The organism is Glutamicibacter nicotianae (assembly GCF_006539525.1).
GTDB lineage: Bacteria > Actinomycetota > Actinomycetes > Actinomycetales > Micrococcaceae > Glutamicibacter > Glutamicibacter nicotianae.
The window spans coordinates 57,672-115,342 of record NZ_BJNE01000001.1 but is presented as its reverse complement, the minus strand read 5'-3'; the positions used below and the strand labels follow the sequence as shown (position 1 = coordinate 115,342).

The window sequence follows — 57,671 nt, the reverse complement described above, 5'->3', positions numbered from 1 at the left end:
TCGGCATGTCCACCGGTCCCGCGGCCGTGGCGATGCCGGGGAACCGCTGCGAGGCGTCTACGGCAACATGCCGGGCATCAGCGGCGGCGATGAGCGCCTTCGACGGCACGCAGCCGGTGTTCACGCACGTGCCGCCGAAGGTCCCGCGCTCGATCATCGCCACCGACTTGCCGAGCGTGGTCGCGCGGATGGCGGCGGCGAACGCGCCGCCTCCGGATCCGATGATGGCGAGGTCGTACTTGGTAGGCATCGCTGCTCCTGTCAGTCCTTGGATTTCTGCTCCGTCTCAGCCATACTGGACCTTCCAGTACAGGGGAAGGTCAAGCGCGGCCGCGACACGGATGGAGGAGGCCATGAGGATCGGGGAATTCGCCGAGGCGGCCGGCACCACGGCGAAGACGCTGAGGTTCTACGAAGAGCAGGGGCTGCTCCCCCCGCCCGACAGGACGTCGTCGGGGTACCGCGACTACCCGCCGGACGCAATCGCGCGCGTCGACTTCGTCCACCGTGGCCAGGCTGCCGGCCTCACGCTCGCCCAGATCCGCCAGATTGTGGACATCCGCGACGCCGGCCACGCCCCGTGCGCCCACGTCCGAGACCTGCTCGACGCGCGCCTGCGCGACATCGAGCAGCAGATCGCCCAGCTCACCGCCTTGCGCGACACCATCGCCAACCTCCGGGACGACGCGGCGCATCCCGAGCCCGAGACCTGCAGCGCGGACCAGGTCTGCCGGTACGTATAGACAAGAGAGCCGCGACCGGCGAATCCGACAGACCGCTGTTCCAGGGCGCACGACGATGCGCAGTGGCGCAACGATGCTGCCCCCTTCAGGGATGGCGGCAGGGACGATGGCCAGAGGAGCCGTTCTGGCATCGACATCTCGGTTTGGTCGATTGGCGAGCACCACGTCAGGACACGAGGACAGACCGGTTCAGAAGGGCCGGATCTGTTCACTCGGGACTCGCCGAGCTAGCAGAGCTGACCGCGGTCCACCATCCACGGCGATGAGACTCGCTATATATCTATGTACAGCGGATCGAGCCGAACCCCACTGCGACCGCGGTCCGCCTGCAACTCGAGAGACGACCTCTCGACTAGCGTTTCCGCTGGCAGAGCGGGCAAGAATAGCTCGACCCGTTCATCAACTACTCCCGCACGATCGGCGTCTCGCAGCGCCTGCAGGGCCGGCCGGCACGACCGTAGGCATTCAGGCTGCGGGCAAAATACCCGCTGCTGCCGGCCACGTCGACATAGAGGGAATCGAACGACGTTCCGCCCTGAACGAGCGCTGCATCCATGACCTCCCGCGCGGCATCGATCAGCGCAGATATCCTTGGCTTGCTCAACGACGATGCCGCCGTCTCCCCGTGCACCTTGGCAGCCCAGAGCGCCTCGTCGGCGTAGATGTTCCCGATACCGGACACCACCCTCTGATCCAGCAGCACGCGCTTGATGCTCGTGCGCTTGCTCTTGATCCGCTCAACTACGGCCGACTGGTCGAACAGCGGATCGAACGGATCCCGCGCGATATGGGCGATCGGCGACGGCAGCACCGCCCCGCCCTCGTCGTACATCAGATGCCCGAACGTGCGCTGGTCATCGAATCTAAGATCATGGCCGCCATCAGTGAAGGTGAACCGCGCCCGCTCGTGCGCAGCGACTGGAACGTCAGGGGACGTGATGAGCATCTGCCCGCTCATCCCCAGATGCGCGAGCAGCGCATCCTCGCCGTCCAGGATCAGCCACAGGTACTTGCCGCGTCGCTCAGTCCCGGTGATGGTCGCGCCGACCATCCGCGCAGCGAGATCTTCCGGACCGCCAGCATGACGACGAGCGGCCCGGGGATGCCAGACAACAGCCGAGGAGATCGTCCTGCCACGGACATGATCGTCGAGTCCCCGGCGCACGACTTCGACTTCAGGCAGTTCAGGCACAGGCCGCACCTCGCAGACTCCGCGACCCGGTGCTGTGGCGGTGCGCTACTGAGCATGTCGGACTATCAAGCTGCTTGCTCAGTGCCCGTCGTGCCTGGTCAGACCGAGGTATTGCTGGTCGAGGTCTGACCGCTACCAGACACAGCCAATCGCGACCTTTGCGTGCACGGCTTGCTTCGACCCGCTCTACGTCAATGTGGAAGCGGCCCGATTTTACGTTCACATTGACGTACAAGGTTTCGAGACGCATCCCACTTATGTATATATACCGCCCAATGGTAAAGAACGATGTCGAGAAGTATGTCTCAAACTGCGAGCCACCGGCTTGCCCTCACGGAATCGGAGAAAATGGAGGCCCTTGTCCGACTTGCAACTATCGAGAACCGAAGCGACTTCTCAGTCTGATGTGACGCATCTAATCAGTGTTGCGTGAGATTGACGTTATAGAGACATGTATTGGAACGGTGAAAATGCTCAAAAGGTCAATCCATGTCGACGTATCGTGGGAGGCCGCAGTTGCCCCTTGCTCACAGGTAGCACACGAGTTTCGTCAACCGACCCATAAATTTCTTTACTGACATGCCATCACCACACCGCAGCATCCACGGATACCCATCTTGGACCACGGCATCGGCCTCTGAACGGCTTTGAAAAACAAAGACCCACGCCACCGGATGCCCGGTGACGTGGGCCCGAATTGTCTGGTATTTCAGGGATTACCAGCCGCGCTCAGCCAAGCGGTGTGGCACCGGCACGTCGGCTACGTTGATGCCAACCATGGCCTCGCCCAAGCCGCGGGAGATCTTGGCCAGCTCATCCGGGTTGTCGAAGAAGGTGGTGGCCTTCACGATGGCTTCGGCGCGCTGCACCGGGTTGCCGGACTTGAAGATACCCGAGCCGACGAACACACCGTCGGCGCCCAGCTGCATCATCATCGCGGCGTCGGCCGGAGTAGCGATGCCGCCCGCGGTGAACAGCACGACCGGAAGCTTGCCGTTGGCTGCAACTTCCTTGACCAGTTCGTATGGAGCCTGCAGTTCCTTGGCGGCGACGTACAGCTCATCCTCTGGCAGGGCGGAGAGCTTCGCGATCTCTGCACGGATCTTGCGCATGTGCCCGGTGGCGTTGGAGACGTCGCCGGTGCCCGCCTCGCCCTTGGAGCGGATCATCGCAGCGCCTTCGTTGATGCGGCGCAGTGCCTCGCCCAGGTTGGTGGCACCGCAGACGAACGGCACGGTGAACGGCTGCTTGTCGATGTGGTTCTCGTAGTCCGCTGGCGAAAGCACCTCGGACTCGTCGATGTAGTCGACACCCAGGGACTGCAGGATCTGCGCCTCGACGAAGTGGCCGATGCGGGCCTTGGCCATCACGGGAATCGAGACCTCGTTGATGATCCCGTCGATCATGTCAGGGTCGCTCATGCGCGAGACGCCGCCCTGGGCACGGATATCTGCCGGGACGCGTTCGAGGGCCATGACTGCCACGGCTCCGGCGTCTTCTGCGATACGTGCCTGCTCCGGGGTGACCACGTCCATGATGACGCCGCCCTTGAGCATTTCGGCCATGCCGCGCTTGACGCGGTCCGAACCGACGACGGAGTTCTGATTGTTCGTAGACATGGAGGAATGGTTCCTTTCGACACTGCGAGATGCCCCTCCGGCCTGGAGCGAATGCGTCTTCCAAGGCGGCGGTGACTAGTTAGTACCCACTTATCGTAGGATCGACCTAGTTTATTACCCCCTGTGTTGCGTCATATTCAGAGACTAGGAGACAAGTCAGCTCGATGATGGTTGTAGCGTAATAATTCCCTCTTCGCGTTTCTAGTAGCCAGAACCGCTTTTGGCGGCAATGTTACGCGGCCCGCCATCGTGGGATGACTTGTCTACTCCATGGCATCCAGTACCCGGATTCGGCTTCGCGTTCCATGCAGCCGTTTTTATGCGCGGACTACTAAACGGCGATATCGCGCTGGGTGAAGCGCAGCATCGCAAGCAACCCTGTGGCGAGTGCGGCCACCAGCAGCACAACTTGCGCATCCCAGGTGAAGTCCTCCGCGGGAACCCTGGCAATTGCGCCGAAGGGCGTGGCCTTGATGGCTTCAGGTGGCAGCGAGAACAGGCTGCCGGACATGGCGGCCAGCATCGATAGTCCGTACACTGTCCAGGTAATCGCAGTGCCCCAGCGCGGCAGAAACCCGTTCAGCAGCAACTGGATCCCGAGCAGGTGAGCATTGCTGGCCAGAAATCCAAGCTCCCCGCGGCCAGCACCCGTGGATCTGCGGCGCCCTGGGAGCTGGCACCGGTGCCTCGGCGCGGGCAAGAGGTTGCGGCCGGTCAATGAAGGGGCAGGACAACCAACGCTTGCGTGCAACGAAAACGCGCTGCGCACCGCAGGATTTCTCCTTTGATGCGCAGCGCGTTGTACTTGCCCGCTAATGCCTAGCTCGGCGTTTCACTGTCCCATGCCCCGGCAATCGCGCTGCGAACCTCCGACAGGGTCTGCGGGATGGCCTTGGTCTGCGCGATGATCGGGAAGAAGTTCCCGTCGCCATTCCACCGGGGCACGATGTGCTGGTGCAGGTGGGCGGCGATACCTGCTCCCCCGGCTTCACCCTGGTTCATCCCCAGGTTGAAACCGGCAGGATTGGACACCTTGCGCAGCACGCGCATGGACTGCTGCGCCAGCGCCGCCATTTCCGCCGTTTCCTCGACCGTGATGTCGGTGTAGTTCGGCACATGGCGATACGGGCAGACCAGCAGGTGGCCGGGGTTGTACGGGAACAGGTTCAGGATCACATAGCAGGTTTTGCCACGGTGGACAATCAGCGCCTCCTCGTCGGTACGGCCGGGACCGGCGCAAAATGGGCAGCTGGCCTCGTCCTTGACCTGGTCCTGCCCGCCCTTGATATAGGCCATCCGGTAGGGAGTCCAAAGCCGCTGGAACGAATCCGGCACTCCGGCGAGTTCGAAGTCGTCGGTGACGGACTGGTCTGCGTGTTCCTGCATGCTCAATGGACTCCCTGTCCGAACTAGTTGTTGTTGTCGCGGCTCTTGATGGCTTCAACGATGCGGGCTACCGCATCATCGATGGGCACCTGGTTTTCCTGGCTGCCGTCGCGGAAGCGGAAGGACACGGCGTTCGCATCAGCATCTTCGCCGCCGGCGATGAGCACGAATGGAATCTTGTCCTTGGACGCGTTGCGGATCTTCTTCGGGAAGCGGTCCGAGGAGTCATCCAGTTCCACGCGCACGCCTTCGGCCTTGAGCTTGGCGACAACCTCTTCGAGGTAGCCGTTGAAGGCTTCGGCCACGGGGATCGCGCGCACCTGCACCGGGGAGAGCCATGCCGGGAAGGCACCGGCGTAGTGCTCGGTGAGCACGCCCAGGAAGCGTTCGATGGAGCCGAACTTCGCGGCGTGGATCATCACCGGTTCCTGGCGGGTTCCGTCGGCAGCCTGGTACTCCAGCCCGAAGCGCGCCGGCTGGTTGAAGTCGTACTGCACGGTGCCCATCTGCCAGGTGCGGCCGATGGCGTCCTTGGCCTGGACAGAGATCTTCGGGCCGTAGAAGGCAGCTCCACCTGGGTCGGCCACCAGCTCGACGCCGGATTCGGTGGCAACGCGCTCAAGCACGGCGGTGGCTTCCGCCCACTGCTCATCGGTGCCGATGAACTTGTCCGACTCCGGATCACGGGTGGACAGCTCCAGGTAGAAGTCGTCCATGCCGAAGTCCTTGAGCAAGGAGAGCATGAAGTTCAGCAGGTGCTCGACCTCGGCCGGTGCCTGCTCCTTGGTGACGTAGGAGTGCGAATCGTCCTGGGCGAAGCCGCGCACTCGGGTCAGGCCGTGCACCACGCCCGACTTCTCGTAGCGGTAGACGTGGCCGAATTCGAACAGGCGCAGCGGCAGTTCGCGGTAGGAACGTCCGCGGCCGCGGAAGATCAGGTTGTGCATCGGGCAGTTCATCGCCTTCAGCCGGTATTCCTGGCCCTGCTTGGTGATGTTGCCGTCTTCGTCGCGCTCTTCGTCGATGTGCAGCGCCGGGAACATGGTGTCCGCGTAGTACGGCAGGTGGCCCGAGGTGTGGAACAGCCCGTCCTTGGAGATGTGCGGGGTGCCTACGTACTGGAAGCCCTCTTCGACGTGGCGGTCGCGCACGTAGTCTTCCATCTCGCGCTTGATGATGCCGCCCTTGGGGTGGAACACCGGCAGGCCCGAACCCAGCTCGTCGGGGAAGGAGAACAAGTCCAGCTCGGCGCCGAGCTTGCGGTGGTCGCGGCGCTCGGCCTCGGCCAGTCGCTCCTGGTAGGCCTTCAGGTCTTCCTTGGTTGGCCAGGCGGTGCCGTAGATGCGCTGCAGCTGCTTGTTCTTCTCGCTGCCCAGCCAGTAGGCGGCGGCCGAGCGGGTCAGTGCGAACGCGTTCTTGATCAGCTTGGTGTTCGGCAGGTGCGGGCCGCGGCACAAATCCTTCCAGACGGTGTCGCCGGACTTGCGGTCGACGTTGTCGTAGATGGTGGTCTCGCCGGCGGCGACCTCGACGGTCACGCCTTCGCCGGAGGTGTCTGCGGAGTCGGCCTTGGCCAGCAGCTCGCACTTGTATGGCTCGTTGGCCATCTCGGCCTTGGCTTCCGCCGGGGATACTTCGCGGCGGACGAAGAGCTGGTTCTGGTTGATGATCTTCTGCATCATCTTTTCCAGCTGCTTGAGGTCTTCCGGGGTGAACGGTTCTTCGACATCGAAGTCGAAGTAGAAACCATCGGTGATGTACGGGCCGATGCCCAGCTTGGAATCCGGGCGCAGCTGCTGCACTGCCTGGGCCATCACGTGGGCGGTCGAGTGGCGCAGCACCTCCAATCCTTCTGGATCGTTGATGGTTACGCGGGTGACAGTGGTTCCGGCTTCCAGTTCGCGGGCCAAGTCGCGCAGTACGCCATCGACGTGCATGACAACCACGTCCTTGTCATTGGCGAAATGCTGCAGACCGGTCGTTCCCGCGTCCACCTGTACCTGCTCGCCGTCAATGGTGAGAGTCAGCTGCTCGCTCATGAGATCGGGTTCTACCTTTCAATCTGTGATGGCTTCATAGCTTGTGGCATACCTTGGCCACAGCCAGCCAGAATCCAGTTTAGTTCAGCATTGCGCTGCGCAACCGGTTCACTTCGGCTTTTGCGCCGTTTGTTCGCCCGAGTGTGACCCGTTCAACAGCTCGTCCGCCGATAGCAAGCCGGAGTAGTGCCACAGCTTGCGCTGAGAGGCGGGCTGCGAACTGGCGATCTTCCCGCTCTGCTGGTCCTTGCGGAAGGCCGGGATCACCTCATCCAGGCGGCGCTGCAGCTCCTGGCGTTCATCTTCGGTGAGCATCAGGTTGCTGGTGCTCAGCTGCGCCAGGTCCGGCCTGGAATCGCTGGCTCCGTACCAGCGCTGGGCGTGGGCCAAGGCCGCTTCCAAGCGCCGCTGCTCGTCGTGCATGACCTGCCCGAGGTAGGCATTCATGGCGGTGGCAGATCCGTCCCCGGTGCGGTCCGCGGGCTGGCCCGTGGTGTAGCCGGTAGCTGCCGGACGCCAGACGCGGTCGCGCTTGTCGCGCGCCAGCTCGGGAGCCTCCTCGATCATCTCGGCCTTGGCCAGCTCGCGCAGGTGGAAGCTGACCTTGTTCGGAGCCAGACCCAGCAGTTCGCCGATATCCGAGGCACGCCCGGTGCCCATTGCCGCCAACGCGTCGAAGATCTGCCGGCGCAGCGGGTTGGACATGGCCTTGAGCATGGGCGTGGTGAACGTGACATTCGACTGTGCTTGGGTCATGGGATCAGCATAGCAATTGCTCAAATTAAATTGCGCAAATTCTATTGCGCAAGTTTATTTGCGGGTCTATGGTTGATGCATGACCACGGACCAGACTCCCCTGATTCAGCCGCAGGCGACCGCTGCCGGCGCACATCTGCTGCCGGCATTGCATTACCAGCGCAGCTACCGCATCTGGTGGGTCGCCGACACCACGGCCTTGCTGGCTGGCGGCATCTACTCTTTCGTGCTGCCGCTGATCCTGCTGGGACTGGCCGGTTCGACGGTGCAGGCCGGCACGCTGGCCGCCCTGGGACTGGCCGCGCGGGCCAGCTTGACGCTGCTTGGCGGCTCCGTGGCCGACCGTTCCGACAGGGCACGCATGATGCTCACCGGAGGGATTTGCGGTGCGACACTCACCTTGGCACTGGCAGTGGCCAGCATGAGCGGCTCGCTGAGCGTAGCAGTGCTCTGCTTGGCCCACGTGCTCATGGAACTGCGTTCAGGCTATTTCGGTGCCGTCACGAATGCCGCACTCAAGGACGTGGTCCATCCCAAGCAGTTGGGACGAGCCATGGCGGCAAATCAGGGACGCGATTCGGTGCTCATGCTGGGCGCGGCTCCGCTGGGCGGGCTCCTGCTCGGATTCGGAGCAGGGTTTGCCCTGTTGGCTGTCAGTTTTCTGCAGCTGCTCGCCGCCGCTTCGGGGTTCGCGCTGCGCGGACCATTGCGCGCAGCCGAAGCCATGTCAAAGCCCATGGAGCACTCCCCGGCCGGCAGCCGTCCGGTCTCGCCCGGCATCGCGGCGGGCATGCGATGGTGCTTCGCCAGGCCGCAGCTGCGCAGCCTGCTCATCTTGATCACCGTCGTCAATATCGGAACCAACGGACTGAACACGACGTTGATCTATGGGTTGCAGCAACGCGGCGAAACCCCATGGGTAATCGGCTTGGTATCCACATTCATGGGCCTGGGCATGTTCGCCGGTTCGCTGTTCGCCGGACGCTTGATCGAGAAATTCCGGACGGGCGTGCTGGCCTGCAGCTGCTTGAGCGTTCTGGGCGGAGCGATGCTGCTAATGGGCTTCAACACAAATCTGCTCTGGCTGGATGCCATGCTGCTGGTGGCTTACCTGAGCGTTCCTGCGTTGAACGCGTCGGTCGGAGGCTACTTCATGGCAGTAGTCCCGCGGGAAATGGCAGGACGAGCCAATTCCCTGATCTTGTTCATGGCCCTGTCGGCTCTGCCGCTGGCGCCGTTCCTCACCGGGCTCGGCCTGCAATGGCTGGGCATGGGACCGACATTGCTGTTCTTCGGCTCACTGGTGATCGTTGCAGCTATCGCCGCCTGGTGCTCACGGCACGTGCGCGGCATCCCGCACCCGGATCAGTGGTCCAGCGAACCGGCGAGCGCAAATTCTCAGATCGAAGTGGAGGCGAAGGAATCTGCAGGTTTGGTTTCTGCAGAAGACGAGCCGACGCAGGTTCAAGGAGAACCGAGCATAAAAAAACTATCCAGCATCAAACTCATCCGTTTCGTCCCGGCGGCTTGGCTTGCGCCGCACTCCCAGCAGCGTACAGCGCAACCATCACCTGCCGAGCCGCGTCGACCTGGAACTCCGCGCCCAGCGTGAGCGCGACCTGTCGTCGCCTCGCAACGAACAGTGGATCCATCTGTAGTCAGCCAGAAGTTGAACTGCCTGCAGTTTTCCCTGAAGCTCGCACTATGCGGACGACCCCAATAACCAGCACCGCGAATAGCGCAACTCCCCCTGCGGCAGTGACGAGCCCTCCTGAGGTATAGAAGTAGAGAGACGCAGTACTCGCAACGAACGCGCTCGCGCAAAACCTTCCCCACGCCATGAGGTGTGCGCCTTCTAGGCCTATCATTCGAGGTCTGGGCACCCTAGGCTGGTTACATGAACAAGTCGGCCCCGCCGACCATCAGCGCGATCACCCTCGGCGTGCGTGATGTCGGTGCTTCAACCAGGTTCTATACCGAGGGGCTGGGTTTCGAGCTGGTGCAGCCAGCCCACCCGGAGATTGCCTTTGTCCGTGCCGGGCATTCCTTGATGCTGGCCTTGTGGGACGTTACGCAGATGCCCAGCGAGTATGGCGACATCGGACACGGCGAGAAGGCTCCCCCTGTGTCGCTGGGGCACAACGTGCACACCGATGAGGAAGTCGAGCGGTTCTACCGGCGAGCGCTTGATGCCGGAGCGCAATCCGTGACGGCACCGGCTGTGCAGCCGTGGGGTGGAATGAGCGCCTGCGTGGCCGACCCGGACGGGTTCCGCTGGGATTTCGTGCATAATCCGTCATTCGTCATTGATGCTGACGGGCATGTTTCCTCGGTTTGAGGTTTTTCAGCCTTGGGTGATGTTTCTCGATGTTTCCGACTCGGGCCAGGGCTCTGCGGTCAGCGACGGCCACTGGGATAACCACCTTTTGATCTTGGCTTCGTAGACTTCCCGCGGGGCAAGCACTGGGTTCGGAACGATCTTCCGGGCGAATAGATCTGCAAATCCATGCGGGGCGTAGGTGGCTATTTGCCCATGGGCGTCGCGAGTGACCGCAAAGCAGCAGGTCTTCGCTGCAAAATGATTGATGGCATCCGTGGAGCTGGTGAAGGGAATGGCTGGCACGCCGAAGTGCTCCTCGTACCAAATGTGGACGCGTGCTTCATTGCGGACTTCGATTTCTGCGTCGATGCCTTTGAAGAGTTCTTTGGCCCGGCGTATGACTGCGTCTTCCGCCTCATAGGACGTATCTTCATCGAAGTAGAAGAAGTCGTAGTCGCGAATTCCGTTTTGCGGCTCCTTGCCCTCAAGCACGTTCCATACCGTTTGGAATAGTGCACCTGCGGTGAGCCACCAGTCCGAAACACCTAGCTGTGGCGCGAGGTGGAGGATTTGCTGGTTGACGGGGTTTGCCTGGACGCACTTGAGAAAGAATTGTTCGTCCTGTGCGCTCACGTTCCTTTGCCCCTCGCGTCAAGTACTTGTTCCTTTGGAGCCAATGTACATGCTGGGCAAAACCCTGTCAGCGAACCAGCGCATCATGCCCCTCTCTGGTCCAGCCCTTCGGCTTCCATCCGCTTTGCCAGCTCGCCGACGCTTTCGATGCTGCGAGCACCTTCGCCGAGCTTTGGCCGGTAGCTGATTTGCGGGCGGCCCTGCTCTTCAAGGTACCCCGCAGCGGGCAAGGTTTCGGGCTGATGCAGGTCCCAGGCGTTCAGCGCCTGCAGCGAGATGCCACGTGGTCCGGTGCGCCGGGTGACGCCATGGATGAGCAGCATGCGGGTAGAGAAAAGCAACGGCCCGGTGCGTTGCTGGGTGTCGTCGAAGAAGGTCGCATCGATGCAGCCTGTCCCGTCGTCCACGGAAATGAAGACCACGCGCTTGCCTCCGCGCATGGGCGGGGTCTGGGTGGCCACGCGCACTCCGGCGACAAGCACCTCGGTTCCGTTGCGCAACTGCAGCAGCTCGGCCGCTTGGGTAATAGGCAGGTGCGCCAGGCGTTGCCGGTAGGAAGAGATCAGGTGCTCGCTGGCATCCAGGTGCATCAGGTCCAGTTCGGTACGCACCACTTCGGCAGGTTCCAGCTCGGTTCCGGTGGCCTTGATGTGTTCGATTTTCCCAAGGTCAAGCGCCAGCTGTCCGGGGCCGGGCCGGTATTTGGCCGGAAGGGAGCTGGGGGCCATGGATTGCGTGTGGGCGATGGTGTCGGCACGCGAGGTCCCGGCGAGCAGGGAGTCGAAGACGCCGAGGGCCGCGAGGTTCTGGTAGGTGCGGCGTGAGAGCCCCGCGCGGGCGCGGACATCTGCAAGGTGCTCATAGGGTTGGCCAGCGACCAGGCGTTCGACTTCGCGTTCGCTCATCTGGTGGATGTCGCGGAAGGCCAGGCGGACCCCATAGCGTCCAGGGCGCAGCGAGCTGGGCGCGCGTGGCACCACCGGGAGCTTCGCTGGAGCGGATTCGAACACCCGTTCGACCCGGTAGTGCCCGGTGGAGCGGTTGATGTCCAGCGGCAGGATGGGGATGCCCATGCGCCGGGCTTCGGAGACCAGCAGCCGCTTGGGGTACATGCCCGGGTCATGTTCCCAGATGCCGGCAAGGAAGGCTTCGGGGTGGTGGGCCTTGAGCCAGGCCGAGTGGTAGGTGGGCACGGCGAAGGCCGCCCCGTGGGCTTTGCAGAAGCCGAAGGACCCGAAGCCGGAGAGCACTTCCCAGACCTTGTCGATCGTCTCCTGGCTGTAGCCGCGCTTGGTTGCTTCGGTGCGCACATAGCGTTCTACGGCTGGTTCCTTGTCCGGATTCCCCAGCAGCCGGCGGTAGACATCGGCCATGCCCAGCCCGCAACCGGTCATCACATCCAGGATGCGCAGCACCTGTTCATGGAAGACGGTGACCCCATGGGTTTCGGCGAGCGCTGGAATCAGGTCCGGGTGCAGGTATTGGGCCGGGGCGAAGCCGTGGCGGTGCTCCAGGTAGGGCTTGACCATATTCGATTGCATGGGGCCAGGGCGGAACAGCGAGATGTCGATGATCAGGTCGTTGAATTCGCGCGGGGCGAGCTTGCCGATCAGCTCGCGCTGGCCCGGGGATTCGATCTGGAAGCAGCCCAGGGTATGGGTTGAGCGGATCAATTCGAATGTGGGTTCGTCATCCAGCGGCACCCGGGACAGGTCGATCGCTCCGGCAGCGGAGATATAGCTGTCATCCACATGCCCTCCGGCGCGCGCGACCGACTGCTTGTCCGTATGCATGCGGGCGATCTCTTCCAGGGTGTAGGCGATGGCTGATTGCATGCGCACCCCAAGCACGTCGAGCTTGATCAGCCCCATCAGGTCCATGTCGTGCTTGTCGAACTGGCTCATCTGCAGCCCGATGCCCGACGGCTGGACCGGAGTGCGGTCCAGCAGGCTCGCGTCGGAGAGGATCACTCCGCAGGGGTGCATGGAGATATGGCGCGGCAGCCGGTCCAGGCGTTCGGTGGCGTCGATGAGGATATCGAGCTGGGTGTCATCGGTAATGCGTTCGGCCAATGCCGCCAGTTCCGGCTTCTCGGTGAGCGCTTCGCGGAAAGAGGACGCGGAGAAGCGCCAGAGCTGCTTGGCGATCTCGTCGACCTGCTCCTGCTCCACCCCGAGGGCGGCTCCTGCATCGCGGACCGCGCCGCGGGCACGGTAGGCGTTCTGCATGCTCATCAGGCTCACGCGCTCTTCGCCGAAGTTGGCGAAGATCTCCCGGTAGATCTCGTGGCGGCGTGCGGATTCCACATCGATGTCGATGTCCGGCAAGGTGGTGCGGGTATCGGAGAGGAAGCGTTCGAACACCAGGTCGTGGGTTAGCGGGTTCACCTGGCTGATGCCCAGCAGGTAGTTCACCAGCGAGGAAGCGCCGGAGCCGCGGGCGGCCACGCGGATTCCCATGCCGGTGATCAGCTTGACGGTTTCGGCGACAGTCAGGAAATACCCGGCGAAGTCCAGCCGGTCGATCACCCCGAGTTCCCGGGCCAGGCACTCTTCAACCAGGTTCGGGTCCGCATCGCCCAAGAGCCCCGGCACCGCACCGTAGACGCGGCTGGTGAGCTCTTGCATGGCCGGGCGATCCAAGCCGAGGACCTTGGCCTCGGGGATGACCGGTTTCTTCCATCCGAGATCAGCCACCGGGTCGGCCGCAGCCCATTCGGCGAGCGCTTCGGTTTCCCGCAAGAGCTGTTGAGCCCAGCTTCTTTCGGTGGCATAACCGATTTCCTTGGCCAGCTGGCGCATCTCTTGCGGGGTTTTCAGCCACCCTTGGCCGTTGGGCTGGCAGGAGTCCAGGTTCTTCAGGCTGTGCAGGGCGCGCGCCGAGTCCAGGATGTCTGCGGTGACCGCACCGTCGGGATCCACGTAGCGTACAGCGTTGCTGAGGACTGCCTTGATCTCCCGCTCGTGGGCGTAGCGCAGCAAGCGGCCTGCTTCGCCGAGGCTGTAGCGCGATCCGGGACTGGAAAGGTGCGTGGTGATCTCCACGCGCAGCATCTTTCCCAGCCGCTTCTTCCAGTTGGCAAGCAGCGCCCGGGCGTGGGCATAGTTTCCCTTGAGGATTGCGCGGGCCACATCCGATTCCCCGCCGAGCAGGACCATCAGATTTCCTCCGGCGCCCAGATGCGCCAACTGCCCGGCTTCCAGGCCCGGAACACCATGCGAAGTGCCATGCGCGAGGGTGATGGCCCGGCACAGCGCCGCATACCCGGCGCCATTGCAGCGCCCACGGGCCAGCAGGACAATCCGCCCTTGGGCTTCCCCGTGGCTATCGAGCACCGCAAGGTTCACCCCGAGAATCGGATGCAGGCCTTCTGCCATGCAGGCTGCCACATGCTTGACCGTCCCGTACAGCCCGTCCCGGTCAGTCAACGCAAGCATCTGCGCCCCCTGCGCCTTGGCCGCCTGGGCCAGCTGCTTTGGGTGCGAGACGCCGTAATGGGCGCTGTATGAAGAACTGACGTTCAGATGGGTGAAGCTCATGGAGGTCCTTCGAAAATATGTTCCCCTGCCGGGACATCAGGCGCTGCGGGCCAGCGAGTCATGCACGCGCACCAGGCGCCACCGCTCAGTTTGCGCATCAAAACTCACATCGACGCTGTGCACTTGGCTGGATCCGCGCACGGCGACCAGCTGCAGGCGCCACATCTCATAGTCGGCAATCCCCGCACCGGCTCCGCGGGGAATCCGCAGGTTCTCATCCCACCATTTGCGGCGCTCGAACCAGCGCTGCGGTTCAGCCACCAAGCGGTAGTCCTGCCCCTGCCAGCTCACGCGCAACGGCATCCCATTCGCTGCGCGAGCCACCTCGATCGACTCGGTGAACATCCCCACGTGCGCACTCCTTACCTAGTAGAACCATTCTATTCGAACATGTGTTCGAATGACAGTTACACTAGTCAGCACGACCGACAGTTTGGGTTGGGCAATCAGAAACCCGGAGAGATGGCACGGGCAGATTCCTCCCCATGCATGGGGAGGCCGACGATGTCGGCAGGCAACGGCGCTGACCGACCGAAATCACTGCCTATACTCGTCGAAAAACGATGACTCATATGGAAACCCTAGCGCCCCACGGCCGGACACCTACTCGAACGTCAGTGCGTGCCCAGAAGCTGTCCTAGGCGATGCCTAAACCCTAACGGCTAACCACCTAATCGCCGGGGCCGGGCTCACCTGCATTTTCCTTACTCGTGCTCTGACCACGAACGCCACGTCAGCTTGTCTCCCCACCGGTCTTTCAGGCGTTGCACTAAGTCTGGCCTGAGCAACAACGCCGCACCTTCCAGTCGAGGGTATGACATGTAGTAATCGCTGTGTCGATACGAGGCCCGCCACACTACATGCGCGAGGGCTGGACCGGTCGGATCGCTCATGACCATCTCGACATCATCGAACGCCACACCAGACAGGTCGAGCGCCTCGACGAGCACCGCAGATGGGGCGAGCATCTGGGGCAAACCGAGCCGTGCACGGTCGTCGACGAACAGGCCGACGGGACGCGCTGTAGCCGCCAACCGGATCCGGCCCACGCTTCTCTCAGTTTTTCGTTCTGGATGCAGCCACTGCGCGAGCGTCGTTTTGTCCAAGGGCTCGGCCCACTCAGACTTCTCTATCGTCCCCAGATCCGCCTCTACACCGGCTTCAATGTACGACCATTCGTCCGGCTTGGTATGGCTTTGCGTCGGGTTGGCACGGCGCGACTCGCAGTACGCTAATACAAACCAGTCGGAATATGGGTCTCCAGCATTTAGTGCAGAAACCGTCCAAGGTTCTGCTTCGCCAAGTCTCTCGACCACCACTCGAGCTGTCTCTGACGCGGCTTCTTGCTCAGTCGGCTCGATTCTCACTGGCGGAGGCGGCAGCGCGGGACGGGGAATCCTTCCTCGCTCAAACATCACCGGAATGGGACTTAGCATGATGATATCCGCTAGCCCGTCCTCCCACTCGACTGCTCCAGAGATGAATGTCCCATTGGCGGCCAAGCGGGCGCGGATGCCGCCGGCAGCGCGCTGCAGCGACTCCTCAGCGACATGCTGGTCGAGAAGAACTGCGTCGGGCCACTCTCTACCGCCCAGCTTTCTGGCGGCTTTGTGCCATTCACTAGTGAAATCTTCATTATGCATCTCACGCGCAATTAGCTCCACAACTGCCAGCGCGAACCCTTGGATTTGCGCGTCAATGAGATGCGGGCGGAACGGTGCTCGGCGGTACGCTTCGATGGCCATTGACCAGCGCTGGCTCGCGTCTTCCGGCCCTGGATCTTCACTGGGGAAAACGTTCGGATCCGAAATCGGGTCGGGAAGATTCGCGTCGGTCAGATAGCTAAGCAAGCGGCGCGCCAGTACGCGCACTACGAGGTAGTCGGATTTTAGGTGATTTTTGAGCCCATCTGTGGAGTGATCAAGCAGCGATGGGTCCTTCGCCGCAACCCGCTCGACCATCGTCAACAGCAACACCGGGGCCACGGCTCCCGACATGAAGGCCAGAGCCTTCGCCAACCCATGTGCGAACAGTACCGGCCGCAGCGTCGCCAAGTCCTCAAGAGCAATCATCGTTCGTCGCAGGTTCTCTCGCCCCGGGTGGGAGAGACCAGCAAAGGTTGTAAGCACTAGAGAGTAGTCCTGTGCAGAGATGACAGGCTCTGCGGAGGACAATTCGTGCCGAACACCATCGAAATATTCACCGAGTTTTTCGCCAGGAGTTAGCTGGACACGTCCAGAGATGATTGCAAAGGCTTCGTCCCACACGGCAAACGCTACGTCCATCGCCGCGCTCTTAGCAGGCGTCTGTTGCTCGCCGAGTGTCACTTGCTCAGCGGGTACAGCGGGCGCTTCGAGCGCCCCAGCGCTCAAAGCCTCAATCAGGGCACGCGTAATGCCCAGAGTCTGTTTCCCGTTCAGGCGACGCTCGATGGCGATCCCGACGGCTTCTGATGTTACTTGCGGAGCGAGCGCTGTCGCCCGGCTCAATAACTCCATATGGTCAATGCCACCAAAGGCCAGCCAACCGCTGCCGTTTCGAGCTTGAGTCCACGCAAGGGCAAACGCCCGAGCAGCCATCTCCCGCAGAATGTGTGGCGGGGGGTCCTGCGCGGTACCCCCTACACTTGTTGCGGAACTCGAGACATCTGCGGCGTCTTCGAAAGCATCACCGATGCGGACCAGTAGCATATGAGGGTCGTAGGGGGAAGCCACTTCGGACAATGCCTCGAGCACAGTGGAAACCTCGGCAGACCGACCGTCTTTGAGAATGTCCTTCAAGCGGGCTCCAATTGCGTCGGCATACGCATCTACGACCACAGTGCGATTGGTGCCACGGCCGGCATCAACCCCTCTGCGTCGCCAAGCGCGCGTCAGAATCGCAACCCCGACCGCTCCCGCAGGGGCACTCTTGGCCAATCCATCGACCTCCCCTAGCGCAGCGGCAACGGCGGCCTGGTCCTCCCGCTCCAACGTAGGGTTTATGATGCTTGAGCTCTGACTTAACGATGGATCAGGCCGGAGATCTGAGGTGGAGGTTTCACGCGATGCCGGGCCCCGCGCTGAGTCCGTGACTGGTTCGCCCAATCGCCTAAGTCCTCGCTCGGTCGACATCTCATTGAACGAGGCAATGATTGCCTCGTACGCTGTCGACTCTCTGACGTCCGACGGGCTAGTTATCTCGTCACCTCGTGTCAGCGCACGCTGCAGGACCTCATCGAGGAGCGCCATATTTCCAAGCTCGGGCTGCTCCGCGGCAAAACGTCGCAGGACCTCTTCGTATATCGCGGCGCGAGGAGCAGCCGGCAGCGTTGCAGAGGCGAGCACGGCGAGCACTGGGTCAGCGGACAGTGCGTGACTTGTCCATAGATCCTGACGCATCTCTTCCCAGTGTGTCCCTTTGCCTCGTGAGGCAAGACCGTGCTCCAAGGAGTTCTCGGCGTGCGCGACTGGGTCGGCTTCGGCGAGCAGTGCCCAGCACCGCAGCGGGGCGTGCCGGGTTTCACGGCCGTCACTGTGCTGCCAAGCGCCATATGCCAAGTCGAAGGCGTCAGCTAGCCGTTTGAGTCCGCGGACCTGATCAATTTCGATCAGGCTCTCCAGGGGATCGAGCACTTCGAAGACCGTGATGTCTTTGTGCCATCCGTAGCCAAGTAACGAGTCGCACGCTGCGCTCCATGCTCTCTTCGCTTCGTTAGTGGCTTCTCGAGCCTCGACGTCAGCCCCCGGGGCGTCCGAGCGCTCCGCGGCGATATCCGCACGACGCAGTTGGACGAGGGCGTCGAGCAGATGGAACTCTGCAATATCGCTGTAGAATCTCTTCGATGAGAGCTCGATCTCGCGGCGGATCTGCTCGCTGAGGAACTCGGCATGCTCATCTGGCAAGGTTTCAAAGCCGAGTGACAGCACCCTGTCCGGGGGGAAGGGCACTCCCATTTCACCGTCGACGCTCCTAGTAATTCTCCGACCGACGTCGAGCAACAACTCAATGCCGCCCGTCCAGTCGTCTGTGTCCAGCAGCCGTACAGCCCTCGCGACCGTCGACCAGATGATATCCATCTCCTGGTACAGATCAACGGCTCGCGGCCTCCCCTTGAATGGCCGGGCGTCCTCGGTCAGACGTGTTAGGGCCTCCATTGCTCGCGAGCTAGTCTCGTCTGTCGTGCATGCTTCGGCTCGTACGAGATCCACGCAGAAGCGAAGCCAACACCGGTACCAGCCTTCGCCGGCAAGCGTAGCGATTACGGCATCCAGAGCAATCGGCTGTGTCCCGCAACGCTCCAATGCGTCAAGGAACAACTCGCAGTTCCGCAGGCTGTGATGCTCGAGCGCAGCGTCGGCTGCTGCCAACAATGCTTGCTGATCCGCGTCTGCTATTGCCGTCGCGACCGCTGCGCCAGCGTTGGGGCCACGAGCGGATAAACCCCCTGGTCTGATCTCTGCACCGAGCTCACATGCCCGATGCAAGCAGCCCGGAGGCAACCCCGCCTCAAGAGCCTGAGTCGCCCATCCCACGGCTGATCCGTACGAGGCTATATCTGCATCGTTGTCGAGAGCCTCGACATGTTCGGCCAGTGCTAGCAGGAAGGCGCCTTTGGCTTCGACATTCTCGACCATGGCAACGGCAGCGTCGATGCCGAGGATCTCACTGACAATCTCTACCACGACGCGGCACCGGCCAAGTGACGGATTTTCGTCGCACCACTCCTGCCCTATCGCAAGCAGCTGCTCTAGATCTGACTGCTCGTCGGTCCGGTCGGTCTCGCCGGTCTGGTTGCGGTCCCTTATAGCCGCACGCTCCAAGGCACCCTCGATCGACTGCAGCCGCAGCTGCCCGCGCAGTAACGCAGCGTCGACTGCATCATCGTCCCGGTGATCATCGCCTTCGCCCTGATCCCGCCAAGCGTGCAGGTACTGTCGCCACGGTGGCGCGAAACCAGCCCGATCTAGTTCGGCGCAGAGCAACAGCCCGGCCTCAGCTGGCATCGTAATTAGGCCGTCGCGCAGCATACGATCGGCCAACTGTTGGCCCCCAAACAGAGCCAGTCGCACGTCGAGGAAACGAACGTCCAAGTCAGCGAGACGCTCATGCTCGTAGGTCTCCACGCCGCGCATAAGCTCCAGCGACCGCACTACCGCTGGCCAGTCGCCTATCCGCTGGGCGCACCGAATCGCCACGGACAGGTTAGCCCGTATCGCAGACGGCGGAAATCCGGCCCCGACTGCTTGCGCAGCGAACGACCTGTCGACAATAAAAAGCACGTCTTGGTAACGTCGTGCGGCCGCCAACAGCGGCAACATCGACACGAATGCACGTCCGTCGTCGAAAAGCCCAAGCGAGTTCATCCACACGACAACCGCATCGATCCGAGCACTTAATGCCTCGGGCGCGGCGTCCAATTCTCGGCGGAGAAACCGCGCGAACGACTCGTGGTAAACGGCAAACCCACGGGGGGAGCTCCGCAACACTGGCTCCAGTACGCGCAATGCTTTGGAGATCCGGTGTCCTTGGCTAGGTTGGATTGTGCTTAGCTCTTCCTCGGTAAGTGGAAAATCCACCAAGGTGAGCGTGTCTGCCGCTGCTTGCCCGCTGTCGTCGAGCAGCTCCGCCAGATATGTGTAGTAGTGTTCAAGGTCGCCGTCGTACGGCGGAATCGTTTCGAGCACCTCAGAGGGTGATCCCGACGTCATGTCCAAAGTCGCTCGGTCTGGACGCATCAGTTCGCGGGCAAGGTACGTCGCGTAAAGCGGGTTGCCGCCCGAACGCCGATAAATAGCCTCCACCAACCGCATGCGTTCGGACGCAGTCGACTGCGCCGGCACGAGGACAGCGCCACCGACGTCGCCCTCGGATTTCTCTTCGCCCTTGGAAACAAATGAGTCCATAGGGGACCTGCCAACGACTGTGCAGCCACCAACAGGTTCCGAGAGGCCAGCATCACCCTTTGCACGGCCCTCGGCTTCTCCAAAGAGACCCAACCGACCAACCAGCCCGCCTATCTCATCCACGTCCATCGGAGGAATCGGCACGGTGACCGCACCCGCTCCGATCAACGGCGCAAGATGTTCACCCGGCTGACTCAACACCACGACTGTGCAACCGGAGGGCGGTTCCAGCGCCGCAATCTGCGCAGCCAACGCGTACGATGCAGACATCGCTCCAGGCTTTGTGCCGCGGACTCTGGTCACGTGGTCCAGGCCGTCCACGATGAGAGCCACCGAATGCCCGGCCTGACGGGCAACGGCGGACACCAAATGCATCAGAGTCTGCTCGTCGGCGCTGAAAATCGGTCGCTGTTCCGAGGCTAGGTCCGGATGGGCAAAAGCGACCCGTTCCATCAGCGATCCGAAGATCCGCTCACTAGCGACTCGGTCGTCGCGCTCCTCCTCCGAGTCATTGAGAAAGCAGTAATGTTCGGCCACTGTCCACCCGTCGTTCGAGAGAGAAGACCTCAGCTGATCGGCGACCCACGACTTGCCCTGCCCGGGCGGTGCCTGAGCAATCACATGGCCACCGGCCAGAGCGGCTGCCTCGATAGCAGCGCGAAGGGACTCAACGGCACCATCGCGTTCCACCTGCTGCTCTGGCACGGCGGGACTCCGTCGAGTCACGCTACCGTAGTCCGTCCTCAATGAGAGGACGCGAAGCAGCTCGACTCGCGTTAGCGGCTCGTGTGAGGCTCTCGCCTTCGCCGCAGCTGCAACCAGCGAGGCGGCCACATCCTCGGGTCGGCGGTTCTCGTTGGGGTACTCACCCACACCCACCTCGGTGCGCAAGCGCCCGAGCAGTAGTTCTTCAAGGGGCCCGGGTTCCGCGAAGTCGCTCGACATGGCCGGCGCGTTGACTTCGACGATAAGCCGCTCACACAATTGTGCGATCTCATCGCGGGTAAAGGTGAGTCCCGTAGAATACTTGGGTTCGGTGCCAGTACCGGCGGCTGGTACCCGCAAGAACTCCCACGCGTCGCCAGCCGGTCGTGATCCTGCCCTAGGTCGGTGCACGCCGTTCCACAAAGCGTCCGAATTAAACCGATATCTCGTCGTGGACGTTCCCGCAACCGACGGCCCTGGGTCTGGATCGGCCGCTACCAGCACGGCGGTGAGGACCGTGTCGGTCGGAATAGAGTCGCGCAGATAGACAGTATAGGACGTCTTAGCAGCTACCGCAGGATTGGCGGCCACATCCGCCTTGATGCCGCGCAGGACCTCACTGAGAAGCAGTGATCGGGCGGGGCGAGCGAACGTATCGACGTCGAGCTCTCGGGGCTCCACCTGATGCTTGATCTGGCGCCGAGCACGATGACCGTCCAAACCTTCGATAGTCAGGTCGTCGAACCGATCGTGTTCACCGCACAGGCGCGTATCGCACCAGATACGCTCGGCGCGGCCAAGGATGACGTCCACTGCCTCCACCGCCGCCAACAGGTCCTGGTAGACGTATCCACGGTGTGCATGGTGCAGATCACTCATTAGAACCTGTCATCAAATTATCCTTCACCTGTTCGTCTGTCGCGAGCTTTTCGACTGCAAAACTATGCAGCAAGCGGCTCACCGAAAGCTGTCGAGCTGGGTCGACCTGTAACCTCATGTGGATACATGACGTCTACGGCCGACAATACGGCTAGAATCTGAAGTCGCCGGGCTCGATGGCTCTTGTGACATGATGCCATCAGCTGGTCACAAAGCTATCGCAACTGTGATGCGATAAGACGCCATCGATCCCGCGAAAACACACCGGACACGGACCCGCAGCTCAAGAGTCGTAGCTCATTGCCTAAGTCTATGCCAATCCAAACTGCACGGTGTCATAAAGCATTGCCTGAGCCTGATACAAAGCTTCGGAGTCCCGGGTCTATGTCGCGTAGATGTAACCTCCTCGTCCCAATGCCGTTTAGTTAAGCTGCAAGAACTCCATTCAACCCGCCCAATCAACAGCGTGTCGCCGACGAACCACCGGTTCATCGATGGCATACTTCAGCCGTCTTAGATCGTGAGACGTTCACTGATAAGGCTTTTAATCAAACGAAACCCTTGTTAAAGATGTGAATTGTTCACCCCAAAATGCAGTACAGGAGTTCCTCGTATGCCAACATCCCACCGACCAGCACCACCAGGCCAATCCCGGATCAGCAGGCAGTCACAAACCACCCTGCCAGAACTCATAGAGGCCTTCGGAGAACTGCACCTCGGCGCCCTGACCGAGCACATCCCCTGTACATGGTCGACGAAGCCCCAACCTTGACTGGCACCCACGAACAACGCCTCCGCCTGCTCATCTATTGCAAACATCCCGGTCTGCGCGGCGGCGCCGGGACCCGAAAGCCAGGGTCCTGGCCATGCTGGCCTGTGGCACCCGCAGGAACATCGACGCCGTGTCGGACCCAACGGCATCCGGAAAACCACCTACGCCCCTCAGCTACTGCGCTCCATAGGGTCGCGCATGCTGGTCATGGCCGATCGGAACTTCGTCGCCGCGGATCTGCTTAGCCAGATCGCCGGCACCAGCGCCCAGTTCCTGGTGCAGGTCAAGCCGGAAGGAACATTCCGGTGCACTGGGTGCTGCCGTACGGGTCCTTCCTCTCTGCGATGGCCGGGATGCCGATACGGGTACTCACCGCGCGTATCGCTGTAGACGCCGAAGGGCAAGTGGTCACCACCGAAACGAACTGGCTGGTGGCCAGCCTACTAGACCCGGCCGAAGGCACCACGCTGACGCTGATGGGATTGCGTCACCAGCGATGGGAAATCGAGAAGGCATTCCGGGAGCTGAAGTCCCCTCTGTTGTAGAGCCGAGTACTGCGCTCGAAGTCGATGCCCGGCTGCGGGTCGAACCAGTGCATCAGGTACAAATCCATGTAATCCAACCCCGTCAACTAGCAAGCGCTCTTGTAGGCAGCGTCCACGCCGTCGCGGGAGTGCTCGTCCTTGTCGAACTTGCTGGTCACCTACTGCTCCTGGCCCGCGCAATGCTCCTTCGGCTGCCAGCTCGTTGCCGAAAGTCACCGCGGTGTCCACATGGCGGTAGCCGTTGCCCAGCGCCAACTTGATCGTGCGCTACTCTTGCGATCTTTCTCCTTCGTCCCAGACTGCACTTTTCACTTTGACTAGTCCAGTTAAGAATCAAGCGTCGGCCATGCATATGTCCACTAAACACGTCATCGACTATGCAGAATTCGGTTCAATCGGCAAATCTGCCGCACAGGGCAGCTTAACCGCGCCACACTTGGTCATTTGGCGTGCTGCTCCTAGATTCCCGCCTGCCGCACCGATAGCATCGAGACAGCAACAGTCAATCGTTCCAGGAGCTAAATCCCATGCCTCATAAGGTCAAAGCCGTCGTTTCCCGCGCCAAGGATGCGCCGGTAGAGGTCGTCGACATCATCGTTCCGGACCCGGGCCCCGGAGAAGTAGTCGTCGACGTGCTCACCACCGGTGTCTGCCACACCGACTTGCACTACAAGCTCGGCGGCATCGGCGACGACTACCCCTACCTGCTGGGCCACGAGTCCACCGCAGTCGTCAGCCAGATCGGCGAGAACGTCACCAACGTGAAGGTCGGCGACCGCGTGATCCTGAACTGGCGCGCAGTCTGCGGCCAGTGCCGCGCTTGTGCCAAGGGCGAGCCGAAGTACTGCTTCAACACGTTCAATGCCACCCAGAAGATGACCCTGGAAGATGGCACCGAGCTGTCGGCCGCCCTGGGCATCGGCTCCTTCGCCGAGAAGACCCTGGTCCACTCCGGACAGTGCACCATCGTGGATGAAGAAGCAGATCCGGCCGCCGTGGGCCTGCTGGGCTGCGGCATCATGGCCGGCATCGGCGCGGCGATCAACACCGGCGAAATCAAGCGCGGCGAGTCGGTTGCCGTGATCGGTTGCGGCGGCGTCGGCGCCGCCGCCATCGCCGGCGCGCAGCTGGCCGGCGCGACCACCATCATCGCGGTGGACGTCAACCCTGACAAACTGGAAACCGCGAAGACCTTCGGCGCCACCCACACCGTGGATTCCGCCAAGGTCGACGCCGTGGAAGCCATCCAGGAACTGACCGGCGGCTTCGGCGCCGATGTGGTGATCGATGCTGTAGGCCGTCCGGAAACCTACAAGCAGGCCTTCTACGCCCGCGATCTTGCAGGCCGCGTGGTGCTGGTGGGCGTCCCGACCCCGGAGATGAAGCTCGAGCTGCCGCTGCTGGACGTCTTCGGCCGAGGCGGCTCGCTGAAGAGCTCGTGGTACGGCGACTGCCTGCCAAGCCACGACTTCCCGATGCTTGTCGAGCAGTACAAGCTCGGCCGGCTGGATCTGGACTCCTTCGTCACGGAACGCATCAAGATCGATGAAATCGAAGAGGCGTTCAAGAAGATGCATGAAGGCACCGTGCTGCGTTCGGTGGTGGAGCTCTAATGGCTGCCCGCATCGAGAACGTCGTCACCTCCGGCACTTTCTCGCTGGATGGCGGCACCTGGGATGTCGATAACAACGTCTGGATCATCGGCGATGATTCCGAGGTCATGGTGATCGACCCGGCACACGATGTTGCCAAGATCCGCGAAGCCGTGGGCGAGCGCGAAGTCATGGCCGTGCTGCTGACCCACGGGCACGACGACCACATCCGCGCTGCCGGCGAATTCGCCGACGCCGTTGATGCACCTTTGTTCTTGAACCCGGAAGACCGCATGCTCTGGGAAGCTGTCTACCCGGAGCGCGACGTGGACGCGGAAATCAGCGAAGGCGATTCATTCACCATCGCCGGCACCTCGCTGACCGCGCTGCACACCCCGGGGCACTCGCCAGGTTCAACCTGCTTCTATGCGGAAGACCTCGGCGTGCTGTTCAGCGGCGACACCCTGTTCAACGGCGGACCGGGTGCTACCGGGCGCAGCTACTCCAGCTTCGAGACGATCATTGAATCGATCCGCACCAAGCTGCTGGTGCTGCCAGCCGAAACGGTGGTCAATACCGGTCACGGCGATGCCACTTCCATCGGTGCCGAAGCGCCGAACCTGGATGAATGGATCAAGCGCGGGCACTGACCCGCGACAGCGATTCCACCAAATGGCGGCAGCAGCCGGCCTGCGGGCCGGCTGCTGCCGCCAACCTTGCTTCCCGCACCATCGATGGAATAATGAATCCATGCCTGAAACGCATTTGCGGATCCAGAGAACGGCAGGCTATGGCGGCCTTGCCGCCCTGCTCTGCGGCCTCGTTTTGATCTGGCACGACGGCCGCCAACCGGTGGCCGCTGCCGCAGATAGTTTCCATTCGGCCGCAGGAACGATCTCGCAGTCGCCGAGCCCTGTGCTTCTTGCCGGAGGAGCGCTGCTGTTCTTCGGCGTCGTCACTCTCTGCTTGGCAGCAGGGATCTTCCTGATGCGCCGCATTCTGGCGGTGCGCCCTCTCAGAGTCGTACCCTGGATCCTGGCCGCGCTCGCCTTGGCCTTGTTCCTGGCAGGGACCGGGTTGAAGATCTGGGATACGCTGCAACCGGTGCCTTTGGACTGGTTCGCCTATGAGCCGCTGACGCACGCACAGCTGTCCTCGCTGGCCACGTCCCCGGCGGGCGTTGCCGCGCGGCGGCTGATGGGACTGGGGCTGGCAGTATTCGCCATGGCCAACGGCGCCTGGATGGTGCAGCACGCCGCCCGGCACCAGCGCTAGAACAGCGAGTTGCTGTGCGCCTCGATCAGCTCCGGAGAGTTGTTGCGCACATTGCCGACAGCGGTGTCGACCTCATGCATGGTCCATTCTGAGGCCACATCGAACGCTTGTGCACGAATCTGCTCGATCAGCCCTTCGCCATCTTCCTCGGCAGGGTTCATCCAACGGCCCATCATCTCCTTGCCCAGCGGAATGGGCAAGCGGTCGTGCAGGCCGGCAAGTTCGCCGAGCACCCCTGGTTCTTCAGCCGAAGGCGAGTCCATGGTCATGATCGAGGTGGAAAGAATCCAGGATCCGTCCTCGTCCTTCCACCATTCATAGAGGCCAGCGAAGAAGATCAGCTTTCCATCCTCGCGGTGCACGTAGAAGGGGCGTTTCTTGCTGCCCTCCTTCTTCCACTCGTAGTAGCCTTCCACCGGGACGACGGCTCGGCGCTTCTTCACTGCTGAGCGGAAGGTCGGCTTGGTGCTGGCCGTCTCGCTGCGCGCGTTGAAGGCACGCACCCCGACCGAAAGCTCCTTCGCCCAGCCTGGCACCAGCCCCCACCGGGCGACATGGACCTGGCGGTGCAGATCATCGCCGATCAGCCGCTCGAGCACAATCGGCACATCGGTGGTTGGCGCAACGTTCCATGACTGGCGCAATTCCAGGTTGTCGTCAGCTTCGGCCTCGGCCTCCGCCACCAGATCGCCGATAGCTTTGGCCATCACATATCGTCCGCACATCGCTTGCCCCCCTAGTCCGGCCTCAAGGAAAATCTGCTCCCCAGTCTAGCGAGCAGCGTCCGAGAATTCAGCGAACTTTTTCCGGCCAGCCGGGAACAAAGTCAACATGCGTGCCGTTACACCAACTATGAGCAATGAATTGAACCTTGACCAGTACGTTCCCGCTGCCGGCGGAGTCACCATGTTCACCACCAGCTGGTGCGGCTACTGCCGCAACCTCAAGCGCCTGATGGACCAGAAGGGTGTCGCCTACACCGAGGTGAATATCGAAGAAGTTGAAGGCACCGCGGAGATCGTCGAGTCGTTCAACAACGGCAACCAGACCGTTCCAACTCTGATTTTCCCGGATGGAACCGCAGCCACCAACCCGCGCATCGACGAGGTTGTTGAGCGCGTCGGCGCATAGTTCCACTCGCAAGACCAGGCATCGGCACCCCCTAGCAGGTGCCGATGCTTTTTTAAGCTGCGCTATGCACCGTGCAGCGTTGCGTGCTCGCGGTATTCCTCGAGCAACGCGGAAACAAATGCTTCAGTCGTGACACCGGCGAGCAAATCGTTCGCTGCGCCTACCGTTGTCGGATCCATCGGAACACCCATTGCCTGGTAGACCCCATCAAGGACCTGGCGCAAGGACGAAGAATCCTCGACAACAAAGACTGAAGAGAACAGCCATGCGCCGGAAACCACACGCTGAGCCGTTCCTACCAGCTTCACTGGATAGTTGCGCGGCGAGTTCCCGTCAGGGAGACCATGTACCGAATGATCGCCGGGGCAGTACTCCCCCGGGATTGGCCCGACCTGCGCATTCACGCCAAGGCGCTGGAAGGCGTTGGCATAGACGCGGGCAAATACCTCGAAGCGGCTTTGCTGGCGCATCACTGCCTCAGCTTCGGGCTCAATGTGGTCAACGATTAATGTGCCCCGGTGATATGCCGCGGCTCGGCCACCGGCTTTGCGCACCAATGGCGCAAAGCCGAGCTGCTGCGCCACCTCCCGCGCCTCCTCATAGCCGTCCAGACGCACATCACGCTGGCCAAAGGCCAGAGTCGGGTCCGGACGATAGAGCCGTAGCAAAGAACCCCTCTCGCCCGACTGGACATCGCGCAGCAACTGCACTCCGCGTTCTAGGTCAGCTGCCGGGTCTCCGCTTGGAACTTCGATTTCCACGGATAACGGCGCATCTGACTGGGCATTCCACAAACTCATGGAACTGAGTCTAATTCAGCAAATCGCTTCAGGTGGAGTAGATGTCACAGCAGCTGGTTGCCGAAGGCCGGCATTTCTGGGCCATAATAAAAGGCGTGCCAAATTCTTCAACCCCTGTCATCCTGATTGCCGGGCCGTCCGGATCCGGCAAGTCCTATCTCGCGTCGAAATTCGGCCAGCCTCATCTGCCGCTGGACGAGTTCTACCGCCAGATCAGTGAAGACGGGAATCCTGTTGAGTTCCCCCGCACCGGCTACGGCGAAATCGACTGGGACGATTCGGCTACCTGGAATCAGGAAGCCGCGCTGCAGGCAATCGATGATTTGCTCCAGCGCGGTACCACCATGGTCCCCAACTACTCAATCGCAACCTCGAGCTACAACGGGCATCGCGAAATCACGTGCGCCGGAGGACCGATCGTCGCCGAAGGCATCTTCCTCTACGAAATCCTTGAGCCGCTGCGTGCCAAGGGCCTCAATGTCCAGGCGTACTATGTCGACGAACCGGCCTTGGTCACCGCTCTTCGGAGATTCGTTCGCGACGTGGCACAGCGCCGGAAGCCGATCTTATTCCTGGTCAAGCGCGGCTATGCACTTTTCCAGGCCCACAGCGCAGACCGGGAAAAGTACCGCCAGCGGCAGTTCACGCTGAAGTCCAAGCCAGAGCTCAAGAAGCTGCTGGCCAAGCTTTCAGCCGGCGCATCGAACTAGCGCGAACGGACCGTCAGGATCTGCTCGGCCCGGCCGAAAGGGCCAGTTTCATCGTGCAAAACCGTTGAGGTCAGTCCGATGCCGTCGGTGCCGTAGCTCTGCTGGACATCCAGCCCCAGCCACTCGCCTACCGGCATGCGGTACATGTGGATCTGGAGATCCACGTTCGGGTAGATCCAGGTCCCTTCACCCGGATCCACACGTGGCACCACGCCGTTTGCCGTGTCGATCATTCCCACCAGGCTGGATAACACAGTAGCGTCTCCCGTGTCGACCAGCGCATAAGGAGTACGCAGCCATGCGAAGCCCCGACCTGGGCGCAGTTCATCATTGGCACGCATCTCGATGGATTTGATGTAGCCACCAGGCCATTTCTCGCTGATGTCCCGGACCGAGCAGGCATCTGGACCCGGGATTTCCTTGTCTTCGATCCCTGCTACAGCACTGGTGTCGCTCTGGATGACTCGCCAGGCGCGCGCTACGATGCTGGTGCGGCCCTTGGCAGTCATCTCGGCCTCAATCAATTCGATCGTCCGGCCGGGACGGACCATTCGCGTTGAGATCTCGAATTCCCCGGCATGGATCAGACCGTGGATTTCGTAGCTGATCCGTGCGATGCGCATGTCTGCGCGTGGCTGGAAATTTTCCAAGGCATAAGCCAAGATTCCCGAGGCGGGAGCCATATGCTGCTCATGCGGATTCCACGCACCCTGGGAATGCCATGACGAGCGATAGCGCCCATCGCCAAGAGCTTCAAAATAGAAATCGCCATCAGCTAGGGTCTGTTCTAGCTCTTCGTTGAGCTGGTGCGTCATCGTTGCCCTCCTGGCATCGCGGTGTTCAATACTCTGCCCTCAGGCTATCCAAGAGTAATTGAATTCACTAAACTAGCCGGCTGTGTCGTGCTCATGGGCTCGCTGGCCGGCATGATCCATGATTCCGAGCACCTCGGCAACACCATTGACCGCCCACATCGCATGAGGAGTCATGGTGTCGAACTGGGCGGATTGACCTGCCTTCACATGGTAGGTTCGATCCCCCAGCTTCAGCTGGATCTCGCCGAGGAGCACTGTGAACCATTCCTTGCCCGGATGGATGCGCAGCTCGGTGGGAGCGGGCGCCTGCGAAGGATCGAAGCGCATTTTCGAAACATTGACACCGTTCACCGCGTCATCGGTGGACAGCTTCCACATGGTGACCCCCGGCATCGAAATCGGCTCCGGGCGGATAATGATCTCGGCCTCAGAGGTTGACGCGAGCTCGTCCAAACTGGTGTTCAGCGCCTTGGCTATGGGTATCAGCTGGTCAAGGGCAATACGACGGCTTCCTGTTTCGATCCTGCTGAGCGTGGAAACGCTGAGGGATGCCTTGCTCGCCAATGATTCCAATGACCATCCGAGATTCTGCCGAAGCGTCCTGATGCGTTGCCGGATAATCTGATCCACATCGATTTCTTGCGTCATGCGCAAAAGGGTACACCCTTTCGCGCAATTCGTCGATACCGTGGACAGTACACCGAACGCAGCAAGGAGAGGGACATGGAACATTACGAAGCAATCGTCATCGGCGGCGGCAGTGCGGGACTCGCGGCCGCCATCGCGCTAGGCCGTTCGCGGCGCACTGTGCTGGTTATCGATGAAGGAAAGCCGCGAAACGCTGCAGCGCAGCATGCGCATAACATCCTGGGAAACGAAGGCATCAATCCCCTTGACTTCTTGTCCCGCGGACGGCAGGAGGCCATGAACTACGGAGTGCAAATTATCGAAGGCGCAGTCGACCAGCTCGGCGGTTCGATGGAGACCGGTTTCAGCGTCACGATGTCCGGCCAAGCATTCAGCGCAGACCGCATCGTGCTGGCGACGGGTCTGGTCGATGACTTGCCTCCGATTCCAGGCCTGGCCCGCGCATGGGGCGATACCGCGGTCCACTGCGCTTACTGCCATGGCTGGGAAGTCCGCGACCAAGAAATCCTGGTTCTCGGTATCGGGCCCATGAGCACCCATCAAGCGATGATGTTCAGCCAGCTAAGCCCTAGCATCACTTTCATCAACCACACCCCGGCCGCGTTGAACGACGAGAATCGCGCAACACTTGCCGCCTTGGAAATACCGGTCATCGAGCAATCAGTGCAAGCGATCGATTTCGATGCTCAGGGAAATCTGGATTCAGTGACCCTTGCAGACGGCCGAAAGGTCAACGCGCAGGCACTGGTGGTGGCAAGCCAGATGAACGCGCAAGCCTCGCTTTACCTGTCGCTCGGCGGGCAGCTTGCCGAAAATCCGTTTGGCACCTTCATCCAAGTCAATGAAATGGGCGCTACCGCTCTGCCCGGAGTATACGCCGCGGGAAACGCCAGTAACCTGGGAGCGATGGTCATGGCCGCGGCAGCATCTGGAACGGTCGCAGGAGCTGCCATCAATGCTGATCTGCTGGGCAGTCGGTTGGCTAAGGCCCCAGCGCCAGCGAAACCGTAGCTGCTGCCCCTGCCCCCTGGCGCACTAATTTCCAGGGGGCCGTGCTGCGGCCACCCGATGGGCGCGAGAATAATGCTCATCAATTCTGCAGAGAATTACATCTTGCTAACGTACTAGTCAATCGACAAGTCGTGAACTCCGATGGCGTGATTTTCCTCGGCAGATTACCCACGTATCACACGTCACGCCCCACCGGCCGGCGATCAATGGTAGGCTTTATTCGTTACCTCAACGGTTGCAGGTGTGAGTCCCCGCCAGCAATTGTTAGCAGTAGGATTTGTAGCACAGCCAACAAATCGTCTGTGCTTTGCAAATCGGTTCATCGATCCTCAGATCGAATGAACTCCTATCGAAACGAATTCTTCATCTTCTCTTCTTCACTGCAGATAAAACATCTCGACGTCTCCGTGCGTCACTTTTCTGTGGCTTCCTTGTTCTACTCCGTTAGCGTGGGGTCATTACCCGTTAGCAGCCTGGAAGCCGATGATGTTCTAAGCATGTGCAGCGACCCCCGTTTTTGGCCGATACCGGCAAAATCAGTATTCGATGCTCTGTATCGACGGCAGGCGAATCGTTCTCGGCAGCTCTGCGCGAGGTAACCCCTAAATTTTCCGATTCGAAACTTCGGATCGGCAACCAGGCCACATCGTGGCCATCAATAAATAAGGAAATAACACTATGGCCACTGGCACCGTAAAATGGTTCAACGCTGAAAAGGGCTTCGGCTTCATCGCTCCTTCGGATGGATCGGCTGACGTCTTCGCACACTACAGCGCAATCCAGAGCTTCGGTTTCCGTAGCCTCGAAGAGGGCCAGACCGTTGAGTACACCCTGGAAGCTGGTCCAAAGGGCCCACAGGCTACCAACATCCAGGCTCGCTAAGAGACTTTCTTCAAAGGTGCAGTTCCCCGCAAGGATGGAACTGCACCTTTGCTGGTTTTAACCTTTTTCTACCGGCAGGCTTCGACCGGAGGGCGTTCGCGAAGAACACCTACACCAAGCAGACGAGCTGGCAATGTCGTGAGCTTCGGGAACAAGCGAAAAGCGGAAGCTATCGGCAACGGCACCCGGAATTCGCCGCTGGCCTGCATGACGCGGGTCAGCCCACGATGCATAACTCGTTGAACCATCTGTGTAGCAACTGTCGGGACGGTTCGGCGGCGCTGTACTGCTGCCACATCATGATCAGAAATCGTCCCCTCCCGAAGAGGCCGCGCCAAGATCCGTGCCGCTGCTACAGCATCCTGTACGGCCAAGTTGATGCCGATTCCCCCAACTGGACTCATGGCATGGGCAGAATCCCCAATGCACAGCAGACCCCTCCGCCACCACTGTTTCGCGCGATTTAGCTTGACGTCCAGAAGCTTCGCATCATCAAGGGCCAAACTTTGTACGCCGTCTGCCAGCTCGGGAGCGGCCTGGATGATTGACTTCCTCCATGACTGGACGCCTTCTGCCCGTAGACGGGCATCGTGCCCCTTCGGCAAAAGCATGGCTGCCTGCACGTATCCCTCGCGCGGAATCAGGACAAAAGAGCGATCCTTGGCAAATGCTGGAGTCAGTTCGTTCTTTCGATCCACTGTGCTTGGAATCTTGAACCACCACACATCAATCGGTACGGAGAATTCCCTCATCGGCAGTGCGGCTGCTTCTCTGACACGGGACCACCTGCCGTCTGCCGCAATAGTGAGCAATGCACGCATTTCACCGTCGCCGGCCGAGTCTTCATATTTGATGCCAATTATGCGGCCTCCTTCGGTGACAACGTCAGTTACCGAGGTACTCATCCTCAGCTCGAAATTCGGTTCGGCTTCACCTGCACGAGCCAACAAGTTGAGGAAATCCCACTGCGGCGCCATGGCGATGAACGGAAATGGATGCTTCAACCGCGACAGGTCGAGAACTGTAGCTGGCGAGCCGTCCCTGGCGGGGATGCTCGCTTGAGCAACCTTGCTGAAATTGATCTTTTCGAACTCGCTTATCAGCCCGATTTCATCAAGCAACTGCAGCGTTGAGGGGTGGATGGTGTCGCCACGAAAATCCCTGAGGAAATCTGCGTGCTTCTCCAGAACCGTTACTGGCACACCACTGCGGGCAAGCAGCAAACCGGCCACCATTCCGGCCGGCCCTCCCCCAACAATGACGCACCGTGTACCTTCTGCCATGAGCCCGTACCTTCCGTGTGAAGTAACCAGCTTCCAGCTTGGCACTATCCGCTAATCGTAGACAGCATCCGAGCTGTTTGCCTTCAAATTCACAGCAATCATGAGCATCGCGAAGATCAACAGCACAACGGCCAGCCCTTGGAACCCGACGGCTCCCAGGACCGGGCCAGCGCTAAGCCCTCCAAGCACACCGGCAAGATTCATGCAGAGATCCGAGGTGCCCTGCAGTTGTGGACGTTCTGAAATACCAACCGCCCCGGAAATCATCGTTGCCCCGGCCACTGTGGCCGCAGACCAGCCGAGTCCCAGGCTCAGCAAAGCCAACGTTGTCACGGTGTGGCTCTCTGAATCGATCCACACGAGTATGCTTGCCGTGATCAGCAATGCTTGCCCTGCGAAGATGATCGTCCGCGCCCCTGCCTTGTCCGTGAGCCAGCCGAATACCGGCGACAACGCGTACATCCCGGCAACATGAATAGAAATCGTGATGCCGATGAGCGTCAGATTTGCCCCTTGATGCTGCATGTGGATTGGCGTCATTGACATCATGGACACCATATAGAGGTGGGTCAAAGCCACGGTGAGCACCGCACGTCGAGCTGCCGGAGTGTTTTTCAGGATGTTCCAGCCTCGGCGGCGAAGCTGAGCCTTTTGCGTGTGGACAGCAGCTCGTTGCTGTGCGATCTGCAAAGGGTCGGGACGCAAGCCCACCCAGTAAACGAGCACGCCGATCAGTTGCGCGCACATGGCAATGAGAAAGCCTCCGGTAAACGGCGGGAGACTTATGAACTGAGCGAGTTCTTCGCCAGGCTCGAACAAGTTGGGGCCAATGACTGCGCCGATGGTTGTCGACCATACGACGACGGAGAGATCACGGCCGCGAGTGGATTTGCTGGACAAATCCGTGGCAGCGAATCGGGATTGGAGATTCATTGCCGAGCCGGTTCCTAGAACCAGCATGCCGAGCAGCAGCAGCGGCCAATATCTCAGGAATGCTGAGGCAACGATGATGGTGACACCGCTGGCCGCCAGCAAGGCACCTGTTGACAGCGAAACACGCCGGCCGAATTTCTGAGCAAGCATCGCCAACGGCAGTGCCATGACGGCGGCACCCAGCGTATTCATGGTTGCCGCCATGCCGGCCAGTTCATCGAGCCCGGAGACATTCACAATCAGCAGCGACCCCAAGGTCAGGGTTGCGCCACTGCCCAAGCCACCAAGAATCTGCCCCGCGGCGAGGACAGAAATGGATTTGCGTCGAATCCGCTGAATTTGCTGGTCGTCCAACGAACTTTGTTCATCCGAAGTGGATTCGATCTGCACATTGACTCCCGCGCATTGATAGCAACTCGTACTTTCCAAGTATCTAACAATTGTCGCTGTGCGTTGCGTTTAGCGCCGCTCATGACAACGGCCCCACCAGATTGGTGGGGCCAGTGTCGGAGAAGCCAGGTACTAGAAGTCCCAGTCCTCGTCTTCGGTATTTACTGCCTTGCCGATGACATAGGAGGAACCGGAACCGGAGAAGAAGTCATGGTTCTCATCAGCGTTCGGGCTCAACGCAGCCAAGATCGCTGGGGATACGTCGGTCACGGTGGATGGGAACATGGCCTCGTAGCCCAAGTTCATCAGAGCCTTGTTGGCGTTGTAGTGCAAGAACTTCTTGACGTCCTCGGACAGGCCTACCGGATCGTAGAGGTCATGGGTGTACTGGACTTCATTTTCGTACAGTTCGTACATCAGCTCGAAGGTGTAGTCCTTCAGCTCCTGCTTGCGTTCTTCGCTGGCACCTTCCAGACCCTTCTGGAACTTGTAGCCGATGTAGTAGCCGTGGACCGCTTCGTCACGGATGATCAAGCGGATCAAGTCAGCAGTGTTGGTCAGCTTCGCGTGCGAGGACCAGTGCATTGGCAGGTAGAAGCCCGAGTAGAACAGGAACGATTCGAGCAGGGTCGAAGCGATCTTGCGCTTGAGCGGATCTTCGCCGTGGTAGTAGCTCTCGATGATCTGGGCCTTCTTCTGCAAGTTCACGTTCTCGGTGGACCAGCGGAAGGCTTCATCGATTTCCTTGGTGGAGGCCAGGGTCGAGAAGATCGAGGAGTAGCTCTTGGCGTGCACCGATTCCATGAAGGCAATGTTGGTGTACACGGCTTCTTCGTGCGGGGTCAGTGCATCCGGGATCAGCGAGACGGCGCCTACGGTACCCTGCAAGGTGTCCAGTAGGGTCAGGCCGGTGAAGACACGCATGGTCAGCAGCTTTTCGTCTTCGGTCAGGGTGGCCCACGACTGGATGTCGTTGGACAGCGGCACCTTCTCCGGAAGCCAGAAGTTATTGACGAGTCGGTTCCAGACCTCCACGTCCTTATCGTCCTGGATACGGTTCCAGTTGATTGCTTCAACCTTGTTGGTGAGCTGAATCTTCTCGGTCATTGCCCCTCATCGAAAAGCTAAATCGTGTTAAGAACTTTGCCTACAACTCTACAGTTCTTTCGAACGGTGCCGGTGCAGCAAGGTCCAGAGTTCATATCGGATCGTTGACACGATCTGAAGTGGTTTTGATGTGCAACAGCTGCCGCTGGACGGAGCCCTGCGGCAGCTGTTGCGTGATGCCATGGACCGGCCAACGGGTCAATGGCTCAAGGTTTTACAGTGCGCAGGAGACGCAACCTTCAACCTCGGTGCCTTCCAGCGCGAGCTGGCGCAGGCGGATGTAGTACAGGCTCTTGATACCCTTGCGCCATGCGTAGATCTGGGCCTTGTTGATGTCACGAGTAGTGACGGTGTCCTTGAAGAACAAGGTCAGCGACAAGCCCTGGTCGACGTGCTGGGTTGCAGCGGCGTAGGTGTCAATGATCTTCTCGTAGCCGATTTCGTAAGCGTCTTCGTAGAAGTCGATGTTCTCGTTGTTCATGTAAGGAGCCGGGTAGTAAACGCGGCCGATCTTACCTTCCTTGCGGATTTCGATCTTCGCTGCGACCGGGTGGATCGAGGAGGTCGAGTTGTTGATGTACGAGATCGAACCGGTTGGAGGAACTGCCTGGAGGTTCTGGTTGTAGATGCCGTGCTCCATAACCGAAGCCTTCAGGGCCTTCCAGTCTTCCTGGGTAGGAATGTGCATGCCCTCGAACAGTTCGCGGACACGCTCAGTAGCTGGTGCCCATTCCTGCTCGGTGTACTTGTCGAAGAACTCGCCGGAGGCATACTTCGAGTTCTCGAAGTTGTCGAAGGTCTCGCCGCGCTCCATCGCGATCTTGTTCGAAGCAGTCAGCGCGTGGAACAGGATCGTGTAGAAGTAGATGTTCGTGAAGTCGATGCCTTCTTCGGAGCCATAGTAGATGTGCTCGCGAGCGAGGAAGCCATGCAGGTTCATCTGGCCCAGGCCAATGGCGTGCGACTTGCGGTTGCCATCGGCAATCGAAGGAACCGAAGCGATGTCCGACATGTCCGAAACGGCGCTCAGCGCACGGATGGCGATCTCTACCGAGGTAGCCAGATCCTTGCCGTCCATGGCCTTGGCGATGTTCATCGAACCGAGGTTGCAGGAAATGTCCTTGCCGACGGTCTTGTAGCTCAAGTCGTCAGCGAATTCCGAAGCGGAAGAAACCTGGAGGATTTCCGAGCACAGGTTGGACATGGTGATGCGGCCGGCAATTGGATTTGCCTTGTTCACGGTGTCCTCGAACATGATGTACGGGTAACCGGACTCGAACTGGATCTCGGCCAGAGTCTGGAAGAACTCGCGGGCGTTGATCTTGGTCTTCTTGATGCGCGCATCGTCGACCATGTCGTAGTACTTCTCGGTGACGGAGATTTCGCTGAACGGCTGGCCGTAGACGCGCTCGACGTCGTACGGGCTGAACAGGTACATGTCTTCGTTCTTGCGCGCCAGTTCGAAGGTGACATCCGGAATGACAACACCCAGGGACAGGGTCTTGATACGGATCTTCTCATCAGCGTTTTCGCGCTTGGTATCCAAGAAGCGGTAGATATCCGGGTGGTGCGCGTTCAAGTAGACGGCACCGGCGCCCTGGCGTGCACCGAGCTGGTTCGCGTAGGAGAAGGAATCTTCAAGAAGCTTCATGACCGGGATGACACCGGAAGACTGGTTCTCGATCTGCTTGATCGGGGCACCATGCTCACGCAGGTTGGTCAGCGACAGGGCAACACCGCCGCCGCGCTTGGACAGCTGCAGCGACGAGTTCACCGCGCGGGCGATGGACTCCATGTTGTCTTCGATGCGCAGCAGGAAGCAGGAGACCAGTTCGCCGCGCTGCGCCTTGCCGGCATTCAGGAAGGTTGGGGTAGCAGGCTGGAAGCGGCCTTCGATGATCTCGTCGACCAGATGCAGGGCCAGCTTCTCGTCGCCGCGTGCCAGGTGCAGGGCCACCATGCAGACGCGGTCTTCATAGCGTTCCAGGTAGCGCTTTCCGTCGAAGGTCTTCAAAGTGTACGAAGTGTAGAACTTGAAGGCGCCCAAGAAGGTTTCGAAGCGGAACTTCTTGCCGAAGGCGTGCTTGAACAGATCCCGGATGAAGTTCATCGAGTACTGGTCGAGGGTTTCGCGTTCGTAGTACTCGTGCTTGACGAGGTATTCAAGCTTCTCGTCCAGATCGTGGAAGAACACGGTGTTGTTGTTCACGTGATCCAAGAAATACTGGCGAGCCGCATAGCGGTCTACCTCGAACTGGATCTTTCCATCTGGACCGTAGAGGTTCAGCATGGCGTTCAAGTCGTTGTAGCTCAAGCCCTGGAACTGGGCTGGGAGCTCCTTTGAGCTCTTCATCGTTGCTGCCGGTTCTGCGACGCTGGTGTCCAAAAGGTTTCAAGCCCTTCTTTGACGTTGAGAACGTCTTCTGAGGTTCCCATAATTTCGAATGTATAAAGCACGGGTACGTTGCATTTCTCGGCAATGCGCTTGGCCGCAATGCAGTAGTACTCGCCGAAGTTTGTATTCCCCGCACCGATCACGCCGCGAAGATTCGCCCGGTTCACATCATGCCGCAGGAACTTCATGATCTGCGGCATGATTGAACGCTTGCCTTGCTCTCCGCCATAAGTGGGTATGAGCAGCACGTACGGGGCTGTCGAGATGAGCTGCGGTTCGGTCGCGTAGACCGGAATCCTCGCGGCATCCATCTCGAGCTTCTCCACGAAACGCTTCGTGTTCTCCGAAACCGATGAGAAGTAAATCAGGTTCGAATCGGTGAATTCCAGCGGTTCCTGGGCCTCAGCATTTTGCCTGTCGGCAAGTGCTGCAGGTGCCATTATTTTTTCGCCTCCACTAGAAGATAGCGGATGGAGTTCTGAATTAGTTGGCTGGTGCCAGCAACTCGATCTTGTCTGGGCGGAAACCCGACCAGTGATCGTCATCGGTGATTACGACAGGTGCCTGCATGTAGCCCAAGCCACGAACGTGCTCCAAGGCTGCCGCATCCTGAGAGATGTCTACCTTGTTGTACTCGACACCCTTCTTATCCAGCGCGCGGTAAGTAGCGTTGCACTGAACGCAGGAAGGCTTCGTGTAAACCGTGATGGCCATGTCCCTGATCCCCTTTGGAAAGTCTATTTTCGGCTAGGTTCCCGGATTCTCGGAAAGTACCTAGCCATCCTCTCGGATGCCTCGAAACCACTGCTTCGAGGTGCTTCTGGTGCGAGCCGCACCAACGGGTTCAATACTACATCTTGTGTTTGGCCGGTCAAGCGGCCACAACATGATGTATTACAAGTATGTCATTCATCCACGAGGACGTCCACAGGATCTGTGGATATTAACCCCCGTTTAAACCGCGATTTCTTGCGGACCCGGGTCCTTTGTCCACAGGTTGGCAGAACTCGATTGTGGGTTAAAAATTCTTCTGTGAGATGTTCGTCGGCGTGTTTCGCTTCCCCTATCCAGTTCCGGGTGCACATCGTGCACCCCTACATGTAGTGTCAGCCTCTGAACCGACAGTTTGGGCGTCGCACGACCGAATGTGGAGAACGCGAAACAGGGGCAGCTAAGAAATATCGGCTGCCCCTGGTCGCGAAGCCCAGAAACGATTCAGGGGCTCTTTAGGCCGGATAGGTGCGGGCACCGAAGATTCCCTGGCCCACGCGCACAACAGTGGCTCCTTCAGCGATGGCCAGCTCGTAGTCGCCACTCATGCCCATGGACAGGTGCTGGAAGCTGTCAGGAGCAACCTGCTGCAATTGGTCACGGGTCTCGCGCAGCAGCGAGAAGCTGCCGCGGATGGATGCTTCATCGGTGGTATTCGCCGCCATGGTCATCAGGCCCACCGGCTTCAATCGGTCCAGCGGCGCCAAACCGGCAAGCAACCCGGCTGCCTCACCAGCCTGGATACCGGATTTGCTTTCCTCCCCGGAGGTATTGACCTGGATGAAGACCTCCAGCGTCCGATCTTCGAGCTCCAGCCGGCGTTGCAAGGTCTCGGCGAGTTTCAGCGAGTCCAGCGCATGGAATTCATCAGCGAACTTCGCCACGAACTTCGCCTTGTTCGTCTGCAGCGGACCAATGATCGCATAGCGCAGGTGCGGGAACTTCTCGCAGAAATGCTCGTACTTGCCCTGCGCCTCTTGGACCTTGTTCTCCCCCAGCGTGTCCACACCGGCGGCGATCGCCAAGGCCAAGCGGTCGGTATCGATGGTCTTGGTCACCGGAAGCAGCCGGACCGAGCCGGCGTCCCGGCCCGCAGCCGTTGCCGCCACGGCGATCTTCTGGTTGACAGTTGCCAGGTTGCGGGTGAAATCCTCGATGGTGGCCGCATGCAGAGCGGCAGATTGCGAAGCCAAAGCGCCAACTTTCTGATGTCACAAACGTGTTGCTGGTGCCAAGGGCACCAGCAACAAGCATAGGCACAAATCCGCTAGAACAGTTGGCGCCAGTTGGTTTTCGCCAGATCCAGCAGCTCGTCGCCTCGTCCGGAGAGCACGGTCCTCAGGGCATACAAGGCAAAGCCCTTGGCCTGCTCCAGCTTGATTTCCGGCGGCATCGACATCTCCTGGCGGTCGGTCGCCACATCCAGCAGCGCCGGACCGTCATGAGCCAGGAATTCTTCCACCGTGGCTTCGAGCTGCGCCGAATCATCCACCCGGTAGCCCTTGAGCCCGGAGGCGGTGGCCACGGCCCCGAAGTCGGGATTGTGCAGATCGGTGGCGTAGGTGACGAACCCGGCGGCCTTCATTTCCAGTTCCACGAAATTCAGCGAGGAGTTGTTGAACACCACGATCTTGATCGGCAGCTTGTTCTGCGTGGCAGTGAGCAGTTCGCCGAGCATCATGGCCAATCCGCCATCCCCGGCGAAGGCGATCACCTGGCGCTGCCGGTCAATTGCCTGGGCGCCCAGGGCGTGGCACAGCGCGTTGGCCATGGAACCGTGGTTGAAGGAGCCGAGCACCCGGCGCTTGCCGGTCATCGACAGGTAGCGGGCCGCCCAGATCACCGGGGAAGCCACGTCGGCGGTGAAGATCGCATCTTCATCTGCGTGCTGGTCGATCAGCCGGGCCAAATACTGCGGGTGGATTGCGGCGCCGGCCTTGGAGGGCGTCGCCAGCTCGTCGAGCTTCGTACGGGTCTTGCGGTAGTGCTCCACCGCTGCCTCCAGGTGCTTGCGGTGGGTCTGCACCGGGAGCACGGCCGCCAGCGCCGCGGCAGTGTCCTTCACCGTGCCCACCAGCGGAATGTCTACCCGGGTGCGCTTGCCGATCTGCTCGCCGCGGATATCCACCTGGATGATGGTCGCATCCTGCGGGTAGAACTGCTGGTAGGGGAAATCGGTGCCCAGCATCAGCAGCACATCGCATTCGGCGATCGCCTTGGCACCCGAAGCGAAGCCCAGCAGGCCGGTCATGCCCACATCGTACGGGTTGTCGTATTCGATATGCTCCTTGCCGCGCATGGCATGCACGATCGGCGCAGCGAGCTTTCCTGCCAGCTCGATCACTTCTCCATGGGCGCCGGCCACACCTGCGCCGGCGAGAATGGTGACCTTGCGCGAGCTTTCGAGGACCTCTGCGGCGCGCCCGAGCTCCTCTTCATTGGGCAGCACCCGCGGATTGGTCTTGATGATCTTCTGCGTGGGCGTGCGTTCCATCTCCGCCAGCGCCACATCGCCGGAAATCACCAGCACCGCCACACCTCGCTTCTCGATAGCCTCGCGCATCGCAATGCGCAGCATCCGGGGCATCTGCTTCGGATCGGAAACCTGTTCGGCATAGACGGAGCATTCGCGGAAGACTTCGACCGGGTGGGTCTCCTGGAAATAGTTGGAGCCGATCTCCCCGGTAGGGATGTGCGCGGCGATCGCCAGTACCGGGACGCGCGAGCGGTTCGCGTCGTACAGCCCGTTGATCAAGTGCAGGTTGCCCGGTCCGCACGAGCCGACGCAGACGGTCAGCTCGCCGGTGATTTCCGCCTCCGCCGCTGCCGCGAAGGCGGCGGCTTCCTCATGGCGGTGGTGGACCCATTCGATCCGCCCGTTCTCCCGCAGGGAATCGGTCAAGCCGTTCAGGGAATCGCCCGGGATGCCGTAGATGCGGCGCACTCCCTGGGTATCGAGCTGTTCAATCAGGTGGTCGGCTACGGTAGGCAAAACATTCCTCCTGCACACAATGTTCCAGTGGGTCTGCTCTTCACCCTACTGCGCCGACCGGCTGCTGTCATGGGCATACGCCGCAACTTCAAGTTCTTCCCAGCACACCGGCCTGTGACAAGACGAACAAGCGCAGACCGGCCTCCCACGCCGCCGGAAACTAGCCGGCGAACCCTGGCCAATAGTGCGAATCAGGCAAGGCCCGTGCACCGAATAGGCCCTGGCCCACGCGCACCACCGTGGCTCCTTCGGCAATGGCCAGCTCGAAGTCCCCGCTCATCCCCATGGACAGCTCTTCCACGCTGCCCAGGTTCAATTGGCGAAGCTCTTCGCGCACGGCAACCAGCTTCCGGAAGCAGGCGCGGACCAGTTCCTGCTGTGGCGAGAACACCGCCAAGGTCATCAATCCCTTAACCTGCAGCCGCTCGAAGCCCTGCAACTGCCTGAGGAACTCCGGAGCCTGGCCAGGTTCCAGCCCGAACTTGGATTCTTCTGACGACGTGTTCACCTGGATGAACACTTCAAGGGTGCGGTCCTCGATCTCCAGCCGGCGCTCCAACGCCTGTGCCTGGCGCAGATTATCCAGGGCCTGGAACTCGTCGGCGAACCGGGCCACGTACTTGGCCTTGTTGGTTTGCAGGTGCCCGATCACCGAGTACTTCAGCTGCGGCAGGTCCGCCAGCTCCTGGTATTTCTCCCACGCTTCCTGCACCTTGTTCTCCCCCAGCCAGTGAACCCCGGCCGCGATCGCCAGGCGCAGCCGTTCGACCGGGACGGTCTTGGTCACCGGCAGCAGCCGCACGCTGCCCGCCGCCCGACCGGCCTTGGCCTCCGCCGCGGCAATCCGCGCGCGGATGGAGGCCAGGTTCGCTGCGAAATCCGCTTGGGTGCTCGCATGCCGCGCTGCTGGATTCTCAGTCATCGTCCCTCCTTGGCTCTCATCCTAGGCACGAATCGCCTGCGTCCGCACCTGCCGCCGCCTCGGCGCCCTGCGGGATTGGCTAGGCTGGAAGCAGCAGCACAGCACTTCAAGGAGAGACAATGCCCGAACCGCGCCGCATGGCCAACACCACCGAACTGGCCGCCGGAAAATCCAACGGAGCGATCTGGAAGCTGGAACCCGAGCAGCGCGACCTGGACGCCAACGTCATCTCCCTGGCCCCGGGCGAGGAGATCGGGCAGCACCAGGGCCCGGAGCTCGACGTGCTGCTGCACGTCTTTGCAGGTTCCGGGGTGCTGCGCACCGCCAGCGGATCCATCGAGCTGGCCATCGGCGACATCATCTACCTGCCCGCCCGCTCCCAGCGGCAGTTCGTGGCAGGCGACGCCGGCTTGGGCTACTTCTCGGTGCACCAGCGCAAGCACAAGGCCGGGCTGATGCCCAGCCTGCGCAGCTAGTCCCAGGCTCCCGTTTCGAGGAAGCGCTCGAGCTGCGCTTGATAGGGCGCCAGGTCCAGGCCCTGCCCTGCCACCCAGTCGGGGTTGTAGTAGGTCTTCGCGTAGCGCTCGCCGGAGTCGCAGATCAGCGTCACCACCGAGCCCTGCTCGCCGCGCTGCAGCATCTGCGCGATGATCATAAAGGCCGCGTAGAGGTTGGTTCCGGTGGAACCGCCGGCGAAATAGCGGGTCTTGGCGCGCAGGAAGTGCATGGCGGCCAGCGAGGCGGCGTCGGGCACCTGCACCATGCGGTCGATCACCCCGGGGACGAAGCTCGGCTCCACGCTGGGCCGGCCGATCCCCTCGATGCGCGATCCGCGGCCCGTGGCGTAGCCCAGGTCCCCGGTGCGCCAGCCCTCATAGAACGACGAGCCTTCCGGGTCGCCCACGCAGATCCGGGTCTCATGCCGCTTGTAGCGCGCATAGCGCCCGAACGTGGCGCTGGTGCCGCCGGTCCCGGCGCCGACGACGATCCAGCTGGGAATCGGATGCGCTTCGGCAGCCATCTGCGCGTACACCGACTCGGCAATGTTGTTGTTCCCGCGCCAGTCGGTGGCCCGCTCGGCATAGGTGAACTGGTCCAGGTAGTAGCCGCCGGTGCCGGCGGCCAGCTCGCGGGCCGCCGCGTCGACGTCTCCGGCCGCGTCCACCAGATGGCAGCGGCCGCCGTAGAACTCGATGAGCTCGATCTTCTCCGCGCTGGTGGACCTGGGCACCACCGCGATGAATTCCAGCCCCAGCATCCGCGCGAAATAGGCTTCGGAGACCGCGGTGGACCCGCTGGAGGCTTCCACCAGCGTGGTGCCTTCGGAGATCTTCCCGTTGACCAGCCCGTAGAGGATCAGCGAGCGGGCCAGCCGGTGCTTGAGCGAGCCGGTGGGGTGCACCGACTCGTCCTTCAGGTAGAGCTCGATCCCCCAGTGGCCGGGGAGCTCGAAGCGATGCAGGTGGGTGTCGGCGCTGCGGTTCGCGTCAGCGTCGAGCAGGGAAATGGCACGTCGTACCCAAGGCTCAGTCATGCTTCCACTCTAGCCGTGGCGAACCATTTTGGTCCCCGGGCCGTGGTACGTTCGGATTCGTGAAGACAAGGCTGGTTACCGTGGGCTATGCGGCCGCCATCCTGCTCGGCTTGGGCTGGGCGGCATGGGCGGTGCTTTCGGCCGCCGGGCTGGAAGATCTCGCCGGCGGCTGGCTGGGCCAGGATGCCACCGTCGCCTCCGTTCCGCGCATCGGGCAGCTGCCCTGGTTCGGGCTGATGGCCGCCGTGGCGTTCTACGCGATCTGGCAGTGCCTGCCGCAAGAACGCACCGGGCTGCACCACCGGCTGCGGCCCTGGGTGCTCGGCGCGGTGCTGTGCAACGCGCTGTGGGTGGCGTTCCTGGAGCGCGACCGCATCGGCGCCTCGCTGGCTTTCGGCCTGCTCCTGCTGGCCCTGCTGGTCCGCATTGTGGTGATGGTCGGCAGGACCGTGGCGCTGCGGCAGGTGGACCGGTGGATCACCCGCGCCAGCTTCGGCCTGTTCGCCGGGTGGCTCTCGGTGATCGTGCTGGCCGAAGCCGTCGCCGTCACCGCGCACTCCGGCGCGGACGCCGGCTCGCTGATGTTCAAGGGAGCCTGCGCGCTCGCGGTGCTGCTGCTGGCGCTGTTCCTCAGCGCGGTCAGCTTCAAGAACCCGATGGGGATCTACCTGAACGCCGGTGCGCTGTGGGTGATCGGCTGGATCATCGCCGACCGCTATACCGGGCAGTCCACCTCGCCGGGGTTCGCGACGGTGCTCTCGGTCGCCGCGATCCTGATGCTGCTGTGCCTGTTCAGCGCACTGCGCACCCGGATCCGCGCGCTGCGCCGGCCCTCCCAGTAAGTTCCCAGTTCGCAGTGAGCGCAATGGCGCATCCTTGAGCGCCAACCTCCGGCTGGCTAGGCTGGAACCGAGACCTCAAGGTCTACCCGACTCCAGGTCCACCAGAGAGGAACAACATGTCGAAAACTGCCAAGAGCTTGAAGCAAGTTGAGAAGTCGCTGGCGAAACTCGCCAAGACCGCCAAGGAAGAGCTGCCCAAGGAAATCCGCGGCAGCTGGAACGAGGCCGTCGCCGGCGTCAACACCGATGCCATCAGCAAGGCCGGCGCAAACCTGATCGAAAATGTCGGTGGGAACTCCAAGGCCGCCAAGCGGGCCCGCGCCTCCGTGGAGAACGCCGTGCAGGCGGCCCAGAAGAGCCTTTCCGCCCCGGAGAAGAAGTCCGGCAAGGGCGGCAAGTTCCTGCTCATCTCGCTGGTCATCGCCGCCGTGGCAGCGGTCGTGATCTCGCAGAAGAAGAACTAGCTTTAATCCGCGAAGGCGTGGCACCCGTGCAGGTGCCACGCCTTCGCTGTGCCCGGGGACCCGCCGGCTACTTGGCGCGGGCCCGTGAGCTCTTGATCGCCGCCGCCGCGCCGAGCAACGCGATCACCGCGCCCACCGGGATCAGCCAGAAGCTGTTGGCGCCGGTGTCGGCGAGGTTTTCTCCGGCTTCAGGCTCGGCTGGCCGCGACTGCTGCGGCGCATCCGTAGGCGCCTGGGGCTGTCCGGATTCCCGCTGCGGGGACTGCGAAGGGCTCGCCGTTGGTTCCGTGACCGGAGCTTCGCTCTGTTCCTCGCTTGGCTGCTCGCCCGGCTGCTGGCTTGGCTCGTCGCTCGGTTCCGTGCTCGATTCCGGGCCGGCCAGGTCGAACACCTTATCGGCCGTACCCAGGTGCGCGAACACGGTCTCGCCGGTGGCGTCCTCCACCGCATCGTTGTCGGTCACCACGTAGACCTCGCCATCGGCAACGGCCAGGCCCTCGAGCTTCTCCTGGGTCCATCCGCTGGTTTCCTGCAGCGCCGGCAGCACATCGGCCGCCAGCGTCTTCTGCACCAGCGGCATCTCCCCGGCCGCAGCGTCCGGAAGCCGCACCTGGTAGATCTTCTTGTGCGCGGCGTCAGGCCCCGCTTGATTATCACGCTCGATCACCGCGTAGGAGCCATCGGGCAGGGCGGTGATTTCCGACAAGCCGTTCCAGGCGCCGTCCGCGGCCGCTTCCAGCTGGTAACCGTACCAGCTGAATTCGCCGATGGCCGGCAGGTACTTGCCCAGGCGGACGTAATCCTCTCCGGGCAGATCGCGCTGCACCGCGAACACCACTTCTTCCTTTTCGCCTGAGCCGGTGGCGGCGATGCCTTCCAGCCCGTGCTTGCCCAGCTCCGCCAATTCAGGCAGCGCGATCTCCTCCTGCACCACGCCTTCCGCGTCGATGCGCACCAGCAGGTTCTCCGCCCCGCTTTCCCCTTCATGGGCTGCCCAGAATCCGCCGTCGGCGCGGGCGGCAAGGCCTTCCAGGTCCAGTTCGACACTGGCCTCGGTGACCTCCATCGAGGATTCGACGGTGGCCGGGGTGCCGGCTTCCAGGGTGTAGATGCGCGGCTGGTACGCGTTGTCGCTGACTGCGAAGAGCTGCGAGGCATCGGCCGGGTTGGCCGACAGCCCGCTGAGCGCGCCGAACGGCACCGGAACGTGCGGATCGGAGGACAGCTGCGGGAATTGCGGTGCGGCGGCACCGAAGCTGAACAGGTTCAGCGCCGAACGCACCCCGTTCTCGGCCTCGTCGGTTTCCGAGGAGACGGCGAGCAGCTCGCGGCCCGGGATCGGCAGGATGCCTTCCGGCCCGTTGGTGGTGGGCAGGGTCTGCAGGTACTTCGGCGCGCGCGGGTCGGTCATATCGTAGACCGCAACGAAGTTCCCGCGTTCGGAGGCGACGAAGGCGTAGTCGGTGCCCTGGTATTCGCCGATGGCCAGGCCCTCCGGTTCGGTGCCCTTCTTCCCTGCCCGGCTTTCGGGGAACAGCCCCTGGGACAGCGCGAGATGCTCGAAGCTGTTTCCCGCATCCCACACCGGTTCGCCGGTGCTCGAATCGAAGACGGTGAAACCGCGGCTGCCGCCCTTCCAGTCGCCCTCGTTCGCGGTGGCCAGGTAGCGGTCCTGGATCCAGCCAATGGCATCCGGTTCGCGTGGCACCCCCAGCAGCGAGCCTGCCGGGTCGAGTTTTCCGTCCTCGTCGGTGTCGATTCCGTCCAGGTCCACGGTGCCGGCGCTGAAGGCCTTGGTGATGGTGCCGCTCGGCAGGTCGATCAGCACGATGCCGTTGTTTTCCTGGAGAGAGACCGCCGCCTGGTTGCGCGCGTTGATGCTCACGTATTCGGGTTCCGGATCCTGCGGGGTGTCCAGCCCTGCCTGCGCTAGCTCATCCAGCGCTTCGGGGTTCTCGCGCGTTCCGCCGGCCAGCGGCACCTCGCGCAGAGACCAGTCCGCCGGGGACTCGCCCACCGTGTCGAGGATCGCCACCGAACCGGCAGGGGCCTGCGGCAGCCCTCCGTCGCCGGCATCCTCGTCGCGTTCGTTCTCGATGGCGATCGCCGCATAGGCGCCGTCGGCGGACAGCGCAATGGAATCGGGCTGGCCCGGCAACGCGATGCTGTGCACCAGCGTGCGGTCGGCAATGCGCACCACGTCCACGCGGCCCGAGGGATCGCTGTAGCTGGTGGAGGTGTTGACGACCACCATCACGTACTCGCCGAAGGCGGCGACGCTGGTCGGCTCGTCCTGGGCGCTGCCCAGCTGGTGCAGCGGCAGGGTGCCCAGGCCCACCGGCTTCGCGGCGTCGGAAATGTCGACGAAGCCGATCTGGCGCGAGAGCGCGTCGGTGTAGATCAGCGTCTGCCCATCGGCCGAGACGGTGGAGATTTCCGCGGCGGTCTGCGCCGCGGCGCCCTCGGGATGGTTCTGGTGCACCGGGTAGGTGGCGGTGCGCTCGAAATAGCTTCCGCTCTCCGCGTTGGCCCCTGCGGCCAGTGCCAGCGGTGCGAGGCCCGCGGCCCCTAATGCCAGCGCGGCAAGGATGCCCGCTGACCTCTGTGCGGTTCGATTCACGTCGGTAGTCCCCCGAAAATTGCTTGGCGTTTGCTTGAGATGACCTCCCAAGATTCGCAAGCCTTTGAGGCCGGCAGGCGAACACCAGGTGACGCCCGGGTGTCAGCTGGACGTCGCTTTCGACGCAACTGATCCAGCAGGCAGGCGGCCGCTAGGCCCAGGGCGTGAACTCGCCAGTTCGGGCCAACCGGTCGCCCAAGGGACTGATAACCGCAAAAGCATCCTGCCCACCGAATCCGTGGACCGTGTCGCGCTGGATCAGTGTGGTGCCATCGGCCAGCTCGATGCTCATCGCAAGGACCATGCTGGCGCCGGTTGCCTGCCGCTGTTCTTCAAGGCGCCCGGCGGCGACCGCTTCCACGATCTGCGCCAGCTGCCCGATCGATGCCGCATCAGCTGGCCAGGTCCACTCGGCGCCGGCCACGGTGAGCACCAGCAGCGTGGGGACATCGCTGAAATCCAGCCGCCAGTGCACTTCGGCGGCGCCGGCGGCCCGCGGCAGCATCGAGATCTGGCCTAGGCCATCGGAGCGCACCTGGGCCAAGTGGCCGTAGCGCTTCGCCAGTTCCTCAGCGAGTTCACGCAAGTGGACGCTTGCGCTGCTGAGCTCGAACTGCGCGCGAGCGGAGTCTTCGCGCGCTGAGGGATCCGACGGGCAGCCCAATTGCGGATCCCAGTCGCAGATCTGCGGCAGCTGGTTTGGGTCGAGAAGTTCCAGGGTGACGTGGATGAGATCGTGATTGAAGTCAGTGCCCGCAGGGACGCTGGTGGTCGGGGTGATCCTGGCCGGTTCCCCGGAGGGCTGCAGCACTCCGGGATCGCCGATGGCCGGCTCGTAGTGGTGGTCGATGTAGTGGATGTCCGCCACTATGCCGTGCACCGGACTCACCGGCACCCCGGATTCGCTGAACGTGTCGTGGTCATTCAGCTCGCAGGCCACGGTGCCATCCGGGTAGCGCAGCCGAGCGACCTCCCAGCGGACCTTCTCGCCCACTGCGAAGCCCGGATGGCAGCAGGCATGAAGCGCGCCGGAGATGTCCAATTCGATCTGCATGGCACTACGCTAGCCCAGCGCGGGTTGCCGCGGCGGGAACGAACCGGCCAAAGCCCGATAGGATTGCCAGGTGGCCCATATCGACGTAACAGACATCCAGTATTTCCTTTCCGACGGCACCGCGCTGCTGGGCGGGGTGGCCTTCAAAGTCACCGCCGGTTCCAAGACCGCGCTGATCGGACCCAACGGCACCGGCAAGACCACCCTGTTCAAGATCATCGCAGGAGATCTGACGGCGGACGAAGGCTCCATCAACCGCACCGGCACCCTGGGCATCATGCGCCAGTTCGTCGGGCAGGTGCGCGACGAGTCGACGGTGAAGGACCTGCTGCTGTCCACCGCCGCCCCGGCGCTGGCCCAGGCCGCCGCCAAGGTCGCCGAGTACGAGGCGAAGATGCTCACCAGCGAGGACGAGAAAGTCCACATGCGCTACGCCGAGGCGATCATCGAATGGGGCGACGCCGGCGGCTACGAGCTGGAAACCACCTGGGACAAGGTCTGCATGGCCGCCTTGGGCGTCGGCTTCGACAAGGCCGGGGACCGGCTGGCGCGCACCCTGTCCGGCGGCGAGCAAAAGCGCCTGGTGCTCGAAGCACTGTTCGAGGGCAACGACGAGCTGCTGCTGCTGGACGAGCCGGACAACTACCTGGACGTGCCGGGCAAGCGCTGGCTGGAGGAGACGATGTCCCGCTCCAACAAGACCGTGCTGTTCATCAGCCACGATCGCGAGCTGCTGAACAACGCCGCTACCCGCATCGTCACCCTGGAGCCGGGCCATGGCGGGGCGACCGCCTGGGTGCACGGCGGGGCGTTCGGTTCCTATGTGGACGCCCGCAAGGAGCGCAACGAGCGCTTCGAGGAGCTGCGCAAGCGCTGGGACGAGGAGCATGCCAAGCTCAAGGAGCTGGTGAACATGTACAAGACCAAGGCCGCGTTCCGCTCCGACATGGCCAACCGCTACCAGGCGGCCACCACCCGGCTGGAGAAGTTCCTGGAAGCCGGCCCGCCGCAGGCCATCCCGCTGGAGCAGAACGTGCAGATGCGGCTGAAGGGCGGTCGCACCGCCAAGCGCGCGATCGTCGCCGAGAAGCTTGAGCTGGCCAACCTCATGAAGCCCTTCAATACCGAGATCTGGTTCGGCGACCGCGTCGGCATCCTGGGATCCAACGGCTCGGGCAAATCGCACTTCCTGCGTCTGCTGGCCTCCGGCGGCACCGACCCGGAGCGCGAGCACCTGCCGGTCTCCGACGTGGTCATCGAGCCGGTGGAACACGCCGGCACCGTGAAGCTCGGGGCGCGCATCCGCCCCGGCTACTTCGCGCAGACCCATTCGCGCCCGGACCTGTTCGGCCGCACGCTGCTGGAGATCCTGCACCGCGGCGACGAGCACCGCTCGGGCCTGCCGCGCGAGGCGGCCGCCGGCGCGCTGGATGGCTACGGCCTGGCCGGGCAGTCGGAGCAGAAATTCGACTCGCTCTCCGGCGGCCAGCAGGCGCGCTTCCAGATCCTGCTGCTGCAACTCTCCGGGGCGACGCTGCTGCTGCTCGATGAGCCCACCGACAACCTGGACCTGCATTCGGGCGAGGCGCTGGAACGCGCCATCGACGCGTTCGAGGGCACCGTCCTGGCAGTCACCCACGACCGCTGGTTCGCCCGTGGCTTCGACCGCTTCCTGGTCTTCGGCTCCGACGGCAAGGTCTACGAGTCCGACACGCCGGTGTGGGACGAGGCCCGGGTGCAGCGCGACCGCTAGGCCGCGAGGTTCTGGCGCGCCTCCAGCGTTCTGTCCGAGCGAAGCCCCTGCCAGGCGCTGAAGCCCAGTGACACCGCCAGAGCCGCCAACGCCGCAAGGCCGGCAGCCGGGGCGGTCGTCCAGATCCCGTTCTGGGCGAACAGCGCCGGCACCGTGCTGGACGGGATTCCGGCGCTGACCAGCAGCCAGCCGGCGAAGCGCTGCAGCTCGATGCCACCTAGCCGTTGCACCCCCAGCGCATGCTGCAGGAACAGGCACAGCCACATCAGCGCCCACGACAGCCAAATCACCGCGAAGATGGGATCCGTGCTCAGGGACATCACCGCCTTGTACACGGCGATCATTGCCACGAAGGCGCTGAACCAGCCGAAGGCGCCGGTATCGAAGCCGCAGAGCGTATTCAGGCCCACCAGAAGATAGGTCATTCCGAACAGGTAGCTCGGCCAGGCGCCATTGACCATCAGGGTGTCGCTGCCGGCCTGGACCATGATCAGCGTAGGCAGCAGGATTTGCACGCCGCCCACCATGAGGTTGAGCACTGCGGCCGAATGGGCCGGAATTCGGCCCAGGGACACCAGCCCGTTGATGAACAAGATCAGGCCTACGAAGACCAGCCCGACGTGGGCCATTGATTCCTCCACTCGCGCGGCTCACCCCCGGATGCGGATCCGGGAACCGGACCCGTGTCCTGCCGCTAACGACAGTTTCAGGTACCGATGCCCGGCTGGCAAATTCGGGTGAAATCGTTACTCGACCAGCTTGCCCTCCTGGGAGACTTCGGTGATCAGTTCCGCGATCTGCTCCGGGATCTCGGGAATCGCTTCGCGGGTGATCCCGGTGCTCGGCGACCAGACCAGGTTCACCTGCAGGGCCGGGTCCATGGCCGGGTAGTCGCTGCGGTTGTGGCAGCCGCGGGTTTCGCGGCGTTCGAGCGCCGCTTCCAGCGTGGCGCGGGCGGCCAACGCCGAGGACTTCAGGTCGAAGGCGTGCGCCAGGTCCTGGTAGCCGGCGATGTCCGGGTGGATTCCCACGTTCTCCATGCGCTGCTCGATTCTCTCCAGCTTCGCCAGGCCTGCCAGCAATCCCGCTTCATCACGCACCACCCCGGCATGCTCAGTCATCAGGTCACGGATGGCGCGCTGCAGGCTGCGCACGTTTTCCTGGCCCCGGGATCCGAGCAGCTCGGCGACGCGGGCGCGGGCGTCGGCGACGGCCTGGGCCGAGCGCGGCTGGGCGGCCAGCGAGGCGGAATACTGCGCCGCGTGCTGCCCCACGATGCGCCCGAAGACCAGCAGTTCGATCAGCGAGTTGCCGCCCAGCCGGTTGGCCCCGTGCAGCCCGGAGGAAGCCTCGCCGATGGCGTAGAGCCCGGGAACCTCGGTGGCATGCGTCAGCGGATCCACCCACACCCCGCCCATGGAGTAGTGCGCGGTCGGGGCAATCTCCATCTTCTGTTCGGTGATGTCCAGCATCTGCAGTTCCATCATGGTCTGGTAGACCCGCGGCAGCCGCTTCATGATGACCTCGCGGTCCAGGTGCGACACGTCCAGCCAGACTCCGCCGTTTTCGGTGCCGCGGCCCTCGCGGATTTCGGTGTAGGCGGCCAGTGCGACGCGGTCGCGGGTGGACAGCTCCATGCGCTTCGCATCATAGCGGGCCATGAAGCGTTCGCCCAGCGCATTGGTGAGGATACCACCTTCGCCGCGCGCGGCCTCGGAGACCAGGGTTCCGGCGTCGCTTTCCGGTTCGATGATGCCCGAGGGGTGGAACTGCACCAGTTCCGGGTCACGCAATCGGGCGCCGGCCTGGACGGCCAGGCGGAACGAGTCGCCGGTGTTCTCGTCGCGGCGCGAGCTGCTGCGGCGCCAGATGCGGTTGTGCCCGCCGGCGGCCAGGATGACCGCGTCGGCGTGGATGAGGTAGCCGGTGCCATCATTGACGTCGAAGCCGTAGGCGCCGAAAATCCGGCCTTCGGCGGTGAGCAGTTCGGTGATGTAGACGGTGTCGAGGATCGGGACCTGCAGCTGCGCGGCCCGTTTGATGAGGGTGCGCTGGATTTCCAGCCCGGTGTAGTCCCCGGCGAAGGCGGTGCGGCGGAAGGTGTGGGCGCCGAAGAAGCGCTGCGAGATGCGGCCGTCGGTTTCGCGGGCGAAGTTCATGCCGTAGCGTTCCAGGTCCTCGATGCCGCGGGCCGCGCCCTCGGCGACCACCTGCACGGTGCGCGGATCGGCCAGGAAGTAGCTCTCCTTGATGGTGTCCGCCGCATGTTGCTGCCAGCTGTCCTCGGCGTCCATCGTGCCCAGCGCCGCGTTGATGCCGCCGGCGGCCAGCGCGGTGTGCGCATCGTGGCGCGGGCGCTTGCCCACGGCCAGCACATCGGTGCCCGCCTCGGCCAGCTCGATGGCCGCGCGCAAGCCGGAACCGCCGGTGCCGATGACCAGTACGGAAGTGGATATCTGCTGTTCATTTCTCATGTTTTCCAGCATCGACCCACCCCAAGAATACGTCCAATGAATTATTGGCATGATGTCCATAGCAGTAGGCTATGCATCATGAATCTAGAGCAATTGCGCGGCTTCACCGCCATCGCCGATGTGGGGCACTTCACCCGTGCCGCTGAGCAGCTGCATCTGACCCAGCCCTCACTGAGCCGGCAGATCGCCACGCTGGAGCAGGAGCTGGGCTCCGAGCTGTTCCACCGCGCCCGCGGCAACATCACGCTCACCGCCGCCGGACAGGCCTTGCTGCCCCGTGCACGCCGGATGCTGGCCGACGAGGAATCCATCCGCACCGAAATGGCTGATCTGGCAGGGCTGCGCCGCGGCCGGGTTCGCCTGGGCGCGCCTCCGTCACTGTGCGTATCGCTGGTGGCCGAAGCGCTGTCGATCTTCCGCACCCGCTACCCCGGGGTGCAGCTGCAAATGTTCGAAGCAGGATCACACAAGCTGCTGGAGCAGCTCGACGGCGGCGCGCTGGATCTGGCGCTCATCGTGACCTCGGAGCACGCGGTGAACGGCAGCCATCTGGAGAACCTGCCGCTGCTGGAAGAACAATTGGTGGTCATCGACTCGCTGGAGCACCCGCATCTGGCCGGCAGCGAACTCGACCTGCGCGCGTTGGCGCCAGTGCCGCAGCTGGCCTTCGCGCACAGCTACGACCTGCGCGCCAGCACCGCTGCGGCCTACAAGTTGGCCGGCCTGGTGCCGAATATCGTCGTGGAGGGCGGGGAAATGGACGCGGTGCTGCGCTTCGTGCAGCGCGGGCTCGGCGTCGCCGTGGTTCCGGCGACGGTGGCGCTGGACGCCCCAGGCGTGCGCTCCATTGCCCTGCGCGAACCGCTGGCCCGCACCATCGGACTGGCGCACCGGCGCGATGTCTCATTGACCCGCGCGGCCGCGGCCATGCAGCACCTGCTGTCCGAAACGGCCGCGCAGCTGGCGGCCAGGCACGGGCAAATCAGCTACCTAGCTTGATCCCCAGGTGGCTGGCCATCGCCTCGCCCAGCAGGCCCAGCTGCAGCGAGCTGATCTGCGCGCCGCGCAACCCATCGACACCTTCCACATCAGCAAAATCCAGCCCCTGCAAATCCACCTCGCGCAGTTGCGCACCATGGCAGTTGATCTGCCCTGCCCGCGAATCGGCGAAGCCCAGGCGCTGGATCCGTCCGCCCAGATCGATCTCCTCGAACTGGCAATTGCGGAAGAGCACGTCCCGCACCGTGGCGCCGCGCAGGTTCAGCCAGCCGAATTTGCAGTTCTCGAACACCACGCCATCAAGCTGTGCCTCAGCGAAATCCGCGGAGCCGAAGCGGCTGTGGTTGACCCGCACGTCGTTGAGGAACACCCCGGCAGCCTGCAGCGCCGGTGCCCCGGCCTGCTCGAGCTCGCACTGGATCAGCCGGGCGTTGCGCACGGACTCGATCTGCACGGAACTGAACCGGCATTCCTCCAGCCGCGCGCCATCGGCCGCCAGCGGTGCATCGAAATCCCGGAAGTGCAGCAGTTCAATGTAGTCGTCTCCCAGGTCTCCGCGGTAGCCGCGAGCCAGCTCGGGCAGGGTGAAGCGGCGGATCCTCGGTGCCAATGCGCGTCCTTAAAGTTGTTTTCCGGCCAGATTCCCGGCGACGTCTTCCAGTGCCACGTCCAGGTGCGGCCAGCGGAATTCGTAGCCGCTGTCCTGCAGCACCCCGGGCAGCACCCAACGGGACTTCAGCAGCATTTCGGGTTCCACGCGCAGCACGAACATGGCCGGTTCCAGCATCCAACGATACGCGGGCAACCCGAATTTCCTGCCTGCGGCGCGGCGCAGCGAGGCCATCAGTTCCCGATTGGCTACCGGGTACGGCGAGCTGAGATTGACCGGCCCGGAGATTTCGGGGTGCTCGATGATATGCCTGATCGCGCCGAGCGCATCATCCACGTGGATCCAGCTGAAGCGCTGGTTCCCGCGCGTGCGATGCCAGCCGCTGCGTTCGGATCCGCTCGGGTCTTCCCCGATGCCGCGGTACCGCCGATGCGCAGGCCACCAGCCATCGTGCTGCGCCCCGCCAAGCCACAGCCGCGCAATGGCCAGCAGCTTGCGCGTGGCTGGGCCATCGCCGAGCACGATCGCCATGCGCAGGGCCACCCGGCGCGTGGGCAGCTGGCCGCGGAAGAACTCGCGTTCCCAGTTGCGCGCGACATCCACCGAGAAGCCTTCGCCGATCCGGCCGTCGGCCTCGGTGTTCGGCGCATCCATGCTGTGCCGGTATATGGTCGCGGTTGACGCATTCAGCCACAGCTGCGGCGGATTCGCGGCCCGGCTAACCGCTTCGTGCAGCGCACGGGTCGTGTCCACCCGCGAAGCGAGGATCTCGTTTCGGGCCGCATCGTGATAGCGGCAGCCGACATTCTTCCCGGCCAGGTTCACCAGCAGATCCGCGCCGTCGACCAGTGCCTCCAGCCCCGGGCCATCGCCCCACTGGGCATCGGACTTCTCGCCGCGGCCGATCACCGCCACTTCGTATCCGCCCTCGCGCAGCTGCGCTATCAGCCGCACGCCGATGAACCCGCTGGCTCCTGCCACTACCGCCCGCCGTGCAGCGCCGCCCATTGTTCCCCGCTAGAAGTCGTTGATCACCAGTTTCTTCATCTTCAGCATATTCTCGAAAGCGCCGGGCCGCTCCATCAACTCGCCCATGTTCGACGGGACGATCTGCCAGCTCACCCCGAATTTGTCGGTGAGCCAGCCGCAGGCCTCGGCTTCGGGCACCGCCGACATCGCATCCCAGACGCGGTCGATCTCGGCCTGCCCATCGCAGTGCCATTCCAGCGAGACGCCGGGGGTGAAGGTGAAATCCTGAGGCACCCCCGAGTCCATGGCCGCCACGCAATCCTCGCCCAGGGTGAATTGGGCGTACATCAGCGCTTCGGCGGTGGCGGATTCTGTCGGCTCCCCGTACGGGTAGGCGCTGTCCAGCTTCGCGCCGAGCACCTGCCCGTAGAACTCAATGGCCTCGGCCGCCCGGTTTTGGGCGGCACCGCCGAACATCAGCGAGGGAATCACCGACGCACGGGGCTCGACCGGTTCGCTGGTTTCCATCAGCTGCCAGGAAACGCCGTATTTGTCGTTCACCCAGCCGTAGCGTGTGCTGAACGGGTAGGCATCCAGCGGCATCAGCGCGGTGCCGCCTTCCATCAGCGCGGACCAGGTGGCGTCGAGCGACTCGCGCTGGCCGGTGCTGAAGACCAGGATGATCGAGATGGAGGGATTGGGCTTGAATTCCTGGCCCGCGTTGATCAGCGTGATTTTCGTTCCGCGCACCCACAAGGACACTGTCAGCGGCTTGCCGGCAAGGGGCTGCTGGAATTCCAGCAGTCCCTCGCTCGGGTAGCGCGATTCAACTTCGGTAGTTGCCTCAGGCAAGGAGCGGGCATAGAACTCCCCCGCCTCCTCGCCATTGCCTTGCATCCATAGATTGACAACGAGATTTTGCATGACGAACCTCCTAGCTGGGCGATGCTCCCAAACTACCCTTTCAGGCCCGCTGGCAACAGGTGGAACAGTGAATTTTCAGCCCCGATTCACCTGCGCGTCCCGCGGTGTTCTCCCGGTGAACTCGTCCATCGAGTGGTAGACGCCGATGACCTTGCCGGCCACGAAATCCCAGGCCGGACGGGGCAGCACGCCGCGCAGCAGCTGGCCCAGCTTGCTGGTCCACGGCATCAGCACCAGCGGGGTGCCCGCAAGCATCGCCCGCCACGCGCGGTCCACCACCGCTTCCGGTTCCAGGATCGGGGTCAGCAGCATCGACTTGGCGCCGGCGAACATGCCGGTGCTGATATAGGTCGGGCAAATCGTGCTCACCGCGATCTGCTCGTTGTCCTCCAGTTCGAGGCGCAGCGAATCGCTGAAGGACAGAGCCGCGGCCTTGGAAGCGGCGTAGACGCTCATGTTCGGGTTGGACACCAATGCGGCCGCCGACGCCATGGTCAACACCCGGCCCTTGCCTCGCCGCCCCAGCTGCGGAAGCAGGGCGTGGGTCAAGTACATCGGGGCCAGTGCGTTGACCTGCATGGTCGCGGTGATCTGCGCGGTGCGGTGTTTCGCGAAGGACGTGCCGGTTACCACCCCGGCGTTGTTGACCAGCACGTCGATTCCCCCGCTCTCAACCGCTTCGGCTGCGTAGTGGTGGATCTGGGCCGGGTCGGCAAGGTCCACCACGTACGCCTCGACAGTGCCGCCGAGCCGGCGCA

At 62.4% G+C, this 57,671-nt stretch carries 49 protein-coding genes (2 of these 49 cut by a window edge); 16 read left to right on the top strand and 33 right to left on the bottom strand.

What is annotated here, in order from left to right; translation table 11 throughout:
- Positions 1-250, bottom strand: the 5' portion of a protein-coding gene (gene merA, locus ANI01nite_RS00500) for a mercury(II) reductase (RefSeq protein ID WP_141355269.1). The gene continues 1,172 nt to the left of window position 1, outside the view; the window shows 250 of its 1,422 coding nt (coding positions 1-250); it begins with the start codon at positions 248-250; its stop codon lies off the left edge, out of view.
- A 103-nt stretch (positions 251-353) separates the two neighbouring features.
- On the opposite strand from merA, the gene ANI01nite_RS00495 reads away from it, so the two are divergent.
- Complete coding sequence (locus tag ANI01nite_RS00495; RefSeq protein WP_009378277.1) at positions 354-743, top strand: heavy metal-responsive transcriptional regulator; 390 nt, start codon at positions 354-356, stop codon at positions 741-743.
- 403 nt (positions 744-1,146) lie between these two features.
- Here the strand turns inward: ANI01nite_RS00495 and mutM are convergent, their stop codons facing one another.
- The 6 genes from mutM to ANI01nite_RS00465 all read right to left on the bottom strand — a co-directional run bounded on the left by mutM (position 1,147) and on the right by ANI01nite_RS00465 (position 7,735).
- Positions 1,147-1,935, bottom strand: coding sequence for a bifunctional DNA-formamidopyrimidine glycosylase/DNA-(apurinic or apyrimidinic site) lyase (gene mutM, locus ANI01nite_RS00490; protein WP_141355268.1), 789 nt, complete (start codon positions 1,933-1,935; stop codon positions 1,147-1,149).
- Between the two features lie 716 nt (positions 1,936-2,651).
- On the bottom strand, positions 2,652-3,554 hold the full coding sequence (gene pdxS, locus ANI01nite_RS00485) for a pyridoxal 5'-phosphate synthase lyase subunit PdxS (protein ID WP_066138509.1): 903 nt from the start codon (positions 3,552-3,554) through the stop codon (positions 2,652-2,654).
- 331 nt (positions 3,555-3,885) lie between these two features.
- Positions 3,886-4,323: an efflux permease Rv1217c-related protein gene (locus tag ANI01nite_RS17265; RefSeq protein ID WP_503826019.1), complete on the bottom strand. Its 438-nt coding sequence runs from the start codon at positions 4,321-4,323 to the stop codon at positions 3,886-3,888.
- 50 nt (positions 4,324-4,373) lie between these two features.
- A complete protein-coding gene (locus tag ANI01nite_RS00475) occupies positions 4,374-4,940 on the bottom strand; it encodes an HIT family protein (RefSeq protein ID WP_121866869.1) in 567 nt (188 codons plus the stop codon).
- A gap of 23 nt (positions 4,941-4,963) precedes the next feature.
- Positions 4,964-6,979, bottom strand: a complete 2,016-nt coding sequence (gene thrS / locus ANI01nite_RS00470) for a threonine--tRNA ligase (protein WP_141355266.1) — start codon at positions 6,977-6,979, stop codon at positions 4,964-4,966.
- A 108-nt stretch (positions 6,980-7,087) separates the two neighbouring features.
- The gene (locus tag ANI01nite_RS00465) at positions 7,088-7,735 is read right to left on the bottom strand and encodes a winged helix-turn-helix domain-containing protein (RefSeq protein WP_141355265.1); all 648 of its coding nucleotides are present in this window, start codon (positions 7,733-7,735) and stop codon (positions 7,088-7,090) included.
- A 79-nt stretch (positions 7,736-7,814) separates the two neighbouring features.
- On the opposite strand from ANI01nite_RS00465, the gene ANI01nite_RS00460 reads away from it, so the two are divergent.
- Positions 7,815-9,347 carry an MFS transporter gene (locus tag ANI01nite_RS00460; RefSeq protein WP_141355264.1) on the top strand — a complete coding sequence of 511 codons (1,533 nt, stop codon included), beginning with the start codon at positions 7,815-7,817 and terminating at the stop codon, positions 9,345-9,347.
- Positions 9,348-9,632: 285 nt separating this feature from the next.
- Complete coding sequence (locus tag ANI01nite_RS00455; RefSeq protein WP_121866873.1) at positions 9,633-10,073, top strand: VOC family protein; 441 nt, start codon at positions 9,633-9,635, stop codon at positions 10,071-10,073.
- Positions 10,074-10,079: 6 nt separating this feature from the next.
- Here ANI01nite_RS00455 and ANI01nite_RS00450 read toward each other — a convergent pair whose 3' ends face one another.
- The 4 genes from ANI01nite_RS00450 to ANI01nite_RS00435 all read right to left on the bottom strand — a co-directional run bounded on the left by ANI01nite_RS00450 (position 10,080) and on the right by ANI01nite_RS00435 (position 21,696).
- The gene (locus ANI01nite_RS00450) at positions 10,080-10,688 is read right to left on the bottom strand and encodes a nucleotidyltransferase family protein (protein WP_141355263.1); all 609 of its coding nucleotides are present in this window, start codon (positions 10,686-10,688) and stop codon (positions 10,080-10,082) included.
- 83 nt (positions 10,689-10,771) lie between these two features.
- Entirely contained in the window at positions 10,772-14,227 is a 3,456-nt protein-coding gene (locus ANI01nite_RS00445) for a DNA polymerase III subunit alpha (protein WP_141355262.1), read from the bottom strand.
- A 36-nt stretch (positions 14,228-14,263) separates the two neighbouring features.
- Entirely contained in the window at positions 14,264-14,572 is a 309-nt protein-coding gene (locus tag ANI01nite_RS00440; RefSeq protein ID WP_245858489.1) for a DUF6504 family protein, read from the bottom strand.
- A gap of 359 nt (positions 14,573-14,931) precedes the next feature.
- Entirely contained in the window at positions 14,932-21,696 is a 6,765-nt protein-coding gene (locus tag ANI01nite_RS00435; protein WP_141355261.1) for a hypothetical protein, read from the bottom strand.
- Positions 21,697-22,773: 1,077 nt separating this feature from the next.
- On the opposite strand from ANI01nite_RS00435, the gene ANI01nite_RS00430 reads away from it, so the two are divergent.
- The 4 genes from ANI01nite_RS00430 to ANI01nite_RS00415 all read left to right on the top strand — a co-directional run bounded on the left by ANI01nite_RS00430 (position 22,774) and on the right by ANI01nite_RS00415 (position 25,880).
- Entirely contained in the window at positions 22,774-23,013 is a 240-nt protein-coding gene (locus ANI01nite_RS00430) for a hypothetical protein (RefSeq protein WP_141355260.1), read from the top strand.
- A 527-nt stretch (positions 23,014-23,540) separates the two neighbouring features.
- Complete coding sequence (locus ANI01nite_RS00425) at positions 23,541-24,626, top strand: S-(hydroxymethyl)mycothiol dehydrogenase (protein WP_141355259.1); 1,086 nt, start codon at positions 23,541-23,543, stop codon at positions 24,624-24,626.
- The gene (locus ANI01nite_RS00420; protein ID WP_038991218.1) at positions 24,626-25,255 is read left to right on the top strand and encodes an MBL fold metallo-hydrolase; all 630 of its coding nucleotides are present in this window, start codon (positions 24,626-24,628) and stop codon (positions 25,253-25,255) included. Before ANI01nite_RS00425 ends, ANI01nite_RS00420 begins: the two co-directional genes overlap by 1 nt.
- Before the next feature lie 100 nt (positions 25,256-25,355).
- Positions 25,356-25,880, top strand: a complete 525-nt coding sequence (locus ANI01nite_RS00415) for a hypothetical protein (protein WP_066138519.1) — start codon at positions 25,356-25,358, stop codon at positions 25,878-25,880.
- On the opposite strand, the gene ANI01nite_RS00410 is transcribed toward ANI01nite_RS00415, so the two are convergent.
- Positions 25,877-26,605, bottom strand: a complete 729-nt coding sequence (locus tag ANI01nite_RS00410; RefSeq protein WP_141355258.1) for an SOS response-associated peptidase — start codon at positions 26,603-26,605, stop codon at positions 25,877-25,879. The two genes, ANI01nite_RS00415 and ANI01nite_RS00410, sit on opposite strands and share 4 nt — an antisense overlap.
- A 127-nt stretch (positions 26,606-26,732) precedes the next feature.
- Between ANI01nite_RS00410 and ANI01nite_RS00405 the strand changes: the two genes are divergently transcribed.
- Positions 26,733-27,011: a mycoredoxin gene (locus ANI01nite_RS00405; RefSeq protein WP_038991221.1), complete on the top strand. Its 279-nt coding sequence runs from the start codon at positions 26,733-26,735 to the stop codon at positions 27,009-27,011.
- Between the two features lie 62 nt (positions 27,012-27,073).
- On the opposite strand, the gene ANI01nite_RS00400 is transcribed toward ANI01nite_RS00405, so the two are convergent.
- Positions 27,074-27,811, bottom strand: a complete 738-nt coding sequence (locus tag ANI01nite_RS00400; protein ID WP_141355257.1) for a lipoate--protein ligase family protein — start codon at positions 27,809-27,811, stop codon at positions 27,074-27,076.
- Between the two features lie 95 nt (positions 27,812-27,906).
- On the opposite strand from ANI01nite_RS00400, the gene ANI01nite_RS00395 reads away from it, so the two are divergent.
- The gene (locus tag ANI01nite_RS00395) at positions 27,907-28,521 is read left to right on the top strand and encodes a uridine kinase family protein (RefSeq protein ID WP_141355256.1); all 615 of its coding nucleotides are present in this window, start codon (positions 27,907-27,909) and stop codon (positions 28,519-28,521) included.
- Here ANI01nite_RS00395 and ANI01nite_RS00390 read toward each other — a convergent pair.
- Both ANI01nite_RS00390 and ANI01nite_RS00385 read right to left on the bottom strand, forming a co-directional pair.
- Positions 28,518-29,336: a thioesterase family protein gene (locus ANI01nite_RS00390; RefSeq protein WP_141355255.1), complete on the bottom strand. Its 819-nt coding sequence runs from the start codon at positions 29,334-29,336 to the stop codon at positions 28,518-28,520. The genes ANI01nite_RS00395 and ANI01nite_RS00390 overlap by 4 nt on opposite strands.
- A gap of 72 nt (positions 29,337-29,408) precedes the next feature.
- Entirely contained in the window at positions 29,409-29,984 is a 576-nt protein-coding gene (locus ANI01nite_RS00385) for a helix-turn-helix domain-containing protein (protein WP_038991224.1), read from the bottom strand.
- Positions 29,985-30,059: 75 nt separating this feature from the next.
- On the opposite strand from ANI01nite_RS00385, the gene ANI01nite_RS00380 reads away from it, so the two are divergent.
- Together ANI01nite_RS00380 and ANI01nite_RS00375 are read left to right on the top strand one after the other, a co-directional pair.
- Positions 30,060-30,995, top strand: a complete 936-nt coding sequence (locus ANI01nite_RS00380) for an NAD(P)/FAD-dependent oxidoreductase (protein ID WP_141355254.1) — start codon at positions 30,060-30,062, stop codon at positions 30,993-30,995.
- Between the two features lie 678 nt (positions 30,996-31,673).
- Positions 31,674-31,877, top strand: a complete 204-nt coding sequence (locus ANI01nite_RS00375) for a cold-shock protein (RefSeq protein ID WP_013349123.1) — start codon at positions 31,674-31,676, stop codon at positions 31,875-31,877.
- Positions 31,878-31,945: 68 nt separating this feature from the next.
- Here the strand turns inward: ANI01nite_RS00375 and ANI01nite_RS00370 are convergent, their stop codons facing one another.
- From ANI01nite_RS00370 to ANI01nite_RS00330, 9 genes are all read right to left on the bottom strand, one after another.
- Positions 31,946-33,160 carry an FAD-dependent oxidoreductase gene (locus ANI01nite_RS00370; RefSeq protein WP_141355253.1) on the bottom strand — a complete coding sequence of 405 codons (1,215 nt, stop codon included), beginning with the start codon at positions 33,158-33,160 and terminating at the stop codon, positions 31,946-31,948.
- 51 nt (positions 33,161-33,211) lie between these two features.
- The gene (locus tag ANI01nite_RS00365) at positions 33,212-34,483 is read right to left on the bottom strand and encodes an MFS transporter (protein WP_141355252.1); all 1,272 of its coding nucleotides are present in this window, start codon (positions 34,481-34,483) and stop codon (positions 33,212-33,214) included.
- A 132-nt stretch (positions 34,484-34,615) separates the two neighbouring features.
- Positions 34,616-35,590 (bottom strand): class 1b ribonucleoside-diphosphate reductase subunit beta, encoded by a 975-nt coding sequence (nrdF, locus tag ANI01nite_RS00360; protein ID WP_038991231.1) that lies wholly within the window; start codon positions 35,588-35,590, stop codon positions 34,616-34,618.
- A 214-nt stretch (positions 35,591-35,804) separates the two neighbouring features.
- The gene (nrdE, locus tag ANI01nite_RS00355; protein WP_141355251.1) at positions 35,805-37,943 is read right to left on the bottom strand and encodes a class 1b ribonucleoside-diphosphate reductase subunit alpha; all 2,139 of its coding nucleotides are present in this window, start codon (positions 37,941-37,943) and stop codon (positions 35,805-35,807) included.
- Positions 37,940-38,425 carry a class Ib ribonucleoside-diphosphate reductase assembly flavoprotein NrdI gene (gene nrdI / locus ANI01nite_RS00350; protein WP_073706167.1) on the bottom strand — a complete coding sequence of 162 codons (486 nt, stop codon included), beginning with the start codon at positions 38,423-38,425 and terminating at the stop codon, positions 37,940-37,942. Before nrdI ends, nrdE begins: the two co-directional genes overlap by 4 nt.
- 43 nt (positions 38,426-38,468) lie before the next feature.
- Entirely contained in the window at positions 38,469-38,699 is a 231-nt protein-coding gene (nrdH, locus tag ANI01nite_RS00345) for a glutaredoxin-like protein NrdH (protein ID WP_013349130.1), read from the bottom strand.
- Positions 38,700-39,211: 512 nt separating this feature from the next.
- The gene (locus ANI01nite_RS00340) at positions 39,212-39,949 is read right to left on the bottom strand and encodes a YggS family pyridoxal phosphate-dependent enzyme (RefSeq protein WP_141355250.1); all 738 of its coding nucleotides are present in this window, start codon (positions 39,947-39,949) and stop codon (positions 39,212-39,214) included.
- 74 nt (positions 39,950-40,023) lie between these two features.
- Entirely contained in the window at positions 40,024-41,748 is a 1,725-nt protein-coding gene (gene poxB, locus ANI01nite_RS00335; protein WP_141355249.1) for a ubiquinone-dependent pyruvate dehydrogenase, read from the bottom strand.
- A gap of 160 nt (positions 41,749-41,908) precedes the next feature.
- A complete protein-coding gene (locus ANI01nite_RS00330) occupies positions 41,909-42,670 on the bottom strand; it encodes a YggS family pyridoxal phosphate-dependent enzyme (protein ID WP_141355248.1) in 762 nt (253 codons plus the stop codon).
- A 119-nt stretch (positions 42,671-42,789) separates the two neighbouring features.
- Between ANI01nite_RS00330 and ANI01nite_RS00325 the strand changes: the two genes are divergently transcribed.
- Positions 42,790-43,146 (top strand): cupin domain-containing protein, encoded by a 357-nt coding sequence (locus ANI01nite_RS00325; protein WP_038991241.1) that lies wholly within the window; start codon positions 42,790-42,792, stop codon positions 43,144-43,146.
- On the opposite strand, the gene ANI01nite_RS00320 is transcribed toward ANI01nite_RS00325, so the two are convergent.
- Complete coding sequence (locus tag ANI01nite_RS00320) at positions 43,143-44,204, bottom strand: PLP-dependent cysteine synthase family protein (protein ID WP_141355247.1); 1,062 nt, start codon at positions 44,202-44,204, stop codon at positions 43,143-43,145. The two genes, ANI01nite_RS00325 and ANI01nite_RS00320, sit on opposite strands and share 4 nt — an antisense overlap.
- A gap of 59 nt (positions 44,205-44,263) precedes the next feature.
- On the opposite strand from ANI01nite_RS00320, the gene ANI01nite_RS00315 reads away from it, so the two are divergent.
- On the top strand, positions 44,264-45,046 hold the full coding sequence (locus tag ANI01nite_RS00315) for a TspO-related membrane protein (RefSeq protein WP_141355246.1): 783 nt from the start codon (positions 44,264-44,266) through the stop codon (positions 45,044-45,046).
- 116 nt (positions 45,047-45,162) lie between these two features.
- On the top strand, positions 45,163-45,510 hold the full coding sequence (locus tag ANI01nite_RS00310) for a hypothetical protein (RefSeq protein WP_038991245.1): 348 nt from the start codon (positions 45,163-45,165) through the stop codon (positions 45,508-45,510).
- Positions 45,511-45,577: 67 nt separating this feature from the next.
- On the opposite strand, the gene ANI01nite_RS00305 is transcribed toward ANI01nite_RS00310, so the two are convergent.
- Both ANI01nite_RS00305 and ANI01nite_RS00300 read right to left on the bottom strand, forming a co-directional pair.
- Positions 45,578-48,130, bottom strand: coding sequence for a choice-of-anchor I domain-containing protein (locus ANI01nite_RS00305; protein ID WP_141355245.1), 2,553 nt, complete (start codon positions 48,128-48,130; stop codon positions 45,578-45,580).
- A gap of 151 nt (positions 48,131-48,281) precedes the next feature.
- Positions 48,282-49,184, bottom strand: a complete 903-nt coding sequence (locus tag ANI01nite_RS00300) for a hypothetical protein (RefSeq protein ID WP_141355244.1) — start codon at positions 49,182-49,184, stop codon at positions 48,282-48,284.
- Between the two features lie 70 nt (positions 49,185-49,254).
- Here ANI01nite_RS00300 and ANI01nite_RS00295 point away from each other — a divergent pair, with 70 nt between their 5' ends.
- Positions 49,255-50,937 (top strand): ABC-F family ATP-binding cassette domain-containing protein, encoded by a 1,683-nt coding sequence (locus ANI01nite_RS00295; RefSeq protein ID WP_141355243.1) that lies wholly within the window; start codon positions 49,255-49,257, stop codon positions 50,935-50,937.
- On the opposite strand, the gene ANI01nite_RS00290 is transcribed toward ANI01nite_RS00295, so the two are convergent.
- Both ANI01nite_RS00290 and ANI01nite_RS00285 read right to left on the bottom strand, forming a co-directional pair.
- On the bottom strand, positions 50,934-51,566 hold the full coding sequence (locus ANI01nite_RS00290) for an AmiS/UreI family transporter (protein ID WP_141355242.1): 633 nt from the start codon (positions 51,564-51,566) through the stop codon (positions 50,934-50,936). The genes ANI01nite_RS00295 and ANI01nite_RS00290 overlap by 4 nt on opposite strands.
- A gap of 117 nt (positions 51,567-51,683) precedes the next feature.
- A complete protein-coding gene (locus tag ANI01nite_RS00285) occupies positions 51,684-53,411 on the bottom strand; it encodes an L-aspartate oxidase (protein WP_141355241.1) in 1,728 nt (575 codons plus the stop codon).
- Between the two features lie 78 nt (positions 53,412-53,489).
- On the opposite strand from ANI01nite_RS00285, the gene ANI01nite_RS00280 reads away from it, so the two are divergent.
- Positions 53,490-54,410, top strand: coding sequence for a LysR family transcriptional regulator (locus tag ANI01nite_RS00280; RefSeq protein ID WP_073706157.1), 921 nt, complete (start codon positions 53,490-53,492; stop codon positions 54,408-54,410).
- On the opposite strand, the gene ANI01nite_RS00275 is transcribed toward ANI01nite_RS00280, so the two are convergent.
- The 4 genes from ANI01nite_RS00275 to ANI01nite_RS00260 form a co-directional block, all read right to left on the bottom strand.
- On the bottom strand, positions 54,394-55,020 hold the full coding sequence (locus ANI01nite_RS00275) for a pentapeptide repeat-containing protein (protein WP_141355240.1): 627 nt from the start codon (positions 55,018-55,020) through the stop codon (positions 54,394-54,396). The genes ANI01nite_RS00280 and ANI01nite_RS00275 overlap by 17 nt on opposite strands.
- Positions 55,021-55,029: 9 nt before the next feature.
- Positions 55,030-56,028 (bottom strand): epimerase, encoded by a 999-nt coding sequence (locus ANI01nite_RS00270; RefSeq protein ID WP_141355239.1) that lies wholly within the window; start codon positions 56,026-56,028, stop codon positions 55,030-55,032.
- 9 nt (positions 56,029-56,037) lie between these two features.
- Positions 56,038-56,913 (bottom strand): VOC family protein, encoded by an 876-nt coding sequence (locus ANI01nite_RS00265; RefSeq protein WP_141355238.1) that lies wholly within the window; start codon positions 56,911-56,913, stop codon positions 56,038-56,040.
- A gap of 75 nt (positions 56,914-56,988) precedes the next feature.
- A protein-coding gene (locus tag ANI01nite_RS00260) for an SDR family NAD(P)-dependent oxidoreductase (protein ID WP_141355237.1) crosses the window boundary here: on the bottom strand, positions 56,989-57,671 show its 3' portion. The gene runs 166 nt beyond the window's last position; 683 of the gene's 849 nt are visible here — the last part of the coding sequence; the start codon falls outside the window, past its right edge; the stop codon is at positions 56,989-56,991.

Excerpts from the sequence above, each read along its gene's own strand:
- ANI01nite_RS00385 (WP_038991224.1), bottom strand. The coding sequence starts at position 29,984 with ATGACGCAAGAAATCGATGTGGATCAGATTATCCGGCAACGCATCAGG.
- ANI01nite_RS00415 (WP_066138519.1), top strand. The coding sequence starts at position 25,356 with ATGCCTGAAACGCATTTGCGGATCCAGAGAACGGCAGGCTATGGCGGC.
- ANI01nite_RS00330 (WP_141355248.1), bottom strand. The coding sequence starts at position 42,670 with ATGACTGAGAATCCAGCAGCGCGGCATGCGAGCACCCAAGCGGATTTC.
- ANI01nite_RS00320 (WP_141355247.1), bottom strand. The coding sequence starts at position 44,204 with ATGACTGAGCCTTGGGTACGACGTGCCATTTCCCTGCTCGACGCTGAC.
- ANI01nite_RS00425 (WP_141355259.1), top strand. The coding sequence starts at position 23,541 with ATGCCTCATAAGGTCAAAGCCGTCGTTTCCCGCGCCAAGGATGCGCCG.
- ANI01nite_RS00285 (WP_141355241.1), bottom strand. The coding sequence starts at position 53,411 with ATGAGAAATGAACAGCAGATATCCACTTCCGTACTGGTCATCGGCACC.
- ANI01nite_RS00440 (WP_245858489.1), bottom strand. The coding sequence starts at position 14,572 with ATGTTCACCGAGTCGATCGAGGTGGCTCGCGCAGCGAATGGGATGCCG.
- ANI01nite_RS00420 (WP_038991218.1), top strand. The coding sequence starts at position 24,626 with ATGGCTGCCCGCATCGAGAACGTCGTCACCTCCGGCACTTTCTCGCTG.
- ANI01nite_RS00435 (WP_141355261.1), bottom strand. The coding sequence starts at position 21,696 with ATGAGTGATCTGCACCATGCACACCGTGGATACGTCTACCAGGACCTG.
- ANI01nite_RS00265 (WP_141355238.1), bottom strand. The coding sequence starts at position 56,913 with ATGCAAAATCTCGTTGTCAATCTATGGATGCAAGGCAATGGCGAGGAG.
- nrdH (WP_013349130.1), bottom strand. The coding sequence starts at position 38,699 with ATGGCCATCACGGTTTACACGAAGCCTTCCTGCGTTCAGTGCAACGCT.
- thrS (WP_141355266.1), bottom strand. The coding sequence starts at position 6,979 with ATGAGCGAGCAGCTGACTCTCACCATTGACGGCGAGCAGGTACAGGTG.
- ANI01nite_RS00405 (WP_038991221.1), top strand. The coding sequence starts at position 26,733 with ATGAGCAATGAATTGAACCTTGACCAGTACGTTCCCGCTGCCGGCGGA.
- ANI01nite_RS00465 (WP_141355265.1), bottom strand. The coding sequence starts at position 7,735 with ATGACCCAAGCACAGTCGAATGTCACGTTCACCACGCCCATGCTCAAG.
- ANI01nite_RS00410 (WP_141355258.1), bottom strand. The coding sequence starts at position 26,605 with ATGTGCGGACGATATGTGATGGCCAAAGCTATCGGCGATCTGGTGGCG.
- ANI01nite_RS00400 (WP_141355257.1), bottom strand. The coding sequence starts at position 27,811 with ATGAGTTTGTGGAATGCCCAGTCAGATGCGCCGTTATCCGTGGAAATC.
- ANI01nite_RS00310 (WP_038991245.1), top strand. The coding sequence starts at position 45,163 with ATGTCGAAAACTGCCAAGAGCTTGAAGCAAGTTGAGAAGTCGCTGGCG.
- nrdF (WP_038991231.1), bottom strand. The coding sequence starts at position 35,590 with ATGACCGAGAAGATTCAGCTCACCAACAAGGTTGAAGCAATCAACTGG.
- nrdE (WP_141355251.1), bottom strand. The coding sequence starts at position 37,943 with ATGAAGAGCTCAAAGGAGCTCCCAGCCCAGTTCCAGGGCTTGAGCTAC.
- ANI01nite_RS00280 (WP_073706157.1), top strand. The coding sequence starts at position 53,490 with ATGAATCTAGAGCAATTGCGCGGCTTCACCGCCATCGCCGATGTGGGG.
- pdxS (WP_066138509.1), bottom strand. The coding sequence starts at position 3,554 with ATGTCTACGAACAATCAGAACTCCGTCGTCGGTTCGGACCGCGTCAAG.
- ANI01nite_RS00445 (WP_141355262.1), bottom strand. The coding sequence starts at position 14,227 with ATGAGCTTCACCCATCTGAACGTCAGTTCTTCATACAGCGCCCATTAC.
- ANI01nite_RS00455 (WP_121866873.1), top strand. The coding sequence starts at position 9,633 with ATGAACAAGTCGGCCCCGCCGACCATCAGCGCGATCACCCTCGGCGTG.
- ANI01nite_RS00380 (WP_141355254.1), top strand. The coding sequence starts at position 30,060 with ATGGAACATTACGAAGCAATCGTCATCGGCGGCGGCAGTGCGGGACTC.
- nrdI (WP_073706167.1), bottom strand. The coding sequence starts at position 38,425 with ATGGCACCTGCAGCACTTGCCGACAGGCAAAATGCTGAGGCCCAGGAA.
- ANI01nite_RS00370 (WP_141355253.1), bottom strand. The coding sequence starts at position 33,160 with ATGGCAGAAGGTACACGGTGCGTCATTGTTGGGGGAGGGCCGGCCGGA.
- ANI01nite_RS00300 (WP_141355244.1), bottom strand. The coding sequence starts at position 49,184 with ATGCAGATCGAATTGGACATCTCCGGCGCGCTTCATGCCTGCTGCCAT.
- ANI01nite_RS00290 (WP_141355242.1), bottom strand. The coding sequence starts at position 51,566 with ATGGCCCACGTCGGGCTGGTCTTCGTAGGCCTGATCTTGTTCATCAAC.
- ANI01nite_RS00475 (WP_121866869.1), bottom strand. The coding sequence starts at position 4,940 with ATGCAGGAACACGCAGACCAGTCCGTCACCGACGACTTCGAACTCGCC.
- ANI01nite_RS00495 (WP_009378277.1), top strand. The coding sequence starts at position 354 with ATGAGGATCGGGGAATTCGCCGAGGCGGCCGGCACCACGGCGAAGACG.
- ANI01nite_RS00375 (WP_013349123.1), top strand. The coding sequence starts at position 31,674 with ATGGCCACTGGCACCGTAAAATGGTTCAACGCTGAAAAGGGCTTCGGC.
- ANI01nite_RS00460 (WP_141355264.1), top strand. The coding sequence starts at position 7,815 with ATGACCACGGACCAGACTCCCCTGATTCAGCCGCAGGCGACCGCTGCC.
- ANI01nite_RS00390 (WP_141355255.1), bottom strand. The coding sequence starts at position 29,336 with ATGACGCACCAGCTCAACGAAGAGCTAGAACAGACCCTAGCTGATGGC.
- ANI01nite_RS00270 (WP_141355239.1), bottom strand. The coding sequence starts at position 56,028 with ATGGGCGGCGCTGCACGGCGGGCGGTAGTGGCAGGAGCCAGCGGGTTC.
- ANI01nite_RS00325 (WP_038991241.1), top strand. The coding sequence starts at position 42,790 with ATGCCCGAACCGCGCCGCATGGCCAACACCACCGAACTGGCCGCCGGA.